Origin of the sequence: Dickeya sp. CFBP 2040 (assembly GCF_012273755.1) — a bacterium.
Lineage (GTDB): Bacteria > Pseudomonadota > Gammaproteobacteria > Enterobacterales > Enterobacteriaceae > Dickeya > Dickeya poaceiphila.
The window spans coordinates 1-56,170 of record NZ_JAAVXH010000096.1 but is presented as its reverse complement, the minus strand read 5'-3'; the positions used below and the strand labels follow the sequence as shown (position 1 = coordinate 56,170).

Annotated in this window: 54 protein-coding genes and 2 pseudogenes (1 of these 56 cut by a window edge); 36 read left to right on the top strand and 20 right to left on the bottom strand. The window is 53.4% G+C overall.

What is annotated here, in order from left to right:
* A protein-coding gene (locus tag Dpoa2040_RS14845) for an LTA synthase family protein (protein ID WP_168641751.1) crosses the window boundary here: on the bottom strand, positions 1-1,364 show its 5' portion. 631 nt of this gene lie to the left of the window's left edge; 1,364 of the gene's 1,995 nt are visible here — the first part of the coding sequence; its start codon is at positions 1,362-1,364; the stop codon falls past the left edge of the window.
* 137 nt (positions 1,365-1,501) lie between these two features.
* Positions 1,502-1,984, bottom strand: a complete 483-nt coding sequence (gene greB / locus Dpoa2040_RS14840) for a transcription elongation factor GreB (protein WP_042873193.1) — start codon at positions 1,982-1,984, stop codon at positions 1,502-1,504.
* Positions 1,985-2,249: 265 nt separating this feature from the next.
* On the opposite strand from greB, the gene ompR reads away from it, so the two are divergent.
* The gene (gene ompR, locus Dpoa2040_RS14835; RefSeq protein WP_005969424.1) at positions 2,250-2,969 is read left to right on the top strand and encodes a two-component system response regulator OmpR; all 720 of its coding nucleotides are present in this window, start codon (positions 2,250-2,252) and stop codon (positions 2,967-2,969) included.
* Positions 2,966-4,336 carry a two-component system sensor histidine kinase EnvZ gene (gene envZ, locus Dpoa2040_RS14830; RefSeq protein WP_168641750.1) on the top strand — a complete coding sequence of 457 codons (1,371 nt, stop codon included), beginning with the start codon at positions 2,966-2,968 and terminating at the stop codon, positions 4,334-4,336. Before ompR ends, envZ begins: the two co-directional genes overlap by 4 nt.
* Positions 4,337-4,476: 140 nt before the next feature.
* Here envZ and pckA read toward each other — a convergent pair whose 3' ends face one another.
* The 5 genes from pckA to Dpoa2040_RS14805 all read right to left on the bottom strand — a co-directional run bounded on the left by pckA (position 4,477) and on the right by Dpoa2040_RS14805 (position 10,616).
* On the bottom strand, positions 4,477-6,096 hold the full coding sequence (gene pckA / locus Dpoa2040_RS14825) for a phosphoenolpyruvate carboxykinase (ATP) (RefSeq protein ID WP_168641749.1): 1,620 nt from the start codon (positions 6,094-6,096) through the stop codon (positions 4,477-4,479).
* Positions 6,097-6,348: 252 nt separating this feature from the next.
* Complete coding sequence (hslO, locus tag Dpoa2040_RS14820) at positions 6,349-7,221, bottom strand: Hsp33 family molecular chaperone HslO (RefSeq protein WP_168641748.1); 873 nt, start codon at positions 7,219-7,221, stop codon at positions 6,349-6,351.
* Between the two features lie 25 nt (positions 7,222-7,246).
* The gene (hslR, locus tag Dpoa2040_RS14815; protein ID WP_168641747.1) at positions 7,247-7,660 is read right to left on the bottom strand and encodes a ribosome-associated heat shock protein Hsp15; all 414 of its coding nucleotides are present in this window, start codon (positions 7,658-7,660) and stop codon (positions 7,247-7,249) included.
* On the bottom strand, positions 7,660-8,361 hold the full coding sequence (yrfG, locus tag Dpoa2040_RS14810) for a GMP/IMP nucleotidase (protein ID WP_168641746.1): 702 nt from the start codon (positions 8,359-8,361) through the stop codon (positions 7,660-7,662). Before yrfG ends, hslR begins: the two co-directional genes overlap by 1 nt.
* Positions 8,362-8,480: 119 nt before the next feature.
* Positions 8,481-10,616: an intracellular growth attenuator family protein gene (locus Dpoa2040_RS14805; protein WP_168641745.1), complete on the bottom strand. Its 2,136-nt coding sequence runs from the start codon at positions 10,614-10,616 to the stop codon at positions 8,481-8,483.
* 421 nt (positions 10,617-11,037) lie between these two features.
* Here Dpoa2040_RS14805 and nudE point away from each other — a divergent pair, with 421 nt between their 5' ends.
* Positions 11,038-11,598 carry an ADP compounds hydrolase NudE gene (nudE, locus tag Dpoa2040_RS14800; protein WP_168641744.1) on the top strand — a complete coding sequence of 187 codons (561 nt, stop codon included), beginning with the start codon at positions 11,038-11,040 and terminating at the stop codon, positions 11,596-11,598.
* Positions 11,599-11,783: 185 nt separating this feature from the next.
* On the opposite strand, the gene mrcA is transcribed toward nudE, so the two are convergent.
* Positions 11,784-14,342 (bottom strand): peptidoglycan glycosyltransferase/peptidoglycan DD-transpeptidase MrcA, encoded by a 2,559-nt coding sequence (gene mrcA / locus Dpoa2040_RS14795; RefSeq protein ID WP_168641743.1) that lies wholly within the window; start codon positions 14,340-14,342, stop codon positions 11,784-11,786.
* Between the two features lie 253 nt (positions 14,343-14,595).
* Here mrcA and pilM point away from each other — a divergent pair, with 253 nt between their 5' ends.
* The 14 genes from pilM (at position 14,596) to ppiA (ending at position 27,293) form a co-directional block, all read left to right on the top strand.
* Entirely contained in the window at positions 14,596-15,474 is an 879-nt protein-coding gene (pilM, locus tag Dpoa2040_RS14790) for a type IV pilus biogenesis protein PilM (RefSeq protein WP_168641742.1), read from the top strand.
* Positions 15,468-16,028, top strand: coding sequence for a PilN domain-containing protein (locus tag Dpoa2040_RS14785; RefSeq protein ID WP_168641741.1), 561 nt, complete (start codon positions 15,468-15,470; stop codon positions 16,026-16,028). The genes pilM and Dpoa2040_RS14785 overlap by 7 nt, the downstream gene beginning before the upstream one ends.
* Positions 16,025-16,579, top strand: coding sequence for a hypothetical protein (locus Dpoa2040_RS14780; RefSeq protein WP_210423969.1), 555 nt, complete (start codon positions 16,025-16,027; stop codon positions 16,577-16,579). Before Dpoa2040_RS14785 ends, Dpoa2040_RS14780 begins: the two co-directional genes overlap by 4 nt.
* Positions 16,576-16,944: a HofP DNA utilization family protein gene (locus Dpoa2040_RS14775; RefSeq protein ID WP_168641740.1), complete on the top strand. Its 369-nt coding sequence runs from the start codon at positions 16,576-16,578 to the stop codon at positions 16,942-16,944. The genes Dpoa2040_RS14780 and Dpoa2040_RS14775 overlap by 4 nt, the downstream gene beginning before the upstream one ends.
* A gap of 3 nt (positions 16,945-16,947) precedes the next feature.
* A complete protein-coding gene (gene hofQ, locus Dpoa2040_RS14770) occupies positions 16,948-18,249 on the top strand; it encodes a DNA uptake porin HofQ (protein WP_168641739.1) in 1,302 nt (433 codons plus the stop codon).
* A 424-nt stretch (positions 18,250-18,673) separates the two neighbouring features.
* Positions 18,674-19,195 (top strand): shikimate kinase AroK, encoded by a 522-nt coding sequence (gene aroK, locus Dpoa2040_RS14765; RefSeq protein ID WP_027710718.1) that lies wholly within the window; start codon positions 18,674-18,676, stop codon positions 19,193-19,195.
* Between the two features lie 52 nt (positions 19,196-19,247).
* On the top strand, positions 19,248-20,333 hold the full coding sequence (gene aroB, locus Dpoa2040_RS14760; protein WP_168641738.1) for a 3-dehydroquinate synthase: 1,086 nt from the start codon (positions 19,248-19,250) through the stop codon (positions 20,331-20,333).
* A gap of 133 nt (positions 20,334-20,466) precedes the next feature.
* Entirely contained in the window at positions 20,467-21,516 is a 1,050-nt protein-coding gene (locus Dpoa2040_RS14755) for an SPOR domain-containing protein (protein ID WP_168641737.1), read from the top strand.
* Positions 21,517-21,592: 76 nt separating this feature from the next.
* A complete protein-coding gene (dam, locus tag Dpoa2040_RS14750; RefSeq protein WP_042873168.1) occupies positions 21,593-22,423 on the top strand; it encodes an adenine-specific DNA-methyltransferase in 831 nt (276 codons plus the stop codon).
* A 197-nt stretch (positions 22,424-22,620) separates the two neighbouring features.
* Complete coding sequence (rpe, locus tag Dpoa2040_RS14745) at positions 22,621-23,298, top strand: ribulose-phosphate 3-epimerase (protein ID WP_168641736.1); 678 nt, start codon at positions 22,621-22,623, stop codon at positions 23,296-23,298.
* Positions 23,291-23,989, top strand: a complete 699-nt coding sequence (locus Dpoa2040_RS14740; protein ID WP_168641735.1) for a phosphoglycolate phosphatase — start codon at positions 23,291-23,293, stop codon at positions 23,987-23,989. Before rpe ends, Dpoa2040_RS14740 begins: the two co-directional genes overlap by 8 nt.
* A gap of 1 nt (position 23,990) precedes the next feature.
* Positions 23,991-24,995: a tryptophan--tRNA ligase gene (trpS, locus tag Dpoa2040_RS14735; RefSeq protein ID WP_042873164.1), complete on the top strand. Its 1,005-nt coding sequence runs from the start codon at positions 23,991-23,993 to the stop codon at positions 24,993-24,995.
* Between the two features lie 290 nt (positions 24,996-25,285).
* Positions 25,286-26,440 (top strand): mandelate racemase family protein, encoded by a 1,155-nt coding sequence (locus Dpoa2040_RS14730; RefSeq protein WP_168641734.1) that lies wholly within the window; start codon positions 25,286-25,288, stop codon positions 26,438-26,440.
* Between the two features lie 271 nt (positions 26,441-26,711).
* Positions 26,712-27,293 (top strand): peptidylprolyl isomerase A, encoded by a 582-nt coding sequence (ppiA, locus tag Dpoa2040_RS14725; protein WP_042873159.1) that lies wholly within the window; start codon positions 26,712-26,714, stop codon positions 27,291-27,293.
* Between the two features lie 77 nt (positions 27,294-27,370).
* On the opposite strand, the pseudogene Dpoa2040_RS14720 reads toward ppiA, so the two are convergent.
* Together Dpoa2040_RS14720 and pelB are read right to left on the bottom strand one after the other, a co-directional pair.
* Positions 27,371-27,511 (bottom strand): annotated as a pseudogene (locus Dpoa2040_RS14720) (right-handed parallel beta-helix repeat-containing protein); the annotation flags it as partial.
* Positions 27,512-27,680: 169 nt separating this feature from the next.
* The gene (pelB, locus tag Dpoa2040_RS14715) at positions 27,681-28,808 is read right to left on the bottom strand and encodes a pectate lyase PelB (protein WP_042873156.1); all 1,128 of its coding nucleotides are present in this window, start codon (positions 28,806-28,808) and stop codon (positions 27,681-27,683) included.
* 736 nt (positions 28,809-29,544) lie between these two features.
* On the opposite strand from pelB, the pseudogene Dpoa2040_RS14710 reads away from it, so the two are divergent.
* From Dpoa2040_RS14710 to Dpoa2040_RS14700, 3 genes and pseudogenes are all read left to right on the top strand, one after another.
* Positions 29,545-29,751, top strand: a pseudogene (locus Dpoa2040_RS14710) (peptidase S8); the annotation flags it as partial.
* Positions 29,752-29,937: 186 nt separating this feature from the next.
* On the top strand, positions 29,938-30,513 hold the full coding sequence (locus Dpoa2040_RS14705) for an aminodeoxychorismate synthase component II (protein ID WP_168641820.1): 576 nt from the start codon (positions 29,938-29,940) through the stop codon (positions 30,511-30,513).
* A gap of 133 nt (positions 30,514-30,646) precedes the next feature.
* On the top strand, positions 30,647-31,870 hold the full coding sequence (locus Dpoa2040_RS14700; protein ID WP_042873152.1) for an aspartate aminotransferase family protein: 1,224 nt from the start codon (positions 30,647-30,649) through the stop codon (positions 31,868-31,870).
* 97 nt (positions 31,871-31,967) lie between these two features.
* Here the strand turns inward: Dpoa2040_RS14700 and crp are convergent, their stop codons facing one another.
* Entirely contained in the window at positions 31,968-32,600 is a 633-nt protein-coding gene (crp, locus tag Dpoa2040_RS14695; protein WP_012768072.1) for a cAMP-activated global transcriptional regulator CRP, read from the bottom strand.
* A 326-nt stretch (positions 32,601-32,926) separates the two neighbouring features.
* Here crp and Dpoa2040_RS14690 point away from each other — a divergent pair, with 326 nt between their 5' ends.
* Positions 32,927-33,334, top strand: coding sequence for an OsmC family protein (locus Dpoa2040_RS14690; protein WP_168641733.1), 408 nt, complete (start codon positions 32,927-32,929; stop codon positions 33,332-33,334).
* A 63-nt stretch (positions 33,335-33,397) separates the two neighbouring features.
* Here Dpoa2040_RS14690 and Dpoa2040_RS14685 read toward each other — a convergent pair whose 3' ends face one another.
* From Dpoa2040_RS14685 to Dpoa2040_RS14675, 3 genes are all read right to left on the bottom strand, one after another.
* On the bottom strand, positions 33,398-34,267 hold the full coding sequence (locus Dpoa2040_RS14685) for a phosphoribulokinase (protein ID WP_168641732.1): 870 nt from the start codon (positions 34,265-34,267) through the stop codon (positions 33,398-33,400).
* Between the two features lie 149 nt (positions 34,268-34,416).
* Positions 34,417-34,653: a YheU family protein gene (locus Dpoa2040_RS14680; protein WP_042873145.1), complete on the bottom strand. Its 237-nt coding sequence runs from the start codon at positions 34,651-34,653 to the stop codon at positions 34,417-34,419.
* A complete protein-coding gene (locus Dpoa2040_RS14675) occupies positions 34,650-35,660 on the bottom strand; it encodes a hydrolase (protein ID WP_168641731.1) in 1,011 nt (336 codons plus the stop codon). Before Dpoa2040_RS14675 ends, Dpoa2040_RS14680 begins: the two co-directional genes overlap by 4 nt.
* Before the next feature lie 142 nt (positions 35,661-35,802).
* Here Dpoa2040_RS14675 and Dpoa2040_RS14670 point away from each other — a divergent pair, with 142 nt between their 5' ends.
* The gene (locus Dpoa2040_RS14670; protein ID WP_168641730.1) at positions 35,803-36,408 is read left to right on the top strand and encodes a LysE family translocator; all 606 of its coding nucleotides are present in this window, start codon (positions 35,803-35,805) and stop codon (positions 36,406-36,408) included.
* Between the two features lie 77 nt (positions 36,409-36,485).
* On the opposite strand, the gene Dpoa2040_RS14665 is transcribed toward Dpoa2040_RS14670, so the two are convergent.
* Positions 36,486-38,405, bottom strand: a complete 1,920-nt coding sequence (locus Dpoa2040_RS14665; RefSeq protein WP_168641729.1) for an ABC transporter ATP-binding protein — start codon at positions 38,403-38,405, stop codon at positions 36,486-36,488.
* Positions 38,406-38,530: 125 nt separating this feature from the next.
* On the opposite strand from Dpoa2040_RS14665, the gene kefG reads away from it, so the two are divergent.
* The 4 genes from kefG (at position 38,531) to slyD (ending at position 41,960) form a co-directional block, all read left to right on the top strand.
* Positions 38,531-39,082 (top strand): glutathione-regulated potassium-efflux system ancillary protein KefG, encoded by a 552-nt coding sequence (gene kefG, locus Dpoa2040_RS14660; RefSeq protein ID WP_042873141.1) that lies wholly within the window; start codon positions 38,531-38,533, stop codon positions 39,080-39,082.
* A 2-nt stretch (positions 39,083-39,084) separates the two neighbouring features.
* Positions 39,085-40,890, top strand: a complete 1,806-nt coding sequence (kefB, locus tag Dpoa2040_RS14655; RefSeq protein ID WP_168641728.1) for a glutathione-regulated potassium-efflux system protein KefB — start codon at positions 39,085-39,087, stop codon at positions 40,888-40,890.
* 125 nt (positions 40,891-41,015) lie between these two features.
* Positions 41,016-41,210, top strand: a complete 195-nt coding sequence (locus Dpoa2040_RS14650; RefSeq protein WP_042873137.1) for a YheV family putative zinc ribbon protein — start codon at positions 41,016-41,018, stop codon at positions 41,208-41,210.
* Between the two features lie 168 nt (positions 41,211-41,378).
* Entirely contained in the window at positions 41,379-41,960 is a 582-nt protein-coding gene (gene slyD / locus Dpoa2040_RS14645) for a peptidylprolyl isomerase (RefSeq protein ID WP_042873133.1), read from the top strand.
* Between the two features lie 54 nt (positions 41,961-42,014).
* On the opposite strand, the gene eat is transcribed toward slyD, so the two are convergent.
* Complete coding sequence (gene eat, locus Dpoa2040_RS14640; protein ID WP_168641727.1) at positions 42,015-43,397, bottom strand: ethanolamine permease; 1,383 nt, start codon at positions 43,395-43,397, stop codon at positions 42,015-42,017.
* A gap of 359 nt (positions 43,398-43,756) precedes the next feature.
* Between eat and Dpoa2040_RS14635 the strand changes: the two genes are divergently transcribed.
* Together Dpoa2040_RS14635 and Dpoa2040_RS14630 are read left to right on the top strand one after the other, a co-directional pair.
* Positions 43,757-44,788, top strand: a complete 1,032-nt coding sequence (locus Dpoa2040_RS14635) for a phosphotransferase enzyme family protein (protein WP_246867313.1) — start codon at positions 43,757-43,759, stop codon at positions 44,786-44,788.
* A 150-nt stretch (positions 44,789-44,938) separates the two neighbouring features.
* Positions 44,939-45,982 (top strand): AraC family transcriptional regulator, encoded by a 1,044-nt coding sequence (locus tag Dpoa2040_RS14630; protein ID WP_168641726.1) that lies wholly within the window; start codon positions 44,939-44,941, stop codon positions 45,980-45,982.
* A gap of 24 nt (positions 45,983-46,006) precedes the next feature.
* On the opposite strand, the gene Dpoa2040_RS14625 is transcribed toward Dpoa2040_RS14630, so the two are convergent.
* Complete coding sequence (locus Dpoa2040_RS14625; protein WP_042873128.1) at positions 46,007-46,225, bottom strand: protein SlyX; 219 nt, start codon at positions 46,223-46,225, stop codon at positions 46,007-46,009.
* A 210-nt stretch (positions 46,226-46,435) separates the two neighbouring features.
* Here Dpoa2040_RS14625 and fkpA point away from each other — a divergent pair, with 210 nt between their 5' ends.
* Positions 46,436-47,296, top strand: a complete 861-nt coding sequence (gene fkpA, locus Dpoa2040_RS14620) for an FKBP-type peptidyl-prolyl cis-trans isomerase (RefSeq protein ID WP_042873126.1) — start codon at positions 46,436-46,438, stop codon at positions 47,294-47,296.
* A gap of 112 nt (positions 47,297-47,408) precedes the next feature.
* On the opposite strand, the gene pmrB is transcribed toward fkpA, so the two are convergent.
* Genes pmrB through eptA form a run of 3 tightly spaced genes read right to left on the bottom strand, consistent with a single transcriptional unit; the run spans position 47,409 to position 50,844 of the window.
* Positions 47,409-48,542 carry a two-component system sensor histidine kinase PmrB gene (pmrB, locus tag Dpoa2040_RS14615; RefSeq protein ID WP_168641725.1) on the bottom strand — a complete coding sequence of 378 codons (1,134 nt, stop codon included), beginning with the start codon at positions 48,540-48,542 and terminating at the stop codon, positions 47,409-47,411.
* Positions 48,539-49,207 (bottom strand): two-component system response regulator PmrA, encoded by a 669-nt coding sequence (gene pmrA / locus Dpoa2040_RS14610; protein WP_042873122.1) that lies wholly within the window; start codon positions 49,205-49,207, stop codon positions 48,539-48,541. The genes pmrB and pmrA overlap by 4 nt, the downstream gene beginning before the upstream one ends.
* Positions 49,204-50,844 carry a phosphoethanolamine transferase EptA gene (gene eptA / locus Dpoa2040_RS14605; RefSeq protein WP_168641724.1) on the bottom strand — a complete coding sequence of 547 codons (1,641 nt, stop codon included), beginning with the start codon at positions 50,842-50,844 and terminating at the stop codon, positions 49,204-49,206. Before eptA ends, pmrA begins: the two co-directional genes overlap by 4 nt.
* A 186-nt stretch (positions 50,845-51,030) precedes the next feature.
* Between eptA and Dpoa2040_RS14600 the strand changes: the two genes are divergently transcribed.
* The 7 genes from Dpoa2040_RS14600 (at position 51,031) to fusA (ending at position 56,098) form a co-directional block, all read left to right on the top strand.
* Positions 51,031-51,753: a transcriptional regulator gene (locus Dpoa2040_RS14600; protein WP_042873120.1), complete on the top strand. Its 723-nt coding sequence runs from the start codon at positions 51,031-51,033 to the stop codon at positions 51,751-51,753.
* Entirely contained in the window at positions 51,753-52,142 is a 390-nt protein-coding gene (gene tusD, locus Dpoa2040_RS14595; protein ID WP_168641723.1) for a sulfurtransferase complex subunit TusD, read from the top strand. Before Dpoa2040_RS14600 ends, tusD begins: the two co-directional genes overlap by 1 nt.
* A 17-nt stretch (positions 52,143-52,159) precedes the next feature.
* Positions 52,160-52,519 carry a sulfurtransferase complex subunit TusC gene (gene tusC, locus Dpoa2040_RS14590; protein ID WP_042873117.1) on the top strand — a complete coding sequence of 120 codons (360 nt, stop codon included), beginning with the start codon at positions 52,160-52,162 and terminating at the stop codon, positions 52,517-52,519.
* Between the two features lie 11 nt (positions 52,520-52,530).
* Positions 52,531-52,818 (top strand): sulfurtransferase complex subunit TusB, encoded by a 288-nt coding sequence (tusB, locus tag Dpoa2040_RS14585; protein ID WP_168641722.1) that lies wholly within the window; start codon positions 52,531-52,533, stop codon positions 52,816-52,818.
* Between the two features lie 132 nt (positions 52,819-52,950).
* A complete protein-coding gene (gene rpsL, locus Dpoa2040_RS14580) occupies positions 52,951-53,325 on the top strand; it encodes a 30S ribosomal protein S12 (RefSeq protein ID WP_012768095.1) in 375 nt (124 codons plus the stop codon).
* A 96-nt stretch (positions 53,326-53,421) separates the two neighbouring features.
* Positions 53,422-53,892, top strand: coding sequence for a 30S ribosomal protein S7 (rpsG, locus tag Dpoa2040_RS14575; RefSeq protein WP_042873114.1), 471 nt, complete (start codon positions 53,422-53,424; stop codon positions 53,890-53,892).
* 91 nt (positions 53,893-53,983) lie between these two features.
* A complete protein-coding gene (fusA, locus tag Dpoa2040_RS14570; protein ID WP_146411007.1) occupies positions 53,984-56,098 on the top strand; it encodes an elongation factor G in 2,115 nt (704 codons plus the stop codon).
* The last annotated feature ends 72 nt before the right edge of the window (positions 56,099-56,170 follow it).

Genomic DNA, 56,170 nt, shown 5'->3' with positions numbered 1-56,170 from the left:
TAGCTGGCAGGGACCTGATAAGGCGGATGATTGGTGATGGTAAGAATACTGATAAATAGCGGCTGTTGTGCTTCTGCCAGCAAACGTTGCGCCAGCCGAAACGCGAATTCATCCGGCACGCCCCAGTCGGTCAGCATGGCGCGTGACTCCGGGTAACGCTCCATCAGTGAACTTTGATCGTAGATTTCATCCACGCCGAGCCGGGGCAGGTAGTTGCCGAGGTTGCGCCACATGCGGCTGCCGGAGGTGATGAAAATCACTTTGTAGCCCGCTTTTTTGTAGGTGGCGTAGGGTGTGTCGTCCAGCTTTTTGTATTGTGCGGACGAGTGGCTGAGATTCTGGATGGGGCTTTGGAAAAACAGCGCTGCAAACGACGGCGCGGTACCGTTGCCTTCTGAGACGAAACGGCGGAACACAAAGTCCGAAGCAAAATGCGGCCTCAGCGCGCCCAGCATATCGTTATCCGGCAGATGGTCGTACACCAGCATATTACTTCCCATGCTTTCCATTAGTGCCATCACTACGTTGGGATGGTGCGCTGCCAGCCAGGGGTTAACCGGGGTACGGCCTTCCAGTGTTGTCAGGCCGGTTTGGGCACGCAGCTGGTCCCCCGCGGTACGCGTCACCGGTTTGAAGCTGATGTCTTCGTCTCTGTCACCCAGCGCCCACGCTGAAGCCATCAGGCCATTGGGCGTCAGTTTGTTCAGAATAGTGACGCTAGAGATTTGAGAGTCGTTGCGCCGTAGCGGGAAGGTGCTGAGGCTGCCGCGGATCATGGCGAAGAACAGCAGCAGGCTGATGAACAGATAAACGATAAAGGTCTGACGAGAGAGCAAACGGGGCTGACGAACCGACAGCAGTGTGTGTCTGCTAAGCCAGCCTGCCAGCCCGGCAAACAACAATACCAGCAGTAGTGAAACCACAACCGGATAATCCTGCCAGATGGTTGCCAGCACGGCGGACGGGCCATCGTCAATCAGCCCGAAAGCGAAGATATCGATATAGGTGTGATAGGTCTGGTAATAGAAGTAGTTGATGATAGCGATGATGCTCACCAGAAAGGCGCAACCGCCCACATACCAGGGGGCGATGCGCTGCAGCCAGCGCCAGCCGCTGCGATGCAGGCTCATCAATAAACCAATGACCAGCAGCGGCGCCAGTATGATGGAGACGGCGCGTAAATCGTAACGCAACCCGGTTAGCCACATCAGTTTCACAGCAAAAGCCTGATCTTGTAATTGCTGTTTGTCGGCAAATACCGAAAACATGGTCAGACGGGCGCCGGACAACAATAGACTCAGGAGTAAAATCTGACACCATAGTGCCTTCAAAAGGGCGCGAGCGCGCTGTTGGTACTTATCCATTTTATTCTTGGTTCTGGAGGTGTTATCAGTACCGGAATGCTACGGGGTTATTTCAGAAAAATCTTAGTATTGTGTCAGGAAGATGAAAGAAAATATGAACGGCAGACTGGCTCTACCGTTCTGTATGGCGGTGTGAGTCAGTTAATCGGGTGGTGATAGTCGATTTTATTGACGTACCAGACTTTGGGACCGGCGGGAGTACTGACCACCACTTCCTCGTCCACTGCTTTTTTCAGCAGGGCGCGCGCCATAGGTGCGTCAATGGAGATGTAATCTTTGCGGCCATAGATTTCGTCTGGCCCGACGATACGAAAGCGCTTAACATCACCGTCTTCGTTTTCCACCTCCACCCAGGCGCCGAAAAACACCTTGCCGTCCTGTTGAGGGGAGTAATCCACCACGCGCACGACTTGCAGGCGTTTACGCAGATAGCGCACCCGACGGTCGATTTCACGCAACAGACGCTTGTTGTAAAGGTAATCGGCGTTTTCGCTGCGATCACCCAGGCTGGCGGCCCAGGCTACTTTTTCCGTGATTTCCGGGCGGCGTTCCTTCCACAGATAGTTCAGTTCCTGGTTCAGGGCTTCATAGCCTTCGCGGGTGATCAGATCGGTTTTCATACGCTTTTCTGAAATGTGAAGATCATAAAATCGTTATAATCGTTGGCGGTGGGATAACATAGAGGATAAATCATAAATCGTCATTTGCGGCGCTTTGTCGCGGGAACGGCTTGATTACAACGTATTTTTATATCCTTTGTAACAATTTTGCCTAGAATATATACCAGAAACGACTGTCAGTTCGTTACTGGTTTCTGAACAATATTAGATTGAGTTTCGTAATGAAGCCAAGCGCTGGCGGCTATCACGTCTTTGGAGAAGAGAAATGCAAGAGAATTATAAAATTCTGGTTGTGGATGACGATATGCGCCTGCGAGCGTTGTTGGAGCGCTACCTGACTGAACAAGGGTTCCAGGTGCGCAGTGTCGCCAACGCCGAACAGATGGATCGCCTGTTAACTCGTGAGTCTTTCCATCTGATGGTACTGGATCTGATGTTGCCGGGTGAAGATGGTTTGTCTATCTGTCGTCGTCTGCGTAGTCAGAGCAACCCGATGCCGATCATCATGGTGACGGCGAAAGGTGAAGAAGTGGACAGGATTGTCGGTCTGGAAATTGGTGCGGATGATTATATTCCTAAACCGTTTAACCCACGTGAGCTGCTGGCTCGTATTCGCGCTGTTCTGCGCCGTCAGGCCAATGAATTGCCCGGTGCGCCGTCGCAGGAAGAGGCCATCATCGCTTTCGGCAAGTTCAAACTGAACCTGGGGACACGCGAAATGTTCCGCGACGACGAACCCATGCCGTTGACCAGCGGCGAGTTTGCGGTACTCAAGGCGCTGGTGAGCCATCCTCGTGAGCCATTGTCCCGCGATAAATTGATGAATCTGGCCCGTGGCCGCGAGTACAGCGCCATGGAGCGTTCCATCGATGTGCAGATTTCTCGTCTGCGCCGCATGGTCGAGGAAGATCCGGCACATCCGCGTTATATCCAGACAGTATGGGGGCTGGGTTACGTCTTTGTGCCAGACGGCAGTAAAGCATGATTCGATGGCGCTTCTCCCCGCGCAGCGCCTTCGCCCGTACGCTGTTGCTGATAGTTACTCTGCTGTTTGTCAGCCTTGTCACCACCTATCTGGTGGTGCTTAATTTTGCGATTCTGCCCAGCCTGCAACAGTTCAATAAGGTTCTGGCCTATGAGGTCAGAATGTTGATGACAGACAAGCTGCAACTGGAAGATGGTTCCACGCTGGACGTGCCCCCCGCGTTCCGGCGTGAGATTTATCGTGAGTTGGGCATTTCGCTATATACCAACGCGGCTGCGGAGGAGAGCGGGCTGCGCTGGGCGCAGCATTATAAGTTTCTGAGTCAGCAGATGGCGCAGCAACTGGGGGGGCCAACCGAAGTACGGGTAGAAGTGAGCAAGAATACTCCGGTGGTGTGGTTGAAAACCTGGTTGTCGCCGGATATCTGGGTGCGGGTGCCGCTCACGGAAATTCATCAGGGCGACTTCTCGCCGCTGTTTCGTTATACGCTGGCTATCATGTTGCTGGTCATCGGCGGTGCGTGGTTGTTTATCCGGGTGCAGAACCGGCCACTGGTCGATCTGGAACATGCTGCCATTCAGGTAGGTAAAGGTATTATTCCCGCGCCGTTGCGTGAATATGGTGCGTCGGAAGTCCGGTCAGTCACACGTGCGTTTAATCAGATGGCATCCGGGGTCAAGCTATTGGCGGATGACCGTACGTTGCTGATGGCTGGCGTCAGCCATGATTTGCGCACGCCGCTGACCCGTATTCGTCTGGCGACAGAGATGATGAGCCAGGAGGACGACTATCTGGCGGAGTCTATCAATAAGGATATCGAAGAGTGTAACGCCATTATTGGCCAGTTTATCGACTACCTGCGTACCGGACAGGAAATGCAGATGGAGGTGGCCGATCTCAATACGATTCTGGGAGAAGTGGTAGCGTCGGAAAGCGGTTACGAGCGTGAAATTGATAGCGAGCTTGCCCGTGGCGAGTTGCTCATGAAAGTCAGCCCATTGTCCATCAAACGGGCAGTGGCAAATCTGGTCGTGAACGCTGCCCGTTACGGCAATGGCTGGATTCGCGTCAGCAGTGGTCGGGAATTGCAGCGTGCCTGGTTTCAGGTAGAGGATGACGGTCCTGGTATCGATCCCTCTCAGCTCATGCACTTGTTTCAGCCGTTTGTGCGCGGTGACAGCGCCCGCAGTACCAGCGGTACCGGGTTAGGGTTGGCGATTGTGCAGCGTATCATTGACGCACACGACGGATCGCTGGATGTGGGGACCAGTGAGCGCGGCGGATTGCGCGTGCGTGCTTATCTGCCGCTGGCGTTCCCGAATCACTCTAGCGGCGCGTCGATACGGGCGCGTGATGTTAATCGCTGAGGAGCCGGTTCGATAAACGACAGTGTGTTAAGACACCATTCTGTTTCGCAAAACAATAAAAAAGGCGCGATTTCGCGCCTTTTGGCTGCCAGCACGCCACCGGGTGACCGGCGGCGGTACTTTGCTTAATGTGCCTTTGCTTATAATGCCGGACCAGCTGAAACCAGTGCTGCACCGGCAGGCGTATCAGTGTATTTGTCGAAGTTGGTGACAAAGCGCTGCGCCAGATCGCGCGCTTTCTCTTTCCACTGCGCCTCAGAAGCGTAGGTGTCACGCGGATCCAAAATCGCCGGATCCACACCCGGTAGCGCGGTCGGGATCGACAAATTGAAGATCGGCAGTGTCTGAGTTTCGGCATCGTCGATGCTGCCACTGAGGATCGCGTCGATAATGCCGCGCGTATCCTTGATGGAGATGCGTTTGCCGGTGCCGTTCCAACCAGTGTTGACCAGATAGGCTTTAGCGCCTGCCGCCTGCATACGTTTCACCAGCACTTCGGCGTACTGCGTCGGGTGCAGCGTCAGGAACGCCGCGCCAAAGCAGGCGGAGAAGGTTGGCGTTGGCTCAGTCACGCCGCGCTCGGTTCCGGCCAGTTTGGCGGTGAAACCAGACAGGAAATGATACTGCGTCTGGCTCGCTGTCAGGCGGGACACCGGTGGCAGTACGCCGAAGGCGTCGGCGGTCAGGAAAATGACCTTGGTAGCGTGCCCGGCTTTGGAAGCCGGCTTAACGATGTTATCGATGTGATAGATAGGGTAAGACACGCGGGTATTTTCGGTTTTGGAACCGTCGCTGAAATCCACACGGCCATCAGCCAGTACGGTCACGTTTTCCAGCAGCGCATCGCGGCGGATGGCGTGATAAATATCCGGCTCTGCCTCAGCAGATAGATTGATGGTTTTCGCGTAGCAGCCGCCTTCAAAGTTGAACACGCCGTCGTGATCCCAGCCGTGTTCGTCGTCGCCGATCAACTGGCGTTTCGGGTCGGTAGACAGCGTGGTTTTGCCGGTGCCGGACAGGCCGAAGAATACCGCCACGTCACCTTTCTCGCCCACGTTGGCCGAGCAATGCATCGACGCGATACCTTTGAGCGGCAGCAGGTAGTTCATGATGGAGAACAACCCTTTCTTCATCTCGCCGCCGTACCAGGTGCCGCCGATGAGCTGGATGCGCTCTGTCAGGTTGAACGCGACGAAGTTTTCCGAATTCAGCCCTTGTTCCTGCCATTGCGGGTTGGTGCATTTCGCGCCGTTCATCACGATGAAGTCTGGCTCAAAATCCTGCAACTCTGCATCGCTGGGGCGGATAAACATGTTTTTCACGAAGTGAGCCTGCCAGGCGACTTCGGTAATGAAGCGGACTTTCAGGCGGGTGTCGGCGTTGGCACCACAGAAAGCATCAACGACAAACACGCGTTTGCCCGATAACTGGCTGGTGACCAGCTGTTTCAGGTGTTGCCAGGTTTCCTGGCTGAGCGGATGGTTGTCGTTTTTGCCTTTGCCCTGATCTGACCACCAGACGGTGTCGCGGGTCACATCGTCACGAACGATATATTTATCTTTCGGAGAACGACCAGTGAAAATGCCGGTATCAACGGCTACAGCACCCAATTGAGTTTGGATACCGCGTTCGTAGCCTTGCAGGGTGGGGGATGTTTCTTCGGTAAAAAGTAAATCGTAGCTTGGATTGTAGACAATTTCGCGGACATCATGAATACCATAAGCCGTCAGTGCTTCTGGCGTAATGCCTTTTATCTGCATGTTGCTACTCCTGGAACGTTATAGTTGTACCCGTGGTAAGTCTAGACGGGAAGCTTATTTTAACCGCGATAACAATCAAAAAATTAAATAAATTAATTAATAACTTTGCTTATACATGTGAACAAAAAGCAATCAAATTATTGTTATCTAAACAGATTGTTCGCGTGGAGAACCTGGCTGTTTTTTATATGCCAGGAGATGTTGCTTAGCAGATAGCCCACGGACAGGCTACCTGCGTGAGATGCAAGAAGATCAATGTAACCCTGGGGCGGCACTGGGCTGACGAATCTCGGCGATGTCCTGCGCGCTGAACAGATAATGGCTGCCGCAATAGTCGCAGTGCATATCGACTTGTCCGTCCTGAGCCAGAATATCGCTGACCTCGTCTGTCGGCAGGGTCATCAGCGCGTCGGCGCAGCGTTCCCGTGAACAGTGACAATTGAACGTTACCGGCTGCGGTTCATACAGCGTAACGTTTTCCTGATGGTACAGGCGATAAAGCACCTCGTTGGCTGGCAGGCCAAACAACTCTTCACTTTTGACGGTGGCGGTTAATTGAGTGAGGTGGCCGAAGTCCTCACGGTTGCCATGTTGCGCAGGCAGCACTTGCAGCAGCATCCCAGCGGCACATTGACGGCTATCATGTTCGCCGGTGCGGATGAACAGACGTGTCGGCAACTGTTCGGACTGCTGGAAATAGTTTTCCAGACAGGCGGCCACATTGTCGCCTTCCAGCCCTACCACGCCCTGATAACGTTCGCCTTCGGTTGGGGTGATGGTAATGACCAGATAACCGTTGCCGACCATGTCATGCAGCGAGCTGTCGGCAGCAATGTCGCCTTGCAAGCGAGCGACGCCACGCATTTGCTGCTGATGGTTGCCATTGATCACCGCTAATTTCAGTGGGCCGTCGCCTTGTAACTGCACGGTGATATCGCCGCTGAATTTCAGTGTGGCGGTTAGCAGGCTGGTAGCGACCAGCATTTCACCCAGCAGATTTTTGACCGGTGCGGGGTAGTCGTGATTAGCCAGCATCTGCTGGAAAGTGTTGCTGACCGTTACCAGTTCGCCGCGAACGGCATGATTTTCGAATAGATAACGATGCAGTTGGTCATGATTGGCCATAAATGTTCTCTCATGTGACGATGGCTTATTCCGCGTCACTGTACTTGAATTTGATTAAATCCCGGCGTTCTTTTTTATCCGGTCGCCGGTCCGGATGCGGCATTGACAGGGCGTTAAGTTTTCTGGCCTGCGCCATTTTTTCCCGCTTTTCAATACTCTGCTGCGTTTCTGCGTACAGTGTTTGTGCTTGCGCCGCCGGACGCCGTTGGCTACTGAGGGCGCGAACCACCACCGTGCGTTCATCGTTGCCCTGACGCAGCGTGATTTCGGCATCCAGTTCCACCAGTTTGCCGGGTTTACTGCGCTGACCGTTATAATGCACTTTGCCGCCGTCGATCATCTCACGCGCCAGGGTGCGGGTTTTGTAAAAACGCGCGGCCCACAGCCACTTATCTAACCGGACAGCATTGTCGTCATCATGCTGACTGTCTTTGCTCATCAATACCCCTGATTGCTGACGCGAATCGACTTATGAATGTCCGGCAGAAAGGCCAGATAGTCGTTCATCGATGGGTGTTGCCGGAAGCGGTTTTCCTGTTGGCAGCTTGAGTCAGGGTTGCTGACGCCCAAACAATAACGGATGCCAAAAGTGCTGGCGGCATCCAGTATGGGTTCGCTGTCATCCACAAACAGGGTTCGTTCCGGATTAAACCCAATGTCTTCCTGCACTGCCTGCCATAACCGCTGATCTTCCTTGGGATACCCATAAGTATGGGTGGAAAGCAATAAATCAAGGTGTCTGTCCAGCCCGGTATAGGCAACCTTGACCGACAGGCTATGCGGATGGGCGTTGGTCAACAAAATCGACTGGCGACCGCTTTTACGCAGTGCGTGCAGAAAGGGCGCGGTGTCTTCACGCAAGCGGACGCGGTGGCCGATGTCGCTGGTCATTTGGTAAATATCCAGCCCCAACCGTTCACTCCAGTAATCAAAGCAGTACCAGTTCAGAGTATGATGTACCGCCTGATATTCCACCGCGAGCAAGTTCCGGGCTTGCTCCAGGCTGATATCGCGCTTACGGCTCAGGGATTCCGGCACCAGTTGCAGCCAGAAGTAGCTGTCAAATGCCAGATCGAGCAACGTACCATCCATATCAAGCAGGACGGTATCGATCTCATTCCAGTTCAGTTCGGAATTCATACTTACTCCAGTACAGATACCCTATCGCCGATTGAACCGGAGATAGGGTAGTCGATGTTACGAGTCTGGCGTACCGGCTAAACGCAACCGATCGCACTCACCGATTGACGACGCCTGACCTAGGAGTGAATCACATTTCCGTACATAGCGCTGGCGACGGGGGCTTCTGGCACCAGATGGCGTGCGTAGTATTGCTGGATATTGGCGATTCGCTGTTGGTTACGGCGGTATTTTACCAGCAGCAATACCAGATTCAGTATCAGAATAACGCTAAAGGCCAGCAACAGCAGACAAGCGCCTAGCGAACGCCACATGGTGATGGCATCGGGTTCGTTATGCAGCGAGATGTGACGCGTGCCGTTAGCGTCGATGCTAATCTGGGTAATCACGCCATCGGCTTCAAACGGCGTATGTAATAACAGGGATGACAGGCGCTGTAGCTGCTGCCATTGCTCCTGCGGCGGCAAATCGCGTAGCGGCGCTGTGGGAAGCGGATGACTGACGAGCTGGTGACCTTCATCGCTATGAATCAGAAAGCCGCCTGGCGGCGGACTATTTAGCGAATTGGATGCAGTGATAATTTCGCGGCTGTAGAACTCGTCGGTTGCATTTTTCACCAGCGCATCCAGCGACTCGGCGCTCACTGGGCGAAGTACCACACTCATCCCTTTTAATGCGCCGGAGCGCGCCCGTTTGACCAACACATCCCAATTTCTGGTGTTGCCCAGATTGATAAGCGCGTTTTTAAGCCGGGTACAGTCTTCTTCTTTCTCACATAACATGTCGGTTTTGAGCACGATATCAGAGAAGTTATTCAGCAGAATCATGCCGGATTTCTGGATGGAGTCTGCCAACTGGGAACTGACCTGGTTGTCGCTGGAAGCCGGGTGCAACTGTTCGTTGACTGTCTTTTGCAAGGCGGTGGCTTTATCTATGGTATCTGACTCAGGCAATGGCAGCGGTGCGGCTGTGTTCCAGTAAATGGCGGTGCAATCAAATGGCGCGAAAGCCGGTGCTCTGGAGGATGTCGGGCTAAGGCTGATTGGCGGCACATAGCACATGCCAGTTCCATGTACCTGTAATTTGTCACCAATGTGTAGCGGCAGGCGCTCCAGTTCTTCTATCTGGGTAACCTTGATGCTGCTAGTGCCTTGTACCCAAGCCAGACTGAGCTTGAGAGGAAGATCAAACGGTACCGATGTCAGCAGTAATATCAGGCTAAGCAGTGCGCCGACGGCCAGCATGACGTTTTTGCCCCATTGCTGTAGCGGGAAGAATTTGACTTCGTTGTGCAACGACAGGTAATTGCCTTGACGTACGACCTGGCGGGTTAAATAAATATCCACATCGGTTTTTCTGCCGAGATCGTAACCGATATAAGGCTGCCAATGGGGAGGGTAGATAAGATCAATATTGCCGAGCGATACATTGCCGATAAGGCTCTGGCTGGCATCGCTGAATAATCCCATACATTGTGGTATGCCATGCAGGCAATGCACTTCGTGCAACTCTTTTTGCGTGGGTGGACGAAACAACTGCCAGCATCCCCAGGCCACGATAAGGCAGGCAGCGCCAGCCAGCCAGGGCAACATCGGCAGTGGACTGGTCAGGCTGAACACCAGCAGCAAAAATGCCAGGCTCAGCATCCCGGCTTCGCGCAGGCCGCGTGAGCGGTGCACAGCGTGTTCTTCCGGGGTTTCTTTGCGAATCGCAACCAGTTCAGTGTGTTCATGGCCTTCTGGCCTAATCGATGCCTGTTCGACGGGAATATCGGTTCCGGAAAGTGAATCTATTTCATTGACGAATTCCGCCAGCGAATGACCATTCAATGAAATAACCAGTGGAATCGAACGGGTTTTGATCAGTTCGATTTCATTGTTATGGGTGATGTATTGTTCCCAACGTGCGGGCAGATGGATTTCCTGTGTATCAATATAATAGCGCCATTTGTTGGGGGCCTCGGTACTCAGCCCATAACGGGTAATACTATGAGTAATGGGATACACTCGGTTGCCCGGCAGCAGGCGGTGTCGCGCGGCAGGAACGGATGCGGAAACCGGGCTATCCGATGGGGCCATGGAAAGATAGCGTTCAATGGCAATACGTTCCGATTGCGTTAGTTGACGATGTCCAGACGATGTAACTGGCAAACGCTTGGCGAATAGAAGACGACGATGCATGAGATAACCAATGATCCCCCCTACCGCAATCGGACAGGCAAACAATACAGCCAATATGATGAGTATTGTGCGCATATTATCTTCAGCCAACAGCGTAAGGTTCCCTCTGTTATTACGGATAGTAACAAAATTACACGAACAATGTTAACTCACGTCGCGTTGGTTAATGACTGAATTAACCGGCTATATAACTTTTTAACTATTCATGCTAGCAAGCTAAACGGAGAGTGGAAATGAGGAAAATCCGAATTTTTTCTGCTGACAGGTAGGGTAAATGTTCATGGTCATGTGGCAGGTGTTATATAAGAAAAATTAATATGTTTCATTGTTATCGATATGTAAATTCGACATTATGAAGTTGCAGCTACTGTTAATGTTAACGCACAATGTGTCTCACTGAATATTCTGTAGGAAACAGCGGCTCTACCGATTTTTGTTCCGTGCCGACATGGCCTGAACGGGGAAAGCCTGTTGATGTTTCCTCATTGAGGCCACGATGAATAATAACCTGCAAAAACCCAAAATCCTCAAGGTTGAGACCGTAGCCCGTTCACATCTTTTCAATGTGGAATCCGTTGATTTGGAGTTTAGTAACGGTGAGCGCCGTATCTATGAGCGTCTGCGTCCGTCGGGGCGCGAAGCGGTGATGATTGTGCCGGTGATCGATGATGAGCTGCTGTTGATTCGTGAATATGCGCTAGGGATTGAGCAGTATGAGTTGGGTTTCCCCAAAGGGTTGATTGACCCAGGTGAAACGGTGTTTGAAGCGGCCAACCGTGAGTTGATGGAAGAGGTTGGATTTGGCGCGGAGCAGTTCAACTTGTTATCCACTCTGACCATGGCGCCTGCTTATTTTTCCAGTTGCATGAATATCGTCGTGGCGAATGGCCTGTATCCGCAACGCCTGCAAGGCGATGAGCCGGAGCCGCTGCAACTGGTGCGATGGCCGCTGGCGGACATGATGTCACTGCTTGACGAACCCGATTTCCGCGAAGCCCGTAATGTCAGCGCGCTATTTCTGGTGCAGCAGTTTCTGATGCAAGACAAGAACAGATAGCGTCGGTAATAACTTAACTTCTCGTCGTTGCGCATTCCTGTCGGTACGACCTGCGTGGCAGCCCATAATGTCCAAAGAAAAAGCGCGGTATCCGCGCCTTTTGGTTGTCAGCTGTAAACCACCTCATCGGGAGGTGGTGATTGTTATCTGCCACTGATAAAAACAGTGGCGTATTCTCGCCGGAATCAGAACAACTCTTCCGCCTGACCACTGCTGGTATTGAACAAGGTTGTCCCGGCGTCATGTACTGCTCGCTCGGTTGGCTGCGTGCCGTCGATGAAGAACTCCTGACGGCTGTTCGCACCGCCATCAGACAGCTTGCCGCTGCTGCGATCAATCGTGACAGTCACGACACCCTGCGGTGGCGGTGTTTTATCCTCAGGCACGCCCGCCAGCGCTACTTTCATGAAGTCATCCCAGGCGGGTTCGGCACTTTTCGCACCGCCTTCGTAGCCGGAAATCTGGTCGCGGATCACACCAGATGCCGACGTGCGGCCAAGATCGCGGCGGTGATCGTCAAAACCAATCCACACAGAGGCAACGATATTCGGGCCATAACCTGAGAACCAGGCGTCTTTCGAGTTGTTGGTGGTACCGGTTTTACCGCCGATATCGTGACGTTGCAGCACCTTGCCTGCGCGCCAGCCGGTTCCCATCCAGCCTGGTTCACCGAATACGTTACTGTTAAGCGCGTCCTTGATCAGGAAAGCCAGCGGCGTACTGATGACATGTGGCGCGTAAGGTTGGGTTGCCGCCTGTCTGGCGACTTCCGACGGTGTAATGGGGTCAACCTGGGGAGCGACCTGCACGGTGTTTTGCTGTGAGGTGGCGACGTTTTCCATGCTGTCATCCGACAAGACGGCGGAACGCTGGGTATCCCCATAAATTACCGGCAGATTACAGGTATCACACACCACTTTCGGGGTGGCGGTGAAGAGCGTATTACCATTGGCGTTATTGATTTTGGTGATGAAGTAGGGATCAACCAGATAACCGCCGTTGGCCATCACCGAGTAACCGCGTACCACCTGCAACGGCGTAAAGGACGCTGCACCCAGCGCCAGCGATTCCGTATGTACGATGTTCTGCTCTGGGAAACCGAAGCGTTCCAGATAGTCGGCGGCGTAATCCACGCCCATGGCGCGCATCGCCCGCACCATTACTACGTTTTTCGACTGTCCCAGGCCCTGACGCAGGCGGATAGGGCCATCATACACCGCAGGCGAGTTTTTCGGACTCCAGTCTGAACCGGCACCCGGATCCCAGCGTGTAATCGGGGCGTCGTTAAGGATGGTGGCCAGTGTCAGCCCTTTATCCATTGCTGCGGTGTAGAGGAAAGGCTTGATGTTTGAACCTACTTGCCGCAGTGCCTGCGTCGCGCGGTTAAACTTGCTCTGATTGAAGTCGAATCCACCTACCAGCGCCAGTATCGCGCCGTCTTTCGGATTGAGCGACACCAATGCGGAGTTGACGTCCGGCACTTGCGCCAGCCACCACTCGTTATCGACTTTGCGCACCCAGATTTGCTGACCGGCTTCCAGCACGTCCGCCACCCGTTTCGGCGTGGGGCCTTGCTGGTCATCTGAACGGTAAGCGCGCGCCCAGCGCACCCCTGCCAGTGGCAGTTCGACTTTGTCGCCGCTGGCCATGATGGCATGAGCTTTGTCTGCGCCGGCATCCGTCACCACCGCCGGAAATAGTGGCCCGTAAACCGGTAGTTTTTTCAAGGCTTCGACAATCTTGTCTTGTGTCAAAGCCGGAGTGCCGACTTTCCACAACACCTGGTCTGGACCACGATAGCCATGACGCATGTCATAGGCGATGACGTTGTTGTGCACTGCGTCTTCCGCCGCCAGTTGCAACTTGCGGGTGATGGTGGTGTAGACCTGATAACCATCGTTATAAGCATCCTCGCCGTAGCGTTTCACCATTTCCTGACGCACCATTTCAGCCACATACGGTGCAGAGAAGCCGATTTCGGGGGCGTGATAATCTGCCACCAGTTTTTCGCTGCGGGCTTGATCGTACTGCGATTGCGTAATGTATTTTTCGTCCAACATACGAGACAGTACGACGTTACGACGAGACACGGCGCGATCATAAGAGTAGAGCGGGTTGAAGGTGGACGGCGCTTTCGGCAAACCGGCAATCATCGCCATCTGCGCCAGCGTCAACTGCTCCACCGGCAGGCCGAAATAGACTTGTGCCGCTGCCCCGACGCCGTAAGCGCGGTAACCGAGATAGATCTTGTTCAGATACAGCTCAAGGATCTCGTCTTTGGTCAGCGTTTGTTCGATGCGGATCGCCAGAAACACTTCCTTAATCTTACGCAGCAACGTGCGCTCAGGACTCAGGAAGAAATTACGCGCCAGCTGCTGAGTGATGGTGCTCGCTCCCTGCGATGCATGGCCGGACGTCAAGGCAATCACCGCGGCACGAATGATCCCCTGTGGGTCAACGCCGTGGTGCTCAAAGAAGCGACTGTCTTCCGTTGCGATAAAGGCGTTCACCAGTGTGGGCGGGATCTGGTCCAGCTTCAATGGGATACGACGCTTTTCGCCAAACTGGGCGATCAGTTCGCCGTCAGCGCTGTAAACCTGCATGGGGGTTTGCAGACGGACATCTTTCAGCGTGGCGACATCAGGTAGTTGTGGCTCGATATAGCGGTAGAGGCCATAGAGCGAAGCGGCTCCCAGCAGAATGCAACTCACTGCAAGGATGAATAGGTACTTTACGAACTTCACCGGAGATTTTCCATTCAGTAGCAATTGAATAGTTTATAAACAGACGGGCGCTAGTATAAAGGGAAGCCAGCAAGGTGAATATACCCGTCGTCTTTCAGGTTACAGGCGTATGGCTGACTGCTGTACCCGGTCTTTTTCTGGTCCTCTCCCCCTCGCGGGGCAAACCGGGGGTTACCCGGTGACCGCCTTACCTGCAACCCGACGTCTGGCGGGTATCTGCTCTGTTATGAAACGATAAGGAGATCGAACACTTATGGCTTATCCCATCTGGCAGGTTGGACTGGACATCCAGAACGGCTTTATGCGCGCTCTGGCGGTACAACGCCGCCGACATGGCTGGCAATTGCGCCATTGGTGGCAGTTGCCGTTACCCGACAGCACGTTACGCGGCGGTAGTCTACATCATCCCGCCTCACTTTGTACGGTTCTTCGTCAATGGCGGCAGGAATTGCCACGATTTGTTTCATTACGGTTAGGGTTTCCCGCAGCAAGGGTATTGCAACAACGGTTGGCAATGCCTGATCACCGTTTGCGTGAGCCGCAGCGCGGTAACTATATCCGAAAGATGGCCGCCAGGGCATTACCGGTCAGCGGCGATGATCTGGCGTTGGATTATCGCCCCGACCCACAAACTCCGAATATGCTGCTGGTCACCGCGGCACGCCAAACCGAACTGAACGTTTGGCTGCATTGCTTGCACGATGCCGGCCTGCAGCCTGATGCCGTGGATATTACACCCTGTGCCTTGCGCTATATGGCGGCCCAGGCCGGACTGGAGACTGATCGTCTGCTGTTGCATCGTTTCGACGATCACTGGTTGTGGGTTTCGCCATTGCAAGCGCCGCTGGCATTCGGCACCGTTCATCCGGACGACACGACGAACTGCGCGGAAGGTTTTGCGACAGAGTCTGATATCCTGAAGTATGTGAGTACTTGCTATCAAAAAGAGGTTTCTCATCTGGCTTATCTCAGCACATCCGTGCCGGTGGCTTTACAACAGACTTCTGCCAACCTGATTCACTGGTCGCCTCTGGCGGCATTTGTTCGACAGCAACCGCCATTGCCGGCGTTTCCCACCACGTTCGCCATCGCGGGTGGGCTGGCAATACGCCCGGAGGATACGCCATGTTGACGGTGAATCTTCTGGCGTGGCGTCCAGGTTTACTATATCGACGTATACGGCTGAGCCTGTTGGTATCCGGCGGGTTGCTGTTTGTGGTTGGTTGTACGGCAACCATGACTTATAGGGTCTACCAGCAACAGCAAGCGTGGCGGCGGCATAAGGTCGAACTGGTACAGTCGCAACTGCCGCGCTATGAACAGCTCTACCATCAGACATTAGCGGCCTGGCAACGGCGCGAAGCCCAACTGGCGCAACTGGCGGTGCAGGAACAGAGCCAGCAGCGGAATCAGCGCTATCAGGCGTTGCTTGAACGGCTGCCGGCGTTGATGCCTGATTCGCTCTGGCTGACAGAAATTGGAGACAACGGCACGCGTATCCACATATCCGGAGTGAGTAATCACTATTCTGCTATCGTCACTCTGGCTAACGCGATGGCGGCATTACCGCAAATAGAGCACGCCAGCGTACAACAGACACAACGCGACCCGCAGGATAGCGCACGGCTGAATTTTTCGTTACGCCTGCACTGGCGGGCACTAGCCGAAGCGGGATCGAAGGGATGATGACTCGGCTTTACCCGCTGGCTGCGCGTTGGCTGACGGTGCCGCTATGGTTGTGGTTACTGGCGCCATCGGCAGTGGTGATGGTGGCGGTGACCATTGCCGGTGGAGTGTGGATGTCGGCAGAGCGCCAGCAACGGCTACAACTCGAACAACAATATCGAGAGGGCGAGCGGGTTATTGATCAGTGGCGGGAGAAAATTACCCGAATGCCTGCCTTGCATGTGCTGCAGCGTTGGCTGGCTGAACAGCCCGTACAGGAAGTGAACTGGCCGGTAAATCGTATCGCGTCGTTGCTGGATGCGCCGTTGCGTGACAGTGGCGTTCATCTGGAGGCCTGGCATCCTTTGCAAACAGAAGAAGTGAATAGTGTGCCCTCCGCCTGGTTACTGGTTTTTAATGCAGAGTACGGTGCAACCCTGAATTTTCTTTCGCGTTTCAAGGCATTGCCAGTAGTGCTACGCATTGATCAAATCACCATTCGCAAAGTGTCTGCCGGATTGCGTACCGAACTGCGATTGTCACTCCCGCTGCAATCGGAGACGGTGCGATGAACAGGTGGCAACGTGGCGTGCTGTGGCTGGGACTGCTTTTGGGGACGGTGAGAGCAGAAACGATGCGCGATCCGTTCCAGCCGCTGTCAGAGGTATCGTGCGATAGCGGCCAGTTGCCGGATAAATGGCAACTAAAGGGGATGGTGGGGTCATCGTCGCAATGGGTGGGGTGGTTGGCGCAGGCGCAAACCGGTTGGCTGCGCGTCCGCGATGGGGATGTTATTCCTCCGGGTGACTGGCAGGTTACGCGGCTGGATAGTACCGGCGCTACGTTAAGTCTGACGGATGGGAAAGCGCGTTGTGAGAGGGCGGAGATTCATCTTGAGCCGCCTTTTCATCACAAGATTTATCACAAAAAGGAATGAAATATGAAAACAGGATGTTTTCCCGGCAGACGTTTGTGTCGGTACTGTTGGCTGGTGATGCTGTTTTGCAGCATGGCTACTCATGCCGGTGGCGATGTGCCCGTTTCGCTGGCATTTGATGATGTGCCGGTCCAGCGTGTGTTGCAGGCGCTGGCTGACCATCAGCAGCTTAATCTGGTGGTGGCGCCGGGTGTGGCAGGCAATATTAGCCTGAATTTGCAGCAAGTGCCCTGGCAGCAGGCGCTTGATATCATTCTGCGTATGGGGCAACTGACGATTGAACGGCAGGGTGGCGTCATGATGGTCTATCCCGATACCTATATGAAAGACCAGCAGCGGCAGCAGGAGGAACTGGCAACCAGACAACGTCTGCAACTACCGTTGCAGAACCTGTCTGTCACCTTGCAGTATGCGGAAGCGACCGATGTAGTGGCAAACCTGCAAAGTCAGCGCGGCACCTTGCTGACTGAGCGTGGCAGCGTCACCGTGGACAAACGCACGAATACCCTGCTGGTGCGGGATGTGAGCGCCGCGCTGGAACAGCTTCGTCCCTGGATCGAGGAACTGGATAAGCCATTGGCTCAAGTGCAACTGGCGGCGCACATCGTCACCATCAGCAGCGAGCATCTCAAGGCATTGGGTGTTAACTGGGGGCTGGGTGAGGCCACGACTGCGGGGCAGGCCCTGCAAATGAACAATTTTAGCGTTAGCCTGCCGGTGGAGTCGCCCGCCGTTAACGCAGGTTTTCATCTGGCAAAATTGAATGGACGATTGCTGGATCTGGAGTTGATGGCGCTGGAACAAGAAAACGAAGTGGAGATCATTGCCAGCCCGCGTTTGTTTACCGCGCATCAGCAAACGGCCAGCATCAAACAAGGCACGGAAATTCCGTATCAGGTGTCCAGTGGCGCGAGTGGTTCCACGTCAATTGAGTTCAAGGAGGCCGTGCTGGGGATGGAAGTGACGCCCAGAATTCTGCATGGTGGACAGATTACGCTCAATTTGCTGATTAGCCAGAATATGCCGGGACGCGCGATTAAACAGGGCGAGGGCAGTGAAATACTGGCTATCGATAAACAGGAAATACAGACGCAGGTAACGGTTCAGGATGGCGAAACCATTGTGCTGGGCGGTATTTTCCAGCAGCAAAAAAATCAGGGGGAGCGTCAGGTGCCGGGACTGGGGGCATTGCCGGGCATCGGGCAGTGGTTTCGCTCCAGTAACCGTCAGCATACCCGTCGTGAGCTGGTTATCTTCATTACACCCACCCTGATTCAGGCCGCTAAACGTGCGCCGGCAGCCTGACTTGCTGGAGCGGCGGGCAGCGGGAGCTTGCCTGCTTTGTTAAGCTACTTTGTTAAATAGTGCCCTTCATCGTTTGACGATACCGCCGTTTTAGCATACAAGGATAGCGGCTTGAGCACGGGAGTGGTGTTACATCAGCGGTGTGTACTCGAAATACCTTAAGTTGCAGGAAAAAACGCTCGCGTGTTGAACAACGCGGCGCTTTTTCCTGCAGCCTGAAGTATGGCGGGTATAGATAAAACGTACGGTTTATCGCTGCCTGGTTCGTGTGGCATTTTATTCGGTTGCCAAACTACCCTGAGTATTGAGATAATTTTTTGTCTGATTCTCGCACTATCGCTCATGAGGTTTCAGTTTAGGTTCCGCCGCAGGTTACATGGCGGGGCGGGTTATCATTAACGAATTTCTTAGTAATACCAAAAAAATGGCAGAGAAACGCAATATCTTTCTGGTTGGGCCTATGGGTGCCGGCAAAAGCACTATTGGCCGTCAGTTAGCTCAGCAGCTCAATATGGAATTCTTCGACTCCGATCAAGAAATTGAGCGACGTACCGGGGCTGATGTGGGCTGGGTATTTGATGTGGAAGGCGAGGAAGGCTTCCGTGAGCGCGAAGAGAAAGTCATTAATGAATTGACGGAAAAACAAGGCATTGTGTTGGCTACGGGCGGTGGTTCGGTGAAATCACGCGAAACCCGCAATCGCCTGTCCGCTCGTGGCGTGGTAGTGTATCTGGAAACCACGATTGAAAAACAGTTGGCCCGTACTCAACGAGATAAGAAACGTCCGTTGCTTCAGGTTGAAACCCCACCACGCGAAGTGCTGGAGGCATTGGCGAAAGAGCGTAATCCGCTGTATGAAGAGATTGCTGATGTCACAATTCGCACTGATGAACAAAGCGCCAAGGTCGTTGCCAACCAGATTATCAGTATGCTGGAAAACAACTGATTTTGTGTAATCCCCTGTATACCGCAGGTCTCTAAAGATCAATGGAACGCGCATGGAAAGAGTCACCGTCACCCTAGGGGAACGCAGTTACCCCATTACCATAGCTGCCGGTCTTTTCAACGATGCAGCTTCTTTTATGCCACTGAAGGCTGGCGATCAGGCCATGCTGGTGACTAATGAGACGCTGGCGCCGCTTTATCTGGATGCGGTGCGTGATTTGCTGGAGAAAAGCGGTGTGCGGGTGGATCAGGTCATTCTGCCTGACGGTGAACAGTTCAAGTCTTTGGCTGTGCTGGAGCAGGTTTTTTCTGCATTGCTTGCCAGGCCGCATGGCCGCGACACTACGCTGGTGGCGTTGGGCGGCGGCGTTATCGGCGATCTGACTGGTTTTGCCGCCGCCTGTTATCAGCGCGGTGTTCGCTTTATTCAGGTTCCCACCACCTTGCTGTCGCAGGTTGATTCTTCTGTCGGCGGTAAAACCGCAGTCAATCACCCGCTTGGCAAAAATATGATTGGCGCGTTCTACCAGCCTGCTTCGGTGGTAGTCGATCTGGATTGCCTTAAGACGTTGCCCGCGCGCGAACTTTCCTCCGGTCTGGCTGAAGTGATCAAGTACGGTATCATTCTTGATCGGGCCTTTTTTGAATGGCTGGAAGAGCATATTGATGCGGTGCGCAGCCTGCAAAGCGCACCGCTGGCTTACTGTATCCGCCGCTGTTGTGAACTGAAAGCGGAAGTGGTAGTGGCGGATGAGCGTGAATCTGGACTGCGCGCCTTGCTGAATTTGGGCCACACTTATGGACACGCTATTGAAGCGGAAATGGGGTATGGCAACTGGCTGCACGGCGAGGCCGTAGCGGCGGGCATGGTTATGGCTGCCCAGGCCGCACGTCGCCTGGGCCAATTTAGCGTGGATGATGTTGAGCGCATCAAGGCATTGCTGCGGCGGGCTGGGTTGCCTGTTACCGGGCCGCGTGAAATGGCTCCGCAAACGTACCTGCCGCATATGATGCGTGACAAGAAGGTTCTGGCGGGTGAATTGCGTTTGGTTCTGCCCACGGCGATTGGTCAGTCGGAAGTCCGGTCGGGCGTATCGCACGAACTGGTGCTGGCATCCATAGCTGACTGCCTTCCCTGAGCTATTGTTCTGGCTGGCTGAATGGTCAGCAGGCGAATTTCGGTATTTGTGTTTTAAATACAAGACTTTATGATTTAGACTTTCTGCGGTGTCAGATGTGCGCGGAAACTGGCCTTTCAGTTGGAGGGTATAAATGGATGAGTTCAATCCGGAAGAAGAGTTAAAGCCGGATACCAGTGATCGACGCCCTGTGCGTCAGCAGAGACGAAGCAAAGGTTTCTCTGCCCCCAGTGTTTCGCTATCCAGACAACACACCATGATTGGTATCGGTATTGTGGTGTTGGTGTTACTGATTGTCGGCATCGGTTCTGCTTTGCAATCTCCCAGCCAGAATACCTCTTCGGCGTCGTCGCAATCAGCAGGTTCTGGCAAGAATATTGATCTATCGTCTTCCTTGTCTTCCGGTCAGGCACAGGGAACACCACCGGCGGCATCTCAGTTATCTTCTCCTGCGCCGGTTGGTGCCCAGAATACGGGGTCTGGAGCTCCGCAGACGCTGAGTGGTCAGCCGGTTTCCGGCACGCCTACGCAGGCGCCGTTGTCTTCGCAGAATACCAATCAGCAGCGTATTGAGTTGCCGGGCAATATTACCGATGCATTGTCTCAGCCCCAGCAACAGGATCGCGTCAACGCGTTGTCTGCCGGGTTGCCGACCGAACCGGCAACGGTGTTGTCGCCGACAGCCAAAAGTGGACGGGTTCAGCCGGTGGAGAAGTCGCCTTCCCATGTTCAGGCGGAAAAACAGCCTTCATCGCCATCTCATAAAGCTGCCGTTGGAGTGAAAGAGACCGTTAAACCTGCAGCGAATGTGCATCGTGTACCCACGACGGCAGTGACGCCTGCGCCATCCAGCAAACCGGTAACGGCGGTTAAACCGGCGGTGTCGGCGGGAGGTCAGAGCAGTACGGCTATTCAGAGTGCGCCAGCCAGCCACTTTACTTTGCAGCTCAGTAGTGCGTCCCGTGCCGATTCCCTCAAGGCGTATGCCAGGGAACAGCGGTTGGCGAATTACTGGGTGTATGAAACGAAACGTGACGGGCAGCCCTGGTATGTTCTGGTGAATGGTGTTTACGCCTCGCCTGAGGATGCCAGGCGCGCGATTGCGTCCCTGCCTGCTGATGTTCAGGCAAAGAAACCCTGGGTCAGGCCGATCCGTCAGGTGAAGCAGGACTTGACCAGGTAACACCAATTGGCCCTGATGTGCTGTCTTAACAGAGTACAATCCGTGGCTCTGAACTGTGTGAGTAACTAACGACGGCATGAAGAAAAACCGCGCGTTCTTAAAATGGGCTGGTGGAAAATATCCGCTGGTGGAGGAGATTCGCCGATACCTGCCAGCGGGAGAGCGATTAATCGAGCCTTTCGTAGGCGCGGGTTCCGTATTTCTCAATACCGAGTACGACAGCTATATTCTGGCGGATATCAACAGCGATCTGATTAATCTGTATAAAATCGTCAAAACAGAAACCGATGCTTTTATCCGCGATGCTCGCGAGTTGTTTATTGATGAAGCGAATACCTCGGATGTTTTTTACCGGTTGAGAGAGGAATTCAACCTCTGTACCAATGATTATCGCCGTGCGCTGCTGTTTTTGTATCTGAATCGCCACTGCTATAACGGCCTGTGCCGCTATAACATGCGGGGTGAGTTTAATGTGCCGTTCGGGCGCTATAAAAAGCCTTATTTTCCGGAAGAGGAACTTTACTGGTTTGCGGAAAAAGCGCAGAACGCCACGTTCGTATGCGAGCATTATCAACAGACGCTGACCAAGGCGACTTCAGGTTCGGTGGTGTATTGCGATCCGCCTTATGCACCGCTATCGGCCACGGCTAACTTTACGGCGTACCACACCAACAACTTTAATAATCTGGACCAGCAAAATCTGGCTCAACTGGCGCAACAGTTGTCGTCGCAAAGCCAGATTCCGGTTCTGATTTCTAACCACGACACGGTATTGACCCGTGAGTGGTATCGTGATGCGTCATCGTTATATGTGGTCAAGGCGCGTCGTACCATCAGCCGCAATATTTCTGGCCGCGGCAAGGTCAATGAACTGCTGGCGTTATATTGCCAGGCGGCGTCCTGCTGAGTCTGGCAAGGTGTGGCGAGCAGGGAATAAGATGAGATCGCGGCCAGTGTTCTCGGTAAACCTTGTTCCCCATGAACATTGTTTTTCATAAGTATAGTTCTTCATAAGTATTGTTCCCCAACAGAGTGGCTGCACAGGCGTGTCATCAGTGATAGCGCCGGGCAGCGGAATGCAGACTTGATGGTTTGGAGAAACGCATGAAACCGTTTTTAATCGCCCCGTCTATTTTGTCGGCTGACTTTGCCCGTCTTGGTGAGGACACCGCGCAAGCCCTGACAGCTGGAGCGGATGTTGTCCACTTTGATGTGATGGATAATCACTATGTTCCCAATTTAACCATCGGTCCGCTGGTACTGAAATCCCTGCGCAATTATGGCATCACCGCACCTGTGGATGTTCATCTGATGGTAAAACCGGTAGACAGGCTGATACCTGATTTTGCCGAAGCGGGGGCCAGCTTCATTACATTTCATCCAGAGGCGTCCGAGCATGTTGACCGTACCCTGCAACTGATTAAGGATCATGGTTGTAAAGCGGGTCTGGTATTTAACCCGGCTACCTCGCTGAGCTATCTTGACTATGTGATGGACAAGCTGGATATCATTCTGCTGATGTCCGTTAATCCGGGGTTTGGCGGTCAGTCGTTTATTCCGTCTACGCTGGATAAGCTACGCCAGGTGCGTCAGCGCATTGATGAAAGCGGCTATGATATCCGTCTGGAAGTTGATGGCGGCGTGAAAGTAGATAACATCGCGCAAATTGCGGCAGCCGGGGCGGATATGTTTGTCGCAGGCTCGGCGATTTTTGGTCAGCCGGATTATCGTGCGGTGATTGATAAGATGCGCCAGGAGTTGGAGACAGTACGTCATGACTGATTTTGCTGCGATTCGTGGTCTGGCATTTGATCTTGACGGCACGCTGGTCAACAGTGCGCCGGGGCTGGCCGCAGCGGTCGATATGGCATTAGGCGCATTGTCGCTGCCGCGCGCGGGTGAAGCGCGGGTATCGACCTGGATTGGCAACGGCGCTGATGTGCTGGTAGAGCGTGCGTTGCGCTGGGCGGGGGTAGAGCCAACGAGCCGGCAGATTCAGGACACCCGTTCGCTGTTTGATAAGTACTATGCCCGTACGGTAGACAGCGGCAGCCTGCTGTTTCCAGGGGTGCAGGAAACGTTGGCCGAATTGGCTGGGTGTGGTTTGCGTATGGCGGTGGTCACCAATAAACCGACGCCGTTTGTCGCACCGTTGCTGGATGTGCTGGGTATCGGCCACTATTTTTCACTGATTCTGGGCGGCGATGACGTCACTGAGAAGAAACCGCATCCTGCACCGTTGTACATGGTGTTGGGCAAGCTGGGTCTGCGAGCGAATGAATTGCTGTTTGTCGGCGACTCACGTAATGATATACAGGCGGCGCGGGCCGCCGGATGCCCGTGCGTCGGCATGACGTATGGCTATAACTATGGTGAAGCGATTGCCTTAAGCCACCCCGATGTGGTGCTGGAGAGCTTTGCGGATTTACTGACCCTATCCGGGTTAACCCTTTTAAACGATCAGGAAGCATGACATGAGTAAGCCCATTGTGTTTAGCGGCGCACAGCCGTCAGGCGAGTTAACCATTGGTAACTACATGGGTGCGTTACGTCAGTGGGTCAACATGCAGGATGACTTCGACTGCATCTATTGCATCGTGGATCAACATGCGATCACCGTGCGCCAGGAGCCACAGCAACTACGCAAGGCGACGCTGGATACGCTGGCGCTTTATCTGGCTTGCGGCATCGATCCGCAAAAGAGCACTATTTTCGTTCAGTCGCATGTACCGGAACACGCACAGTTAGGCTGGTTGCTGAACTGCTACACCTATTTCGGCGAATTGAGCCGCATGACTCAGTTTAAGGACAAATCCGCCCGCTATGAAGAAAACATCAACGCCGGATTGTTTGACTACCCGGTGTTAATGGCGGCTGACATTCTGCTGTATCAGACCAATCAGGTGCCGGTTGGGGAAGATCAGAAACAGCATCTGGAACTAAGCCGGGATATCGCCCAGCGTTTCAACGCGATCTACGGCGATATTTTCCGCATTCCTGAGCCGTTTATTCCCAAATCCGGTGCGCGGGTGATGTCTCTGTTGGAGCCAACCAGAAAGATGTCCAAGTCGGATGACAACCGCAATAACGTCATTGGTCTGCTGGAAGACCCGAAATCGGTGGTGAAGAAGATCAAACGTGCGGTAACGGATTCCGACGAACCGCCGGTGGTACGTTATGACCTGCAAAACAAGGCTGGCGTATCCAATCTGCTGGATATCCTCTCCGGGGTGACGGGGAAATCCATTCCTGATCTGGAGAAAGCGTTTGAAGGGCAGATGTATGGTCACCTGAAAGGTGCGGTGGCGGACGCCGTCTCCGGTATGCTGAGCGAGTTGCAGGCACGTTATCACCGTTTCCGTGATGATGAAGCCTTCCTGCAGCAGGTGATGCGTGATGGTGCGCAGAAGGCCAGCGCCCGTGCGCAGGAAACGCTGCGCAAGGTCTACGATGTGGTTGGATTTGTGGCTCGTCCGTAATCTGATTGTCGTTATATCGATGCAGACAGCGCCGTTTCTTATCAGAAACGGCGCTTTTTTATACCCGGTAAACGGAGGGATTGGTGTCAGAACGATTGTAAATAGGGCAATTGCATAATCATCGAACGGATAATTTTCACAAATGTTATAAATTGCCTAATGACCTCACAACAGACTTCCTCAATAATCGATAAAAATAAAACACTATTTTATTAAATCAGCACTGTGCTTTTATTTAATATCAGAAAGTCCGTGCTGGCAGGCGCTTCATCCTCAGGCAGGTAATCAACGTGAAAATTGCATCGATCGACGTCACCGTCTTCACTTATCCCACTCGCCGCGTCTCCGACAGTGCAGGGCATTCCCATCCAGGCGATGAGCATCAGGCCAGTATGGCGTTGTTGACCATCACTACCGACAGCGGGCACAAAGGTTATGCGTTCGCGCCGCCGGAGGTGGTTCGCCCATATGTGATAAACAGTTTTTTCCGTAAAGTACTGATTGGGCAAGATCCATTTGATCGTGAGCGCCTGTGGCAGGAGCTGGCGCACTGGCAGCGCGGTAGCGCCAACCAACTTACCGACCGGGCGCTGGCGATCATCGAACAAGCGCTGTGGGACCTGGCAGGGCGGGCGCTGAATATGCCGGTATATAAACTGCTGGGCGGTTACCGCGATAAAGTTCCGGCATATGGCAGCACCATGTGTGGCGATGAGTTAAAAGGTGGCCTGTCGACGCCGGACGAGTACGGTCAGTTCGCCGAACAACTGGTGCAGCGTGGTTATAAGGCTATCAAACTGCACACCTGGATGCCGCCGGTGTCGTTCGCACCCAGTCCGAAAATGGATGTTAAAGCCTGTGCGGCGGTACGTGAAGCGGTAGGGCCGGATATCTGCCTGATGCTGGACGGCTACCACTGGTACAGCCGCAGTGAGGCGCTGTATATTGGCCGTGAGCTGCAAAAACTGAACTTCACCTGGTTTGAAGAGCCGATGGAAGAGCTGAGCATGGCATCCTACAGTTGGCTGAACAAAAATCTGGACATCGACGTTATCGGTCCGGAAAGTCTGGGCGGGAAATACTTCAGCCGTGCCGACTGGGTGAAGGAAGGCGCCTGCGACATTCTGCGCGCCGGAGTGCAAGGCGTAGGCGGGATTTCACCGTGCCTCAAGGTGGCACATCTGGCGGAAGCGTTCGGCATGGATTGTGAAATTCATGGTAATGGTGCGGCCAATCTGGCGGTGGTGGGGGCGATTAAAAACTGCCGCTGGTATGAACGCGGCTTGCTGCATCCGTTCCTGAACTACGATGAACCTGCTGCCTATCTGAATGCGCTGGTTGACTCGATGGATGAAGAAGGGTATGTCCATTTGTCGCAGCGCCCCGGCCTGGGTGAGGACATCAATTTTGACTGGATTGATGCCCATACGTTGAGCAAGCACTGATAAGACACGTGGTTGCCGCTTTCTTTTGGCGATCTTTTGACGATGTTTCCTTCCCCCGGTGGCAGAAACCTGAACGCCGGGGGAGCCTGATTGCTACCACCTCATGTTGTATCGGCGAGCGAGGGTACAACGAGAGCACAAATCGTGCTCTTTTTTTCGCCAATAGAGGTATGGGATCGCGTAAAAAAAGGTAAATGGGTGGCGCAGAAAGTTACGGCTATTTAAAATCGGTACGCTTTCTGTCGTCGTTGATGCTCAAAAGGAATTCTTCATGTCAAAACGTATATTGGCAGCGGTAGTCACTGTGCTTGCTCTCACCGCCTTTTCACCGGCTTTTGCCGCTACCACTTCTACCACCTCTACCCATGTGTTATTGACAACCTCTGCGGGCAACATCGAGTTGGCTCTGGATGATCAAAAAGCACCGGTTTCCGTGAAAAATTTTGTCGATTATGTCAACAGTGGTTTTTACAACGGCACCATCTTTCATCGGGTGATCCCCGGTTTTATGGTGCAGGCTGGCGGTTTTGGCAGTGATATGAAGCAGAAAGCCACTAATCCGCCGATCAAGAATGAAGCGGACAATGGCCTGCGTAACCTGCGCGGCACCATATCCATGGCGCGCACCAGTGAAAAAGACAGCGCTACCAGCCAGTTCTTCATTAATGTGGCGGACAACGCATTTCTGGATCATGGTCAGCGTGATTTTGGCTACGCCGTATTCGGTAAAGTGGTCAAAGGTATGGAAGTAGCGGACAAGATTTCTCAGGTCCAGACAGAAAATGTTGGACCTTACCAGAATGTGCCTTCCAAACCGATTGTGATTCAGTCCGCGAAGATTATTAAGAAATAACGCTTGCTGGCCTGATCTCTGCTGATGGGCGGTTAACCGATTCCCCTTGCCGTAGCGGCGAGGGGAATCGGTGTTTTAGTGACACGGATAATTTTACCGCCGCTGCCTGCCACCGTTTCGGTTCCGAATCCTTTCAGGTCGGGGGCGGCGGTGCTGGCAGCCTGAGCAGTCAACATGCTGCTGCCAAACAGCAGAGCGAATAAAAGGGTATATCTCATAATTAAATGGGTCCATATACCGGGGCGAATCCTGCCTGCTGGCGGGACATCGCTAAACCAAAAGCGGGTGAGAGAAGGTCACCCTCCCGCTGCACTCTGGTTGCGTGATCCGCCCAGGCTGGCTGGGCGGATGAGGTTCCAGACATCAGGCGTAGCTGACAGGAACTGATTACTTACAGGCTGCGCTGGTCAGCGTTGCCAGATTTTTGCCTACACCAGCATAGCTGGCCAGTTTGTCCTTCACGCATTGTGCGCTAACCGGGCTATAGCTGTAAGGCACAGTCGGGTAGGTGCCGGTCGAGGTCCAGCTGTCGGCGTTCCGATACTCTTTGGTATCTGCCGTCCAGGTGATGTTGTAGGTAGCGAAATCAGCGGGTTTGGTGATGTTGTTGTTCTTCAGCACCCAGGTGCCGAAGTTACTGCCGTCATAACGGGACGTCACCGGGCTTACCGCATTTTCGAACCAGTTGTTTTCGATCAGCGCTTTACCATTCTGACGTACGTTCAGACCGGAACTGGTCACGTTGGTGTACAGGTTGTTATACGCGTGGACGTTACCACCGCGTTGCAACGGCAGACGGGCGTTGACGTCGTTGTAAATGTTGTGGTGGTAAGTGATGTTGCGTTCAGCGCTGTCAGAAGAGCTAAAACCAGCCAAACCCACTTTTTTCACGCCGTGGATGTAGTTGTAGGAGATGGTGACGTAAGTCGCACCTTTCTTGATGTCAAAGGCGGATTCGAAGGTGGTGTCGCCGTCTTTGGTGCCGTCGCACTCGTGGTTGGCGGCAAACAGTTCGTTATGGTCCAGCCAGACGTTCGGCGAGTTGTCGATACGGAACATGTCGCCATCCTGAGCACCGCCCGGCAGATAGCCGATACGCATGTTGCGCACCACGACGTCGGAAGAGTTCACAATCCAGATACCGAAGTTAGCGGAAGAACCATTGGCGCCGATAATGGTTAACCCTTTGGTGAAGTCTTTGATTTCCACACCGCGGGCGTCTTTGCTCCACTGACCGCAGATGTTGGCGGCAGCTGCATTGATCAGGCTGTCTTCGTTACCGGTGTAGGTAATCACCAGCGGATAGGCCCCACCTTTAACTTTCTTGCCTTTGGCGTCAACTTTGGCTGCTTCAACGATATCAATAATATCCTGCATCGAGGTAGCCGTTTTCTTTACGGCGCCCGTGACATCACCACCGTCAGTTTTGGTATAACCACCGGTATCGGCAGCCAGACTGGATTGACAGAAGGCCAGCAGCAGACCGGCGGCAATCGGAGTAATGAATGATTTCATGAGTCGTGTTCCTGTTTTTTGAAAAAATGTGAAATGGGCATTTATCGTTCCACATGCCCTTACTTATGGTTGATGCGATAGGGATATACCCATCTGTTTCATGTTGACGGGGCATAACGGCCTTTCAGTCACACGAATTATTCAAAGGATGGATAAGTAAAACCGAATAGCATGAATCAACCTGCGCTCAGTTTTAGCTCAAAAATTGGACATTTCAATAGTTGAAATGGTATTTCATTATTAGTATCGGTTATGTTTTCTCGTATTTTGACAGGAATCACTTTTTGTGGTCTGAGTTCCGACCTGTTGCTTATAGCTTTTGGAAATTAAAAAAATTAATTATTCGATTAATGTGAAATGCCATGCCATATTGAATTGATCGTCGGGTTATTTAGTCCGAACTAAAAAAGATCGGACAGGTGGTCCGTTCGGTAGCGACCATATCTGTATGGATGTTATTGTTTTGTTTATGTTATAAGCTATATCTCCTCCCTCTGCCATGATCTGACGGCTCAGTGTTCACTGAGGCGCAGCATAATTCCCTGTCTCCGTAGTGGTGGATGATAGATATTTTTTAATAAATAAAATTAATGTTTATTGGTGGGTAAACGTAATATTTGTGTGTAAATTGGATAGTGCAATAATTGGAACTACGTTTCAAAATATGGATTTGCATTTTTTAATGGTGTTGAGCCGATTTTGGTCGGTGCGGGTCGGTAACCGAAAAGGGAGATGATTGTTTAGAAAATCTTTTGCTGAAGGATTATTCCTGAACAAGATTAGCGCGACACTCAGCCCGGTAAGCTATCCGGAATCCGATTGCTGGGACCTGGTGCTGGAGTTCTTCAATCCGAAAGAACACCTCGCACTGCTGCACGCCAATTTGTATCGTTACACCGTTGACGTCAGCAACGTCATGCCGTTCATCATCGGTACGCTATGATCGAGTTTTCTGTTACTGATACCGCGTCATTTATTTACTTTCTGTTCCGGTTGTTTCAGCCTCGTGTCTGGACAACCGCCTCCCAACTCTTCAGACTCAGCGTCAGTATTCACGCGACATCATGCGCCATTAGACTTGATGTTGGCGACGATCATAACGTCAATTCATCTGCTGATAGATAAAGACATGCTGCTGATTATCGATAACTATGACTCCTTTACCTACAACCTGTACCAGTATTTTTGTGAGTTGGGGGCGAAGGTGCTGGTCAGGCGTAATGATACGCTGACGCTGGCGGACATCGAGCGGTTATCGCCGCAGCGGCTGGTGATTTCCCCCGGCCCTTGTACGCCGGACGACGCCGGGATTTCGCTGGCGGCCATCCGCCATTTTGCCGGTCAACTGCCGATTCTGGGCGTGTGTCTGGGACATCAGGCGTTGGGGCAGGCGTTTGGCGCACGGGTGGTGCGCGCCCGTCAGGTGATGCACGGCAAAACCTCGCCGGTGCGGCATACCGGTTGCGGTGTGTTCGCCGGGCTGGCAGACCCGCTGACCGTCACCCGCTATCACTCGCTGATTCTGGAAAAGAATACGCTACCCGATTGTTTTGAGGTGACCGCCTGGACCGGAACCGACGAGGTGGTCGATGAGATAATGGGGGTGCGTCATCGCACATTGCCGCTGGAAGGCGTACAGTTCCACCCGGAGAGCATTCTCAGCCAGCAGGGGCATCAACTGCTGAAAAATTTCCTTTATTTATAATCAGATAGCGGACTCAAATCTGGGCATATCAGATTAACGATTGCCTATTTTTGATTTTTTATGCATATTTATTGATTATATTTTCACTTAAGATCTTCACTCCACACTACGGGATATGACAACGGGGCAGCAAATGGCGACAGAGAAAGCAGCAGTAACACGGGATACTTACGATAAGGTAATTCTTCCGGTTTATGCACCCGCGCAGTTTGTGCCGGTAAAAGGCAAAGGGAGCCGTGTCTGGGATCAGCAGGGCAAAGAATATATCGATTTTTCCGGCGGCATCGCGGTAACGGCGCTGGGGCATTGCCATCCGGCACTGGTGGCGGCGTTGAAAGAACAGGGTGAAACCCTGTGGCACACCAGCAACGTATTCACCAACGAGCCAGCGCTGCGTCTGGCTACCAAACTGATCAATGCCACCTTTGCCGACCGCGTATTTTTCGCCAACTCCGGCGCGGAAGCTAATGAAGCGGCGTTCAAACTGGCACGGCATTACGCCATTACCCGCCATAGCCCGTACAAAACCAAAATCATTTCGTTTTACCAATCGTTTCATGGCCGTACGCTGTTTACCGTATCTGTCGGCGGTCAGCCGAAATACGCCGATGGCTTCGGCCCGAAACCGGCGGATATCGTGCATGTGCCGTTCAACGATCTGGATGCGGTAAAAGCGGTGATGGACGATCACACCTGCGCAGTGGTGCTGGAGCCGATTCAGGGCGAAGGCGGCATCACGCCAGCTACGCCAGCTTTCCTCAACGGTGTGCGCGAACTGTGCGACCAGTATCAGGCGCTGCTGGTGTTTGATGAAGTGCAGTGTGGTATGGGCCGCAGCGGTAAACTGTTCTCTTATATGCATTACGGCATCACGCCAGACATTTTGACCACCGCTAAAGCGCTGGGCGGCGGTTTCCCGATTAGCGCGATGCTGACCACGGAAGAGATTGCATCAGTGATGGCGGTCGGTACGCATGGCACGACTTACGGTGGCAATCCGCTGGCCTGTGCGGTGGCGGAAGCGGCGCTGGATGTGATCAATACGCCGGAAGTGCTGTCCGGCGTGATGGATCGCCACGCGCGCTTTGTGTCCGCGCTGGAGCAGATCAACACACAGTACGATATTTTCGATGAAATCCGCGGCATGGGGCTGTTACTGGGCGCACAACTGAAACCGGTCTGGCATGGCCGCGCCCGTGACTTCCTGGCGGCATCGGCGGAACTGGGGTTGATGATTCTGGTGGCGGGGCCGGACGTCATCCGTTTTGTGCCGTCGCTGGTGATTACCCCGGAAGAGATCGATCAGGGAATGGCGCTGTTTGCAAAAGCGGTAGCGCAGGTGGTGAAGGGCGCGTAATCGCTGTTGCCTTCGACTGAAACGACTGAACCGACTGAAACGAAAAGAGCGTGCCATGGCACGCTCTTTTCAATCCAACAATCCAACTGATGATAAATCAGCGAGTGCCGTACACGACGATGGTTTTACCGTGTGCGGAGATCAAGTTCTGATCTTCCAGCATCTTCAGGATACGACCCACCGTTTCGCGGGAACAGCCAACAATTTGGCCGATTTCCTGACGGGTGATCTTGATCTGCATACCATCCGGGTGAGTCATGGCGTCCGGCTGTTTAGCCAAATTGAGCAGAGTTTGTGCGATACGACCGGTTACGTCGAGGAACGCCAGATTGCCGACTTTCTGCGAAGTCACCTGCAAGCGCCGCGCCATCTGCGAGGACAACCGCATCAGAATATCCGGGTTGACCTGAATGAGCTGGCGGAATTTTTTATAAGAAATCTCAGCGACTTCGCAGGCTGTTTTTGCCCGAACCCACGCACTGCGTTCCTGTCCGTCTTCGAATAAGCCAAGTTCTCCAATAAAATCGCCTTGATTCAGATAAGACAGAATCATTTCCTTGCCTTCTTCATCCTTGATCAGCACGGCAACCGAGCCTTTCACGATGTAGTAAAGCGTCTCTGCTTTTTCACCCTGATGAATCAGGGTGCTCTTCGATGGGTACTTGTGAATGTGGCAATGAGAAAGGAACCATTCGAGAGTCGGGTCTGTTTGCGGTTTGCCGAGAACCATTCGCTGTTATCCTCTGTTGTTAATTCACTGCGCAAATCACAGGGCTCAGAGTTCCCTGTACGGCGTGATAACATAGTTATAATTCAATTCCGTCCTGGCGGAATGACGTCAGGAAATATACTGAGGCTGTCTATCAGATGACGCCAGCAAGCCGGTGGCAGGTCAGGCAGAGACGCAATACACATCGGCTTACGCTTTTGTTTGTAACACAGGTTGAGAGTAGTGTCTCGTGTTGTCTCGCTTCAGCATGATTAAGCTCTGATTATCAGGCTTTTTTATACATAAGCGGTGTAAAATTTCAAAAATAATTGATTGAGGACAAAATTATGCAGGCTCGGGTGAAATGGGTTGAAGGGTTAACGTTTCTTGGCGAGTCCGCTTCCGGGCATCAACTGCTGATGGATGGCAACGCTGGTGATAAAGCGCCCAGTCCGATGGAAATGGTGCTGATGGCAGCAGGTGGATGTAGCGCCATTGATGTGGTGTCTATTCTGCAAAAAGGTCGTCATGATGTGGCAGACTGCGAGGTTCGCCTGACCTCGGAACGTCGTGAAGAAGCGCCGCGCCTGTTCACTGCCATCAATCTGCACTTTATCGTTACCGGCAAAGGATTGAACGATAAGGTTGTCGAACGTGCGGTGTCGTTGTCGGCTGAAAAATACTGCTCTGTGGCGCTGATGTTGGAAAAAGCGGTTAAGGTAACCCACAGTCATGAAGTGATCGCGCTTGATTAACGGGCCGGCACGCGGCGGCGAGTCTTTCACTTAACCGCCGCACCGCTTAATCCGTCGCATCGCTTAATCAATGTGATTGCCTTCCATTAGCCGCTGCACCAGTGGCGTCATGATAAGCTCCATCGCCAGCCCCATTTTACCGCCCGGCACCACCAGCGTATTGATGTGAGAAATGAACGAGCCCTGCAACATCGCCAGCAGGTAGGGGTAGTCAATATGGTCCAGGCCCTGAAAGTGGATCACCACAAAACTTTCGTCCATCGACGGAATGGCTTTGGCGGCAAACGGGTTAGAGGTATCTACCGTTGGCACGCGCTGGAAGTTGATGTGGGTACGAGAAAACTGTGGGGTGATATGGGTGATGTAATCTTCCATCGACCGCACAACGGAATCCATGACCGCTTCGCGGGAGTGGCCGCGTTCGTTGATATCACGCACCAGCTTCTGAATCCACTCCAGGTTGACTATCGGCACCACGCCGACCAGCAGATCAACGTGCTGCGCCACATTATGCTGAGCAGTCACCACGCCGCCATGTAGCCCCTCGTAGAACAACAGGTCGGTCGGCTCTGGTATTGGTTCCCAAGGGGTAAAGGTGCCTGGGACCTGATTGTAGGGAATGGCTTCGTCGTAAGTGTGCAGGTATTTGCGGGTCTGCCCGGTGCCACTACGACCGTATTCGATAAAGGTGTTTTCCAGTTGGCAGAAGTCATTGGCTTCCGGCCCAAAATAACTGATGTGACGCCCCAGGTCCCGTGCCTTGCGGATCGCCATATCCATTTCCGGTCGGGTATAGCGGTGATAACTGTCGCCATCCACCAGCGCGGCGCGAAGATTCAATTGCTGGAAGATTTTACGAAACGCCAGACTGGTAGTTGTGGTCCCTGCACCGCTGGAGCCGGTGACCGCGATAATCGGATGTTGGTGCGACATGGTGTGTAACCTCCGGTGAATTGGTGTGTAACTTCCGGTGAATGGGACAATCTCCGGCGACGGATGCCAACTCTGGTCAGAGATATTTGATCATTGTTAGCATGTTTATACCGCAGTGACACGCCAATTTACGTTTTCAAACGATTGATTCAGGGGTGATATCGTTCACCGCCGCTGAGCTGACGGCGGGGCATGATATTGACGGTTTCATGCAATTCCGACCACACCAGCACCACCTCGCCTTGCTCCAGTTGCTGGCGTACCTCCGCCACTTTGTCTTCCAGCGTGCATTCCTGCTCGCCATAGTCGGTGCCTTCACGCAAGATGAACGATTCAATCAGATTTTGCAGTGTTTCCGCTGCCAGTTCTTGCCAGGGAATGATCATCGTTTTAGCTCCCGGTTTTTTTCCAGATAGGTGCTCAGCCAGTCAGGAACGCACTGTTCAAGCCAGAGGTGTGGTTTGCGCCAGGTGCCGCCGACGAAACCGACATGGCCGCCGTGTTCCGTCAGGTAATAATGAATATTGTCCGGCAACTGCGAGATGTCCGGTATCGCCTCCGGTGTCATAAAGGGGTCGTCTTTGGCGTGAACCACCAGCAATGGCCGGCGAATCTCCGCCAGCTTCGGTAATGCGCTACTGCGCCGGTAATAATCCGTTGCATCGGCAAAACCGTGCAGTTTTGAGGTGATAAGTTCATCAAACTCCCGCAGTCGATGTACCTGACGTAACCGTTCGGCGGAGATTGGCAGGCTGTCAGGGTAGATCGCCAGCTTGCGTAACGCGCTGCGGCGTAGACAGTTAAGCAGATAGAACTGATAGATGCGCGAGAAGCCTAGTTCCAGTCGAACACTACAGGATTCCATCATCAAGGGGGCGGAAACTACCGCCGCCGCATCCAACGGGCTGGATTCCCCCTGACGCGCCAGCAGGCAGGCCAGCATATTGCCACCCAGAGAAATCCCTACGGCTACCGTGGGCGCCGGGCCTAACGTCTGATGTAGCCAATGCACAAAATAGTGTGCGTCTTCGGTTTCGCTGGCGTGATAAGAGCGCGCCATACGATTGGGTTGCCCGCCGCAACCGCGAAAGTGCATCACTACCGTGAGCCAGCCGCGTTGCTGGCAGGCCGCCATCATGCCGTGAGCGTAAGGGCTGTGGAAGCTGCCTTCCAGTCCGTGGAACAGCACCACGCGCGGCTTGTGACGTGCCGCTATGGGGTCTTCGCTCCAGGCCAGCTCAACGAAATCGCCATCCGGCAGGGTCAGTGTTTGCCAGTGCGGCTGGAGTGCCGGGCGGCGGCGTAACAGACGCGGCAGCATGGTTTGCAGATGAGGGTTACTGCCCCCCGTCAGGGGCTGGAACGGCAGGTGGTGGTGTGAAATCCGGTTCATAAACAGTGTGGCGCTCAATTTGTCATGGTGAAACAACGTCCCTGATAAGGGCGTGCCGGGTGAAAAACTTGTCTATGCTGTGGTGCGCTGTTAGCTTGATGGTTTCATGCCAAATTGATACCTGTTAAAGGATTGCCGTTTCATGGAGCACGCCAGTCTGTTTCTTTCAATGCTCGGTTTTTTGTGGGTTGCTGCCATTACGCCCGGACCTAATAATATGCTACTTACAGCCTCAGCAGCCAATTTTGGCGTATTACGTTCTATGCCGTTGATGCTGGGCATCATGCTCGGTATGCAGAGTATGCTGCTGCTGGTGGCGTTGGGGCTGGGTAGCCTGATTCTGCTCTATCCGTCGCTGCATCTGGCGCTGAAGGTGCTGGGTAGCGCCTACCTGCTGTGGTTATCGTGGAAAATTGCCACCGCAGCGTACGAAAAACTGGATACCGATACCGCACCGCCGACACCAATCCTACTGTATCAGGGGGGATTGTTGCAGTTTCTTAATCCGAAAGCCTGGCTGATGACGCTGGGCGCGGTAGCGGGATTCAGTCTGGCGGGGGAAGGATATGTTGGATCGGTCGTGGCTATCAGCGTTGCGATGGTGAGCGTGAATTTTGTCGCCGGGATTATCTGGCTGGGATTTGGCGTGATGATCGGTCGGTTGCTGCAAAGTCCGCGCGCCTGGAAGCTGTTCAATCTCGCCATGGGGATACTGACGGCGACCTGCGTGCTGATGATCTGGCATTGATGGTTGAATATTAATGGTTGGGCATAATGGAATAACGGCGGGCTGTTCCGCCCGCCGTTCGAACATGGAGCAGACGTTTACCCCTGACTCTCCGCGTCGCGCAGCAGTTGTTCCAACTGTTCCTGCGCATCCAGCCAGGCCATTTCGGCGTTTTCCAGGCTTGTTTTTGTCGTGCTTTGCTGTTGCAGGCATTCGGTCAGCTCGTTTTTACGGCTGGCGTCATAAAGCCCGCTGTCGGCGAGGCGTTCTTCCACCGCCGTCAGCGCCGCTTGCAGTTTTTCCATCTGCTGTTCCAGTTGGGTAATCTGTTTGCGCAGCGGCTGGGTGAGTGCGCGTAGCTCGGCGTCGCGTCGTTTCTGATCCTTTCTCGACTGAGCGCTGTTGGCGGTGTTGTCCTTAGGGGCGGATTCCGTGGCGTTATCCTGCTTCTGCGCATCCAGCAGCCATTGCTGATAATCTTCCAGATCGCCGTCAAACGGTTCAACCTTGCCATCGTGCACCAGATAGAGATCGTCGGTGGTGGATCGGATCAGGTGACGATCATGAGACACCACCACCAGCGCCCCTTCGAAGTCGATCAACGCTTCAGTCAGCGCCTGACGCATGTCGAGATCCAGATGGTTGGTTGGTTCGTCGAGCAGCAACAGATTAGGACGTTGCCAGACGATCAGCGCCAGCACCAGTCGCGCTTTTTCACCGCCGGAAAAACGCGCAGTGGCCTCGGTGACCTTGTCGCCCCGAAAGTCGAAGCCGCCAAGGTAGTCACGCAATTGCTGCTCGGTTTCGCGTTCCGCCAGCCGGGTAAGATGTTGTAACGGCGACTCGTCAGGACGCAAAAACTCCAACTGATGCTGGGCGAAATAACCGAGGCGTACGCCTTTGGCCAGACCGATGTCGCCGCTGAACGGCTGAAGTTCGCCTGCCAGCAGTTTGATGAGCGTCGATTTACCGGCACCGTTATGACCCAGCAATCCGATACGCGAACCGGGCACCAGATTCAGCTTGATGGAGTCCAGAATCAGGCGGTCACCATAGCCTGCGCTGACTTTTTCCATCCGCAACAGTGGATTAGGCAAGGCTTCCGGTGCCCGGAAGCTAAAGCGGAACGGGTTGTCAACGTGGGCCGGGGCGATAAGCTCCATACGTTCCAGCATCTTGATACGGCTTTGCGCCTGCTTGGCCTTACTGGCTTTGGCGCGAAAACGGTCGATGTAGTGCTGCAGATGGGCGACCCGCTCTTGCTGATGCTGGTACATAGCCTGCTGCTGAGCCAGACGGGTGACGCGCTGCTGCTCAAACGAGGTGTAGTTGCCGGTGTATTCGAACAGGGTTTCCTGTTCAATATGCAGAATTCGGTTGACGATGGGGTCGAGGAAATCCCGGTCATGGGAGATCAACACCAGCGTGCCGGGGTAGTTTTTTAGCCATTTTTCCAGCCAGATCACCGCATCCAAATCCAGATGGTTGGTCGGTTCGTCGAGCAGTAACAGGTCAGAACGGCAGATCAGCGCCTGTGCCAGATTAAGACGCATACGCCATCCACCGGAGAAGTCGCTGACGGCGCGTTGCAACTGGTCCTGCTGAAAACCCAGTCCGCTGAGCAGGCTGGCGGCGCGGGCCTGAATCGACCAGGCCTGAATGGCGTCAAGCTTGCCGTGCAGGGTGGCGATGGCGTTGCCGTCGTTGCGGACATTCGCTGCGTCCAGATCGGCTTCCAACTCGCGGAACTCGCGGTCGCCGTCTATCACGTAATCAATCGCTGAACGCGCCAGCGCCGGCGTTTCCTGATTAACCCATGCCAGCGCCCAGTTTTGTGGAAAGGTGACGCTGCCGCTATCGGCGCTGATTTCCCCTTTCAGGAGTGACAACAGGGTTGATTTGCCACAACCGTTTTTACCGACCAGACCGACTTTTTGGCCTGGGTTGACGGTAGCGGTGGCGTTGTCCAGCAGTACCCTGGTACCGCGTCGAATTTGTAATGAGGAGAAAACAATCATAACACGCCAAATGTTCAAATATGTTAAATTACCGGTCGGGTATTCAGGACTGCCGTGTCCTGTTGTACTGCTGCGCAGCATGGTAGCCGAAAATACCGGCAATGACGACGCCTTGGAGGGGAATGATGTTGCAGCCACCAAAGATTTTGCTGCTGTTTGCCCATCCGGAATCTCAGGATTCGGTCGCGAATAAGCTGTTATTACATTCTGCCCGGCAACTTGGGCATGTCACTGTGCACGACCTTTACGCACACTATCCTGATTTTTTTATCGATATTCATCATGAGCAGCAGTTGCTGCGTGAGCATCAACTTATTGTGTTCCAGCATCCGCTTTATACTTACAGCTGCCCGGCTTTGTTGAAAGAGTGGCTGGATAGGGTATTGACTCGCGGTTTTGCTAATGGGGTTGGCGGTAACGCGCTTGCCGGAAAATACTGGCGCTCGGTAGTGACGACGGGTGAGCAGGTGGATGCTTATCGGCCTTCAGGTGTGAATCGTTACACGATGGATGATGTATTAAGACCGTTTGAGATGACGGCTGCCATGTGCCACATGCACTGGCTGTCGCCTCTGGTGATTTATTGGGCCAGGCGTTTACCGCCGGGCGTGCTGCAGGATCATGCTAAAGCCTATAGCGACTGGCTGGCGTCGCCATTTCCCCATGCGGAGCCGTAAACATGGAAACCTCTTCTCTATTAAACGCCGGGGTGCTGTTTCTGTTTGTCGCGGTATTGATGGTGCCGATTGCAGCGCGACTGGGGATTGGTGCCGTGTTGGGGTACTTGCTGGCCGGCATCGCCATCGGCCCGTGGGGATTGGGCTTTATTCGTGATGTGGAAGCCATTCTGCATTTTTCCGAGTTGGGCGTAGTGTTCCTGATGTTTATCATTGGTCTGGAGCTGGACCCCGCCAAGCTGTGGCGGTTGCGGCGGTCTATTTTCGGCACCGGTGCGGCGCAAGTGTTGTTGAGTGCCGTGCTGCTGGGCGGCGTGCTGTACTTGAGCCGGTTTTCCTGGCAGGCAGCAATGATTGGCGGCATTGGACTGGCGATGTCTTCCACCGCTATCGCACTGCAACTGATGCGTGAAAAGGGTATGAACCGCAACGAATCCGGCCAGCTCGGTTTTTCTGTGTTGTTGTTTCAGGATTTGGCGGTGATCCCGGCGTTGGCGTTGATTCCAGTGCTGGCGGGCGTGCAGGGTGAGCTGGATGACTGGCATCAGGTGATGCTGAAGGTGGTGGCGTTTGGTGGCATGTTGATTGGTGGCCGTTATCTGGTTCGCCCGTTGTTCCGCTTTATCGCGGCATCAGGGGTGCGGGAGGTGTTTACCGCCGCGTCGTTGTTGCTGGTACTCGGCTCTGCATTATTCATGGACGCGTTGGGTCTGTCGATGGCGCTCGGTACGTTTATTGCTGGTGTGCTGCTGGCAGAAAGCGAATACCGCCATGAACTGGAAATCGCCATTGAGCCGTTCAAGGGGCTGCTGCTGGGGCTATTCTTCATTTCGGTGGGGATGTCGCTCAACCTTGGCGTGCTGTACCTCAATATCCTGACGGTACTGGCAGGCGTGGCGATTCTGGTGGTGCTGAAAGGGCTGATTTTATATCTGCTGGCGTGGTTGTACGGGCTGCGTTCCTCTGAGCGTTTGCAGTTTGCCGGCGTGTTAAGTCAGGGCGGTGAATTTGCTTTTGTGCTGTTTTCCTCCGCTGCCACTTACAAAGTACTGAAAGGTTCACAATTACCGTTGCTGCTGGTGACGGTAACCCTGTCAATGATGGTGACGCCGCTCCTCATGACGCTTATCGATAAGATCTTGACGCATCGCTTTAACTATCAGGAGGAAGCGGATGAAGAACATTATGTGGAAAACGACCGTCCTCAGGTGATAGTGGTGGGATTTGGGCGTTTTGGGCAGGTTGTCGCACGTTTGTTGATGGCCAATAAAATGCGTATCACGGTATTGGATCGTGATATCAGCGCAGTACGGCTGATGCGCACTTACGGCTATAAAGTGTATTACGGTGACGCCACCCAACTTGAATTGCTGCGCGCCGCGGGCGCGGATCAGGCTCAGTCCATCGTGATTACCTGTGTGAATCCTGAGCACTCCATGTCGATTGTACATTTGTGTCAGCAGCATTTTCCTCATCTGGAGATTCTGGTGCGTGCCCGTGGGCGTGTGGAAGCACATGAGCTGCTAAAGGCGGGCGTAACGCAGTTCACACGCGAAACGTTCTCAAGTGCGCTGGAGTTGGGGCGAAAGACGCTGATCTCATTAGGTATGCATCCTCATCAGGCTTACCGGGCGCAGCAGCATTTCCGACGGCTCGACATGCGTATGCTGCGTGAACTGATGCCTCAGCACAAAGGTGATGTGACGCAGATTTCCCGCGTCAAGGAAGCGCGCCGCGAGCTGGAAGAGATCTTCGAGCGTGAAATGCAACGTGAGCGACGTAGGCCGGACGATTGGGACGAACACTAGATCTATAACACCAGGTCTATAACACCAGGTCTATAACACCGGGTGTATTGTGATAGGTGTGATAGGCCACAAATGCAGACCCTATAAAATGTGGGCCATATAAAAAACAGGGAGACGGGATAACCATGCGCAAACGTTTTATTGCTGGAGCGGTATGCCCGAAGTGCCATTCACAGGATACGCTGGCGGTGGGGCGCGAAGATGATGATGACGTCGTGGTGTGTGTGCACTGCGGTTATCAGCAGAGCCAGTCAGAAACGCCGCCGAAGTCCGTCACGCCGCCAACTGGTGAGATCATCGGTCTGTTTCGTCCGGAATAGATCGGTTATACGTTTCGACGTTATGGCTGCAAGCCTGTTGATTCACATTCTGGCCGGGAGCATACCGGATAGTTTTTTATACCGGACAGTTTTTTTATACCGGACAGTACATGGGGACGTTTTTCCGCTACAATTTGCGCAAATTGATTTCCAACGCTAGGAGATATCATGAAAGTAGCAAAAGACCTGGTGGTCAGCCTGGCCTATCAGGTACGTACGGAAGATGGTGTATTGGTTGATGAGTCTCCGGTGAGCGCACCGCTGGACTATCTGCACGGTCACGGTTCGCTGATTTCCGGTCTGGAAAAGGCGCTGGAAGGCCGCGATGTGGGCGAGCGTTTTGACGTCAGCGTCGGTGCTAACGATGCTTACGGCGAATACGACGACAATCTGGTTCAGCGCGTGCCGAAAGATGTATTTGTCGGTGTGGACGAACTGCAGGTTGGTATGCGTTTCCTGGCTGATACCGATCAGGGTCCAGTGCCGGTAGAAATTACCGAGGTGCAGGATGACCACGTGGTGGTTGATGGTAACCACATGCTGGCGGGCCAAAACCTGAAATTTAACGTGGAAGTGGTTGCCATCCGTGAAGCAACGGAAGAAGAGCTGGCACACGGCCATGTACACGGTGCGCACGACCACGATCATGACCACGAAGGCTGCTGTGGCGGCCACGGTCATGATCACGACCATGACCACGGTGGTAAAGGTGGTTGCGGTGGTCACGGTGGTTGCGGTTGCCACCACTGATTTGCCCTTCCCTTCAAGGCCGCTAATGCGGCCTTATTCTTGTTTTCTCTCCGGTTATTCTTTTCCCACCAGCATCGCATCTTGCGGCGCATTGTCGCGTTGGGTGCGGGTCATCAGGAAATAGCTGTAACCCATCAGCATCAGTACGATGAACAGGCCGCCAATCACCGGGTTGAACCATAGCATGGCGAGCAGACACACCACGGACAAGACCAGCGCGATAGCCGGGATGAACGGATAACCAGGCGCATGGAATGTGCGATGCAGGTCCGGTTCGCTGCGACGCAGACGAAACAGGCTCAGCATACTCATCATGTACATCACGTTGGCGCCGAATACGGCCATGGTGATCATCGCGGCGGTCAGGCTCATGCCTTGCAGGTTAATCCAGCTGTCGCTGAAGATGGTGGCGATGCCAATCACGCCACCGGTCAGAATAGCGCGGTGCGGCGTCTGGAAACGAGATAGTTTCGCCAGACCAGCGGGCAAATAACCGGCGCGGGCCAGCGCGAAGAACTGACGGGAATAGCCAAGGATAATGCCGTGGAAACTGGCAATCAGCCCGAACAGCCCTATCCACACCAGCATGTGCATCCAACCAGAGCTGGCTCCCACCACCGCTTTCATTGCCTGCGGCAGCGGATCGTTGATGTTGGACAAGGTGCGCCAGTCGCCCACGCCGCCGGCCATAATCATCACCCCAAGCGCCAGCACCACCAGCGTGATAATACCGCTGATGTAAGCTTTGGGGATGGTGCGCTGCGGGTCTTTGGCTTCTTCGGCAGCCATGGCGGCGCCTTCAATTGCCAGAAAGAACCAGATAGCAAAAGGAATGGCGGCGAAAATGCCGGAGATAGCCGTGCTGCCGAAATCATTGCTGCCGGCCCAGCCGTTGGCGACGAAGTGGCTGATGCTGAAACCGGGCGCGACCACACCCATGAATACCAGCAGCTCAATGACCGCCAGCACGGTGACAAACAATTCAAATATCGCCGCCAGTTTTACGCCCAGAATGTTTAGTGTCATGAAGATCAGGTAAGCGCCGGTAGCGGCGTAGCGTGGGTCCAGCGACGGATATTGCACGTTGAGGTAAGCGCCGATGGCCATCGCAATCGACGGCGGAGCGAACACGAACTCGATTAGGGTCGCCATGCCTGCAATCAGACCGCCGGTTTCGCCAAAGGCGCGACGGCTGTAGGCGAACGGGCCGCCGGCATGGGGAATGGCGGTGGTCAGCTCGGTAAAGCTGAAAATAAAGCAGGTATACATGGCGGCGATAATCAGAGTGGTGACGAGAAAACCGAGTGTTCCCGCCACGCCCCAGCCGTAACTCCAGCCGAAGTACTCGCCGGAAATCACCAGGCCGACGGCAATCCCCCACAGATGAAGCGTACCCAGAGTGGGTTTTAACTGCGTGGGTTTTAACTGCATTGTCATGACGGTCTCCCTTACAAGCAGCAATGCGAAAATAACTGCTTTCCATTACCGCTATTTATAAAAAAATCATGTGGTTATAAAAATCACCGAATGAGCGAGTGGCGTGGCTTTTTTCTGCAAACCTCTGCGAGGCAACGCTACCGGTTTCGATAATGCCGCTGACGGTTCGTCGGCGACTTGACATCCGCGCGGAGATTTTTGCGCTCTGCGGTCAAACAGGGAGGATTCGGCAGGTCCGTGTCGCGTACGGTCAAGTTGCGGCGTTGCGACGTCAAGCATCATCGCGGGAGTGATCACATCCTGAAGGCCTATCACCCGGATTCCACCCGGTTTGGCCCTCTTTGGATGAGATAACACCTATGGCAGAACAGGACACGGCAGAACAGCACATGGCAGAACAATACGATACCCTTGATAACACCACGCTGGATCACCTGGCCGCACTGGCTATGCAACGTTACCCGTCAGCACTGCAGGGGCAGCTCAGCCTGCTGTGTCGCTCAGAAAATGCGACCTATCGACTGGTCGCGGGCGGTCAACGCTATGCGATGCGTATTCACCGACCTGGTTATCATCAACGTGAAGAGATTGCCGGCGAACTGGCCTGGCTGGAGGCGCTGCGGGAAGAGGGAATCACGGTGCCGCAGGCGTTGACCGGGCTGGATGGCGAAACGGTGCAAACGGTGACGATGGCCGATGGCACGGTGCGTAATGTGGTGCTGTTCCATTGGATTGAGGGTGAAATGCCGACGACGGCAGTCGATGCTCACGCTTTTGAGCAACTGGGTATGATCACCGCCCGCCTGCACCAACATAGCCGCCGCTGGGTCCCCCCTGCTGGCTTTCGTCGGCTGGTGTGGGACCATGACACTATGGTAGGGCCGCACGGTCACTGGGGACGCTGGCAGGATGCACCCAACCTGAATGTGCAAGACCACGGCATCATTGAAGAAACGCTGGCGCAGGTACGCGAAGCGCTGACGCTCTACGGCAAGGATCGCCAGCGTTATGGCTTGATTCATGCGGATTTGCGCCTGACCAACTTGCTGCTGCAAAACGGCGAAACCAGAGTGATTGACTTTGATGATTGCGGCTTTAGCTGGTATCTGCACGATCTGGCGGCAGCGATCAGTTTTGTGGAGCATCATCCCAGCGCGCCTGCATGGGTGGAAGGTTGGCTCAATGGCTATCAGCGTGTATGTCCACTTGGCGAGGTGGATAGGGCGGTGATTCCATCGCTGTTGATCCAGCGTCGTATTCAGTTGATGGCCTGGGCTGGCTCGCATAGTCAGACTGAACAGGCCATGAGTATGGGAACCGACTGGAGTAGCCACACCGTGCGGTTGTGTCGTCGTTATCTGGAGCAAGCGGCGTTGCCGGTTGGCGCCTGAACCGACCAGTGCGGCAACTGCACCATGACCGCGCACGCTGTGATCGCCATGGTGCTGTTCTGTTTTGCGATGCTATTTAGATCAATGGCTTGTGAATGGTATGAAATTTGCAGGTTTATGTGATTGGGTAGGCTGAGTGAGGCAGGAGTCATGGAAACTACATCTTTTCGGCTGCCGCCGGTCGCCGGGTTGTCCAGTGGGCATCGGGGCGTGCTGGCCGCCGCGGCATCAGGTCTTACCGATTTTATCGGTGAAAAAGGTGGTGATGCGGATCGTATTCTGGGCATCAGTGGTATCAACCCGGAGTTATTGGCCAGCCCGACGCTGAGTGTCGGGCTGGTGAATTATTGTCGGGTGCTGGAAGAGGCTGCCCGCTATTCGGACTGCGATAATTTCGGGCTGCATTATGGTCGGCAGTTCAAGCCCCAGGCGCTGGGGTTGATAGGCTATGTTGGGTTATGCAGTGCCACTCTGGAGCAGGCATTGCATAACGTAGTCAATGCCTTTCCCTTTCATCAACACGATACGCTGATTCGTCTGGTGGATAAGGGGGATTGCTGGCGTTTTGATTATCAGGTGCGTCATGGCGCTATCCTGCATTGCCGTCAGGATGCGGAACTGACGCTGGGGATGATGTTGAACCTGATTCGTCATGCTGCAGGCAAAAACTGGGCGCCGCGGGAAGTGCATTTTGAACATCCCCGTCCCGAACAGTGGCATGAGCACTGTAAAGCGTTTGATGCGCCGGTGTATTTCGATCAACCGTTCAATTCGCTGCTGATCCCCAAGCGTGATGTGATGAGAGCCATGCCGGATCATGACCCTCTGTTGCTGCTGGTGGTTCAGGATGCTCTGCGTCGGCTTAACAATGACGCTCCTCAGCAGAGCGTCGTGGACCTGGCGCGTGCCCGGTTACGTCAGGTGTTGCCGCAAGGCGAGCCGTCACTGGAAGAGGTGGCGGAAAACATCGGCTTATCGAGCTGGTCGTTACAACGTCGATTGAAAGAAGAAGGTATGACTTTCACCCAACTGGTGGAGAAAGTGCGTTGCGAGATGGCAACCCACTATTTGCAACAACGCCAGCTGTCAATTTCCGAGATGGCATTTCTGCTGGGTTACTCTGAAGTTAGCGCGTTTTCCCGTGCCTTTCGTCGTTGGTTTGGCATCAGCCCACGGCAGTGGCGTAAGGCATAGCGGTGGTGGTTGCGCTTGCCGGTATCAATAATGCGGTGGCGGCGTTTCTTCTGCCTGCGAGGCAATCATCGAGGGTGACGCCGCTCGTAGTTTTTCGGTTAGCAGCCGCAACTGTTCGCGTAGCCGGGTCATTTCCAACTCGTGTTGTACGACAGTCTGGTTCAGTTCTTCAATGGTGATCTCCTGAAAAGCCTGGCGACTTTCCAGTAATTCGAGCCGTTGTTCCAGTTGTGACAGTGGCATCGTTTTTCCTCCCATGCAATGAGCGCAAAGTGTGTCAGAAAGCGGAGCGTTCTGGTAGTAAAACCACACGCAGTGGGGCATATATCCTGAGATTCGGAATTTTTCGCTATCCGATGCGGCGCGTCGTTGTATTGTCTTCACGCGCAACGTTATAGTAGCTGCGAAATTTAATGTTGCCGGGGCATGGTGCTCCGAATGTTGGAGAGACGGATGAAATCACTATTTAAAGTCACACTGCTGACGGCAGCTATGGGACTGGCGTTGAGTACGGGGGTTATGGCGGCGGATGAGGCCAAGACCACTGATGCAGCAGCGGCAACGTCTGCCCCTGCCCCTGCGGATGCAGCGAAAGTTGCAGCGGGTAAGTTTAAAAGCGATGAAGAAGCAGCCGCGTACGCTCTGGGCGCTTCATTGGGTCGCTACATGGATAATTCCCTGAAGGAACAGGAAAAACTGGGTATCAAACTGGATAAGCAACAGTTGATCCAGGGGGTTCAGGATGCGTTTGCTGATAAGAGCAAATTGTCTGATGAGGAAATCGAAAAAACCCTGCAGGCGTTTGAAGGCCAGGTGAAGGCTGCTGCTCAGGCTAAAATGCAGCAGGATGCCAAAGATAACGCTGACAAAGGCACCAAATACCGTGATGCCTTCGCCAAAGAAAAAGGCGTGAAGAAAACCGAATCCGGTCTGCTTTATCAGGTAGAGAAGGAAGGGACCGGTGCAGCACCTAAAGACAGCGATACTGTAGTCGTGAACTACAAAGGTACGCTGGTTGATGGTAGCGAGTTCGATAACTCCTACAAACGCGGCGAACCGCTCTCTTTCCGTCTGGACGGCGTTATTCCTGGCTGGACCGAAGGTCTCAAGCACGTGAAAAAAGGCGGCAAGATCAAGCTGGTTATCCCGCCGGCGCTAGCTTACGGCGAAGCAGGCGTGCCGGGGATCGCACCTAATTCTACGCTGGTGTTTGATGTTGAACTGCTGGACATCAAATCAGGTGCTGACGCCAAAGGCGCTGCGCCGAAAGCGGAAAAACCGGCTGACGACAAGGCGAAGAAAGCCGCGCAGTAATTGGCTGACTGCCGCCGTGCATGTTGTAATACCGCCGCTCATTCGAGTCGGCGGTATTTTTTTGCTCTGACAGACGTCTGAAATATGTCGTGGGTGTAGGCGAGCGATCCGGTCAGGCGACGTTGTCTTCGCTGCCGATGATCTCATGGATGTGGCGTTTGAAAACAACACGCGCCTGGGTGCCGGGACGATCACGTCGGTTTTCCAGAAAGAATTCACCATGATGCAACTGCACGATGCGGGTGACGATACTCAGCCCAAGGCCGATGCCGCCATAGCGGGTATCCATGCGCACAAACGCTTTGGTCAGTTCCCCCACCTGAGATTCGTTGATGCCTGGTCCCTCGTCTAAGACGCTCAATTCACAACCGCCGTCGGGGTGATCGGCCACTCTGATGATAATCGTGCTGCGTTCAGGACCGTACCGGTAGGCGTTTTCCACCAGATTGCGGAGCAGTAACTGCAGTAGCGTGGCATTGCCCGGCACGGTGACGTCTTGCGTCTCTGACTGCCAGTCGAGCTGTTGATGCCGTATGGTCGCCATTTCCTCCAGTTCTTCTTGCTTTGGCATAATCACATCATCAACCAGTGACACGGGTTCGTAGTGGCCAGCGGCGATTTCGTTACCGACCCGCGCCAGCAACAGAAGTTGTTCGATGGTTTTGGTTAAATGATCGACGCGTTTGATTAACGGCTGGCAGTCGATATGGTGCATTTGTTCATGTAATTCCAGACTCAGCCGGATGCCTGCCAACGGGGTACGCAACTCATGCGCGACGTTTGAGGCGAAGAGTCGATCACGGCGCAACGATTCGCTAAAGCGCGCAAACAACTGGTTCATACTAGCGATGACAGCCGCAATTTCGGTGACATCGCTGCGTTGTTCTAACGGGTCTAGGTTTTCGGCGGTGCGGTTGTGCAATTCTTCCCGCAGTGTCAGGAGTGGTCTGGTGATGCGGTTGACAGCATGGGTGCACATAACCAGAGAAGCGATAATCATCATCAGGCTGGGAAGACTTAATGAAGCAATCGCCTCATTAATTTCGAATTCAATGTCACTGTTGAGAGATTTGGCCGTCAGCGTCTGTTCTACCAGCAATTCTATCTGCTCTTTGCTCTCATGCCAGAGCCAGACAACGCTTATCAACTGGCAGGCCAAAAGAATGCAGCCTAATGTCAGGATAAGCTGGGTACGAATGCTTACGGTGGCGCGTTCTAATGAGGCGGAATGAGAGATATGGCTCATGTCTGGTCACCCTTGGTCAGCAGGTAGCCGAAGCCGCGCAGGGTTTTGATGCGATTTTTGCCGATCTTCTGCCGCAGGTTGTGGATGTGGACTTCGAGAGAATTGGATGAGGGGTCGTCGTCCCAACTGTAAAGGTCTTGATGCAGCACTTCGCGGTGAACTTGTGAACCGGCCTTGAGAATCAACCGGGACAGAATGGCGAATTCCTTCGGCGTCAGCACAATCGGTTTATCATCCAGCATGACTTGTTGATTGTTGAGATCGAGCGTGATGTTATCTACCCGAATCCAACTGTCGCTGGACCCCTGGTGACGGCGGATTAATGCACGGACCCGCGCCTGAAACTCGTTCAGTGCAAAGGGTTTTATCATGTAATCGTCAGCGCCGACATCCAGCCCGGTGACGCGATCATCCACGGTGTCGCGGGCTGTCAGAATTAACACCGGTTGCTGGTAATTGCTCCGGCGCCAGCGGCCCAGCAAAGTGAGGCCGTCTTCGTCCGGTAATCCCAGATCCAGCACCACCAGACTGTAGTGGGCGCTGTTGATGAGGGCATCCGCTTCTTTGGCGGTAGAGGCGCAATCGCAGACATATCCTTCGTTGCGCATTGCCTGCAATAGTCCTTCCTGTAACAACGCATCATCTTCAACAATCAACAGTTTCATGAAGTGCCCCGACACGGTTGAAGGATATCAAGCGGTGCCTGATATTCCTTGGTCGCAATGTTAAACATGCCCAGAACGGTATGGAAAAGATTGTCCTGAGAAAAACGCTGCTGGCTGGCTTGTCTGCGCATACAACTGTCATTGATGGCAAACTGCTGCTGGTAGCCGCCGGAAAACCACATCAGCATCGGAATATGAGTTTGCTGTGTGGGCGCTACCGCGTATGGCATACTGTGCAGATAAAGCCCGTCCTCGCCCAGTGATTCGCCATGGTCGGAAAGATAAACCAAAGCGGTGTTAAATTTATCCTGATGCCCTTTCAATACATTAATTGCCTTATCAACAATATAGTCTACGTAGAGAATCGTATTATCGTAAGTATTAATTAATGATTCCTGCGAGCATGTCTGGATTTGATTGGTATCACAAGTCGGCGTGAATTTTCGAAAAGCGTCCGGGTAACGTTGATAGTAAGCTGGCCCGTGGCTACCTATTGTGTGTAGCACGATGATGCCGTCGTTGTTCAACTGGTTGATATAGTCGTCCACGCCGTTGAACAAGACCTCATCGTGACACTCACCATCAAGACATTGTCCAGGCAGATTCAGTGTAGTGGCATCCAGAGTCGGCACGCGAGCGCAGGCACCTTTACAGCCGGCGTCGTTCTCCTGCCAGCGTACGCTGACGCCCGCGTGTCGCAGAATATCCAGCAATCCTTCCTGATGGGCAGCCAGTTGCTCATCATAGCCGGTGCGCGGCATACCGGAAAACATGCAGGGAACGGAAACCCCAGTAGAGGTGCCGCAGGATGTTGTCTGGCTAAAATAAACCACATTATCGTTGGTCAACCGCGGATTGGTGGGTTTGCTGTAGCCGCCGAGTGAAAAGTTCTCGGCGCGAGAGGTTTCTCCTACCACCAGAATCACCAGATTTTTTTTGGTATTGTCGGCAGGCACGTTTTTATGTGCATCCAGACCAATTTGCACTAACGGTAAATTGGCCTGTGCGTGATGACGATAATAAGAAATACTGGCGAGAATAATATTACTAGGGGTCAGTGATTTTACCAGCTCCTTATTATTTCGCATGAGTGACGCGTAATCTTTATAGAAAAAAGTAGCGACCAGTATAATTGCAATAATCGACAACATAATGCTGAAACAGCGAGACCCGATGGCTATCCAGCTTAACGGCGTCGGTCGAATTTTAACCCATAGCGCAGCCAGTGCCGGTAAGATGCCCAGTAGCGTCAACCAGAGCACATATTGTGGCGTCACCAACGCCATAGATTCTGCCATGTTGGTTTCGAACACGTTCTGCATCATGGTACGGTCGATGATGATGCCGTAATTAATCATGAAATACTGTACTGCGGCGCCACCTGTTAGCATCAGGGCGACAATCCCCTGACGCAGCCAGGGAATAATCAGTAATGTGAAGAAAATATTGAGCACGGCGAAAATAACGATGGGCATGGTTGCCAGGAATAATCCATTCCACCAGGAATCGGTAATGACCAGTTGTAAAGCCTGGCGGTAATAGGCGATATTTTGTATCAGGGTAATGAAGGCCGCGAACACCAGATTATAGGTAAAACTACTCCAAACAGGGCGAGACGGGCAGGCAATTTTGAACATTGTGGGAAAGCCATCCATGCGGGACAAATAAAGTTTGTCGCACTCTAAAACGCATAAATTAACCCAACCTCAAGAAGGAATACAGCCCCCCGTCGCTCTCGAAATACAAAGGACGACGCAAGGGTTATTTGGTAGACTGCAATCCTGTCGATACGATGATAAATGACGTTGAAGGTGGTGCCTGCCATGTCTACTTCGCTTGTTACTGGCGAATCTAATGATCTAGATTTGCTGGATCAGCGTCCGTTCACACAGACGGATTATGAAATCCTGAAATCGTATGAAGCCGTGGTTGACGGCCTGGCGATGCTTATCGGTGATCATTGCGAGATTGTGCTGCACTCGTTAGACGACCTGAAATGCTCAGCGGTCCGTATCGCCAATGGCGAGCATACCGGACGCAAAATCGGCTCGCCCATTACTGATCTGGCGTTGCGCATGTTGCATGATATGGCAGGCGAAGACAGCAGCGTTTCCAGAGCGTATTTCACCCGCGCCAAAAGCGGCGTATTGATGAAGTCGGTGACCATCGCCATCCGAAATCGTGAACAGCGCGTCATCGGGCTGTTGTGCATCAATATGAATCTCGACGTTCCCTTCTCGCAGATCATGCAGACTTTCTTGCCGCCTGAAATCAAGGAAGTGGCATCTTCCGTCAACTTCGCGTCTTCGGTGGATGAACTGGTGGCGCAGACGCTGGAGTTCACCATTGAAGAGGTGAATGCCGATCGCAATGTTTCCAACAATGCCAAGAACCGCCAGATTGTGCTGAACCTTTATGAAAAAGGCATCTTTGATATTAAAGACGCCATCAATCAGGTGGCGGATAGGCTGAATATTTCCAAGCACACTGTCTATCTTTACATCCGCCAGTTCAAGAGCGGTGATTTCAGCGGGCATGATCGTTAATGCTAAGTTACTGCCTGTTGGTGACCGGCCCCGCCTATGGCACGCAGCAAGCCAGCAGCGCATTTCAGTTCGCGCAGGCTTTGCTGGCACAAGGGCATGAGTTGCAAAGCGTTTTCTTTTACCGTGAAGGGGTGCTTAACGCCAACCAACTGACTGCGCCGGCTAACGACGAGTTTGATCTGGTCCGGGCCTGGCAGCAACTGGCGCAAGCTCATCAGGTGGCGCTGAACGTGTGTGTCGCCGCAGCGTTGCGTCGCGGCGTGACTGACGCACAGCAGGCGGAACAGTTGCATCTGGCAGGGGCGAACCTTCAGTCAGGATTTACCCTGAGTGGGCTAGGCGAACTGTCGCAGTCGGTACTGCACTGTGATCGCGTCGTTCAGTTTTAGTCATGGGGAAAAACAGAATGAAGCGCGTTGCTTTTGTATTTACCCAGGCGCCTCATGGTTCGGCTGCCGGCAGAGAAGGGTTGGACGCGCTGTTGGCAATGTCGGCGCTGACTGATGATATTGGCGTCTTTTTTATCGCTGACGGCGTATTCCAGCTTTTGCCTAACCAGCGACCAGATCTGATCCTGATGCGCAATTATATTGCGACTTTTGGGGTGCTGGCGTTGTATGACGTTGAACGCTGTTATGTCTGCGAGGCGTCGCTTAGTCAGCGTGGCTTGTCTGCGGACACCCCCTGGGTACTGGACGTAGAACCGCTGGCGGCTGATGCGCTGCGCGCTACGTTGAATACTTACGATACTGTGCTGACCTTTTGACCGGTGGTCCCATGCTACATACTCTGGCGCATTCGCCTTACCATACCGATCTGGATGCGTTGCTGCGTAATGTTGGCGAAAGCGATGCTATTTTGTTGCTGCAAGATGGCGTCATCGCCGCGTTAAGCGGGGCCCCCTTTGGTGAACGTCTATTGTCTTCTGGCGCTACGGTATATGCCTTGCAAGAGGATGTCGTCGCGCGCGGACTTTCTGACCAAATTACCACCACAATTATACTGATTGACTATACTCAATTCGTGCAATTAACAGCTCTGCATTCCCGGCAACTGGCCTGGTAATTTCGCATTTTTGTATATTTCTTGACTCCTTACCCGGCCAGCCCTAAAATTCTGCGTCCTCATACTTTGCCTCTGTCTAAGTATGAGGTGATTTATTACGTGTTTACGAAGCAAAAACCAGGAGCTTTTTGAATGGCAACAATTAACCAGCTGGTACGCAAACCACGCTCCCTGAAGGTTGCTAAGAGCAACGTTCCGGCGCTGGAAGCCTGCCCGCAGAAACGTGGCGTATGTACCCGTGTATATACCACCACCCCGAAAAAACCGAACTCCGCACTGCGTAAAGTTTGCCGTGTTCGTTTAACCAACGGTTTTGAAGTTACCTCTTATATTGGCGGTGAAGGTCATAACCTGCAGGAGCACTCCGTGATCCTGATCCGTGGCGGTCGTGTTAAAGACCTGCCAGGTGTGCGTTACCACACCGTTCGTGGCGCGCTGGACTGCTCTGGTGTTAAAGACCGTAAGCAATCCCGTTCCAAATACGGCGTGAAGAAGCCCAAGGCTTAATGGTTCTCCGTTAAGTAAGGCCAAACGTTTTAACTTTAATGTCAAACTAAACTCGTAGAGTTTTGGACAATCCTGAATTAACAACGGAGTATTTCCATGCCACGTCGTCGCGTCATTGGTCAGCGTAAAATTCTGCCGGATCCGAAGTTCGGATCAGAACTGCTGGCTAAATTTGTTAATATCCTGATGGTAGATGGTAAAAAATCTACTGCAGAATCAATTGTCTATACCGCGCTGGAGACCCTGGCTCAGCGTTCTGGTAAAGACCACCTGGAAGCCTTTGAAGCAGCACTGGACAACGTGCGCCCGACTGTCGAAGTTAAGTCGCGTCGTGTTGGTGGTTCTACTTATCAGGTTCCAGTTGAAGTTCGTCCGGTTCGTCGCAATGCTCTGGCTATGCGTTGGATCGTTGAAGCTGCTCGTAAACGCGGTGATAAATCCATGGCTTTGCGCCTGGCGAACGAACTTTCTGATGCAGCAGACAACAAAGGTACTGCTGTGAAGAAACGTGAAGACGTTCACCGTATGGCTGAAGCCAACAAGGCGTTCGCTCACTACCGCTGGTAATCCCTGCGTAGACGTTAATACCCTGGCGGGCGCTAAAAGGCTGACCCGCCTGGGTTTACTACTTTGAACGCCCTAGGAATAGAGGAAACAAATGGCTCGTACAACACCCATTGCGCGCTATCGTAATATCGGTATCAGCGCACACATCGACGCCGGTAAGACCACCACTACGGAACGTATTCTGTTCTACACCGGTGTGAACCACAAAATCGGTGAAGTTCATGATGGCGCCGCCACCATGGACTGGATGGAGCAGGAACAAGAGCGTGGTATCACCATTACCTCCGCTGCGACCACTGCCTTCTGGTCTGGTATGGCTAAGCAGTATGAACCGCATCGCATCAACATCATCGATACCCCAGGGCACGTTGACTTCACTATCGAAGTAGAACGTTCCATGCGTGTTCTGGATGGCGCCGTCATGGTTTACTGTGCGGTAGGTGGTGTTCAGCCGCAGTCTGAAACCGTATGGCGTCAGGCAAACAAATACAAAGTTCCGCGTATCGCGTTCGTTAACAAAATGGACCGTATGGGCGCGAACTTCCTGAAGGTTGTTGACCAGATTAAAGTGCGTCTGGGTGCTAATCCGGTTCCGTTGCAACTGGCTATTGGCGCTGAAGAAGCGTTCACCGGTGTTGTTGACCTGGTGAAAATGAAAGCCATCAACTGGAACGAAGCAGACCAGGGTACTACCTTCGTTTACGAAGATATCCCGGCTGACATGCAGGACTTGGCTGCTGAATGGCACCAGAATCTGATCGAGTCTGCGGCAGAAGCCTCTGAAGAGCTGATGGAAAAATACCTGGGCGGCGAAGAGCTGACCGAGGAAGAGATCAAAAAAGCACTGCGTCAGCGTGTATTGAACAACGAAATCATTTTGGTTACCTGTGGTTCTGCGTTCAAGAACAAAGGTGTTCAGGCAATGCTGGATGCCGTTATTGATTACCTGCCTGCGCCGACCGATGTTCCGGCAATCAAAGGTATTCTGGACGACGGTAAAGACACGCCGGCTGAGCGTCATGCCAGCGATGACGAACCGTTCTCTGCACTGGCGTTCAAAATCGCAACCGACCCGTTTGTGGGTAACCTGACGTTCTTCCGCGTGTACTCCGGCGTAGTTAACTCCGGCGACACCGTGCTGAACTCAGTGAAATCCGAGCGTGAGCGTTTTGGCCGTATCGTTCAGATGCACGCTAACAAGCGTGAAGAGATTAAAGAAGTTCGCGCAGGCGACATCGCCGCTGCTATCGGTCTGAAAGATGTGATCACCGGTGACACCCTGTGTAATCCGGATCATCCGATCATTCTGGAACGTATGGAATTCCCGGAACCGGTTATCTCCATCGCGGTAGAACCGAAAACCAAAGCTGACCAGGAAAAAATGGGTCTGGCTCTGGGCCGTCTGGCGAAGGAAGACCCGTCTTTCCGCGTATGGACTGACGAAGAATCCAACCAGACCATTATTGCAGGTATGGGTGAATTGCACCTGGACATCATCGTTGACCGTATGAAGCGCGAATTCAACGTGGAAGCCAACGTGGGTAAACCGCAGGTTGCTTACCGTGAAGCGATTCGCTCTAAAGTTACCGATGTTGAAGGTAAACATGCCAAGCAGTCTGGTGGTCGTGGTCAGTACGGTCATGTTGTTATCGACATGTACCCACTGGAACCTGGCTCAAATCCGAAAGGTTATGAGTTCGTTAACGATATCAAAGGCGGTGTAATTCCTGGCGAATATATCCCGGCTGTTGATAAAGGCATCCAGGAACAGTTGAAAGCCGGTCCGCTGGCTGGCTTCCCGGTAGTCGATCTCGGCGTTCGTCTGCATTTCGGTTCTTACCATGACGTTGACTCCTCTGAGTTGGCGTTTAAACTGGCCGCTTCTATTGCCTTTAAAGCTGCGTTCAGTAAAGCGAATCCTGTTCTGCTTGAGCCGATCATGAAGGTTGAAGTAGAAACGCCGGAAGAGAACACTGGTGACGTCATCGGTGACCTGAGCCGCCGTCGTGGTATGCTGCGTGGTCAAGAATCTAACGTTACCGGCGTTGTGATTCACGCTGAAGTTCCGCTGTCTGAAATGTTCGGATATGCGACTCAGCTGCGTTCTCTGACCAAAGGTCGTGCTTCTTACTCCATGGAGTTCCTGAAGTACGATGACGCTCCGAACAACGTTGCTCAGGCTGTTATTGAAGCCCGTAGCAAGTAATTCGAGTTTAACAACACATTGATCCCGTGCTCTCTCCGTAAGGGGGAGAGCATTTGAGTAAGGAATATAGCC

Excerpts from the sequence above, each read along its gene's own strand:
- greB (WP_042873193.1), bottom strand. The coding sequence starts at position 1,984 with ATGAAAACCGATCTGATCACCCGCGAAGGCTATGAAGCCCTGAACCAG.
- ompR (WP_005969424.1), top strand. The coding sequence starts at position 2,250 with ATGCAAGAGAATTATAAAATTCTGGTTGTGGATGACGATATGCGCCTG.
- envZ (WP_168641750.1), top strand. The coding sequence starts at position 2,966 with ATGATTCGATGGCGCTTCTCCCCGCGCAGCGCCTTCGCCCGTACGCTG.
- pckA (WP_168641749.1), bottom strand. The coding sequence starts at position 6,096 with ATGCAGATAAAAGGCATTACGCCAGAAGCACTGACGGCTTATGGTATT.
- hslO (WP_168641748.1), bottom strand. The coding sequence starts at position 7,221 with ATGGCCAATCATGACCAACTGCATCGTTATCTATTCGAAAATCATGCC.
- hslR (WP_168641747.1), bottom strand. The coding sequence starts at position 7,660 with ATGAGCAAAGACAGTCAGCATGATGACGACAATGCTGTCCGGTTAGAT.
- yrfG (WP_168641746.1), bottom strand. The coding sequence starts at position 8,361 with ATGAATTCCGAACTGAACTGGAATGAGATCGATACCGTCCTGCTTGAT.
- Dpoa2040_RS14805 (WP_168641745.1), bottom strand. The coding sequence starts at position 10,616 with ATGCGCACAATACTCATCATATTGGCTGTATTGTTTGCCTGTCCGATT.
- nudE (WP_168641744.1), top strand. The coding sequence starts at position 11,038 with ATGAATAATAACCTGCAAAAACCCAAAATCCTCAAGGTTGAGACCGTA.
- pilM (WP_168641742.1), top strand. The coding sequence starts at position 14,596 with ATGGCTTATCCCATCTGGCAGGTTGGACTGGACATCCAGAACGGCTTT.
- Dpoa2040_RS14785 (WP_168641741.1), top strand. The coding sequence starts at position 15,468 with ATGTTGACGGTGAATCTTCTGGCGTGGCGTCCAGGTTTACTATATCGA.
- Dpoa2040_RS14780 (WP_210423969.1), top strand. The coding sequence starts at position 16,025 with ATGATGACTCGGCTTTACCCGCTGGCTGCGCGTTGGCTGACGGTGCCG.
- Dpoa2040_RS14775 (WP_168641740.1), top strand. The coding sequence starts at position 16,576 with ATGAACAGGTGGCAACGTGGCGTGCTGTGGCTGGGACTGCTTTTGGGG.
- hofQ (WP_168641739.1), top strand. The coding sequence starts at position 16,948 with ATGAAAACAGGATGTTTTCCCGGCAGACGTTTGTGTCGGTACTGTTGG.
- aroK (WP_027710718.1), top strand. The coding sequence starts at position 18,674 with ATGGCAGAGAAACGCAATATCTTTCTGGTTGGGCCTATGGGTGCCGGC.
- aroB (WP_168641738.1), top strand. The coding sequence starts at position 19,248 with ATGGAAAGAGTCACCGTCACCCTAGGGGAACGCAGTTACCCCATTACC.
- Dpoa2040_RS14755 (WP_168641737.1), top strand. The coding sequence starts at position 20,467 with ATGGATGAGTTCAATCCGGAAGAAGAGTTAAAGCCGGATACCAGTGAT.
- dam (WP_042873168.1), top strand. The coding sequence starts at position 21,593 with ATGAAGAAAAACCGCGCGTTCTTAAAATGGGCTGGTGGAAAATATCCG.
- rpe (WP_168641736.1), top strand. The coding sequence starts at position 22,621 with ATGAAACCGTTTTTAATCGCCCCGTCTATTTTGTCGGCTGACTTTGCC.
- Dpoa2040_RS14740 (WP_168641735.1), top strand. The coding sequence starts at position 23,291 with ATGACTGATTTTGCTGCGATTCGTGGTCTGGCATTTGATCTTGACGGC.
- trpS (WP_042873164.1), top strand. The coding sequence starts at position 23,991 with ATGAGTAAGCCCATTGTGTTTAGCGGCGCACAGCCGTCAGGCGAGTTA.
- ppiA (WP_042873159.1), top strand. The coding sequence starts at position 26,712 with ATGTCAAAACGTATATTGGCAGCGGTAGTCACTGTGCTTGCTCTCACC.
- pelB (WP_042873156.1), bottom strand. The coding sequence starts at position 28,808 with ATGAAATCATTCATTACTCCGATTGCCGCCGGTCTGCTGCTGGCCTTC.
- Dpoa2040_RS14705 (WP_168641820.1), top strand. The coding sequence starts at position 29,938 with ATGCTGCTGATTATCGATAACTATGACTCCTTTACCTACAACCTGTAC.
- Dpoa2040_RS14700 (WP_042873152.1), top strand. The coding sequence starts at position 30,647 with ATGGCGACAGAGAAAGCAGCAGTAACACGGGATACTTACGATAAGGTA.
- crp (WP_012768072.1), bottom strand. The coding sequence starts at position 32,600 with ATGGTTCTCGGCAAACCGCAAACAGACCCGACTCTCGAATGGTTCCTT.
- Dpoa2040_RS14690 (WP_168641733.1), top strand. The coding sequence starts at position 32,927 with ATGCAGGCTCGGGTGAAATGGGTTGAAGGGTTAACGTTTCTTGGCGAG.
- Dpoa2040_RS14685 (WP_168641732.1), bottom strand. The coding sequence starts at position 34,267 with ATGTCGCACCAACATCCGATTATCGCGGTCACCGGCTCCAGCGGTGCA.
- Dpoa2040_RS14680 (WP_042873145.1), bottom strand. The coding sequence starts at position 34,653 with ATGATCATTCCCTGGCAAGAACTGGCAGCGGAAACACTGCAAAATCTG.
- Dpoa2040_RS14675 (WP_168641731.1), bottom strand. The coding sequence starts at position 35,660 with ATGAACCGGATTTCACACCACCACCTGCCGTTCCAGCCCCTGACGGGG.
- Dpoa2040_RS14670 (WP_168641730.1), top strand. The coding sequence starts at position 35,803 with ATGGAGCACGCCAGTCTGTTTCTTTCAATGCTCGGTTTTTTGTGGGTT.
- Dpoa2040_RS14665 (WP_168641729.1), bottom strand. The coding sequence starts at position 38,405 with ATGATTGTTTTCTCCTCATTACAAATTCGACGCGGTACCAGGGTACTG.
- kefG (WP_042873141.1), top strand. The coding sequence starts at position 38,531 with ATGTTGCAGCCACCAAAGATTTTGCTGCTGTTTGCCCATCCGGAATCT.
- kefB (WP_168641728.1), top strand. The coding sequence starts at position 39,085 with ATGGAAACCTCTTCTCTATTAAACGCCGGGGTGCTGTTTCTGTTTGTC.
- Dpoa2040_RS14650 (WP_042873137.1), top strand. The coding sequence starts at position 41,016 with ATGCGCAAACGTTTTATTGCTGGAGCGGTATGCCCGAAGTGCCATTCA.
- slyD (WP_042873133.1), top strand. The coding sequence starts at position 41,379 with ATGAAAGTAGCAAAAGACCTGGTGGTCAGCCTGGCCTATCAGGTACGT.
- eat (WP_168641727.1), bottom strand. The coding sequence starts at position 43,397 with ATGACAATGCAGTTAAAACCCACGCAGTTAAAACCCACTCTGGGTACG.
- Dpoa2040_RS14635 (WP_246867313.1), top strand. The coding sequence starts at position 43,757 with ATGGCAGAACAGGACACGGCAGAACAGCACATGGCAGAACAATACGAT.
- Dpoa2040_RS14630 (WP_168641726.1), top strand. The coding sequence starts at position 44,939 with ATGGAAACTACATCTTTTCGGCTGCCGCCGGTCGCCGGGTTGTCCAGT.
- Dpoa2040_RS14625 (WP_042873128.1), bottom strand. The coding sequence starts at position 46,225 with ATGCCACTGTCACAACTGGAACAACGGCTCGAATTACTGGAAAGTCGC.
- fkpA (WP_042873126.1), top strand. The coding sequence starts at position 46,436 with ATGAAATCACTATTTAAAGTCACACTGCTGACGGCAGCTATGGGACTG.
- pmrB (WP_168641725.1), bottom strand. The coding sequence starts at position 48,542 with ATGAGCCATATCTCTCATTCCGCCTCATTAGAACGCGCCACCGTAAGC.
- pmrA (WP_042873122.1), bottom strand. The coding sequence starts at position 49,207 with ATGAAACTGTTGATTGTTGAAGATGATGCGTTGTTACAGGAAGGACTA.
- eptA (WP_168641724.1), bottom strand. The coding sequence starts at position 50,844 with ATGTTCAAAATTGCCTGCCCGTCTCGCCCTGTTTGGAGTAGTTTTACC.
- Dpoa2040_RS14600 (WP_042873120.1), top strand. The coding sequence starts at position 51,031 with ATGTCTACTTCGCTTGTTACTGGCGAATCTAATGATCTAGATTTGCTG.
- tusD (WP_168641723.1), top strand. The coding sequence starts at position 51,753 with ATGCTAAGTTACTGCCTGTTGGTGACCGGCCCCGCCTATGGCACGCAG.
- tusC (WP_042873117.1), top strand. The coding sequence starts at position 52,160 with ATGAAGCGCGTTGCTTTTGTATTTACCCAGGCGCCTCATGGTTCGGCT.
- tusB (WP_168641722.1), top strand. The coding sequence starts at position 52,531 with ATGCTACATACTCTGGCGCATTCGCCTTACCATACCGATCTGGATGCG.
- rpsL (WP_012768095.1), top strand. The coding sequence starts at position 52,951 with ATGGCAACAATTAACCAGCTGGTACGCAAACCACGCTCCCTGAAGGTT.
- rpsG (WP_042873114.1), top strand. The coding sequence starts at position 53,422 with ATGCCACGTCGTCGCGTCATTGGTCAGCGTAAAATTCTGCCGGATCCG.
- fusA (WP_146411007.1), top strand. The coding sequence starts at position 53,984 with ATGGCTCGTACAACACCCATTGCGCGCTATCGTAATATCGGTATCAGC.